The organism is Micromonospora sp. NPDC047620 (assembly GCF_043205005.1).
Classification (GTDB): Bacteria; Actinomycetota; Actinomycetes; order Mycobacteriales; family Micromonosporaceae; genus Micromonospora.
This window is the reverse complement of the sequence record NZ_JBIDDG010000009.1, coordinates 227,089-279,225: the sequence shown is the minus strand read 5'-3', so window position 1 is coordinate 279,225 and position 52,137 is coordinate 227,089. Positions and strand designations below refer to the sequence as shown.

Below are 52,137 nucleotides of genomic sequence, written 5' to 3'. Positions count from 1 at the left end.
GGGGGGTGTTGTCCCCCCCCCCCCCCCGGGGGGGGGGCCCCCCCCCCCCCCCCGGGGGGGGGGGGGGGGGGGGGGTGGGGGGGGGGGGGGGGGGGGGGGGGGGGCCCCCCCCCCCCCCCCGACGCCCCGTCGCCGGTCGTTCACTGGGGCAGCGGCAACCGGCTCCACGTCTCGCCGTCGGCGCTCACCTGGACGTGAGCCGTCGCGGGCTGGCTCGGGTCGTCGCGCCCGCCGAGCCAGACCAGACCCGGCGCCACCCCGGCCGTCCCCTCGGTGCCGACCCGCTCACCCCGGACGAAGTGCCGCCCGCCGTCCCGGCTGACCCAGACGTACGCGGTGGCACCACCCGCGAACTGTTCACCGACGAGGAGGACGCCATCCCGTCCGACCGTGAACGGCCTCAGCATGGAACTGGTGGGAAGATCGGTGCCGACGTCGGCCCAGGTTCGGCCGGCGTCCGTCGTGTGCAGCAGCCGCGACGAGCCGGTCGGCGGACCGTTCGTGCCCGTCGCGCGGGGCTCGGTGAGCAGGTACGCCTCGCGACCGCTGACCGCCCCGAGCGCGATCGGCGTCACGCCCTCCGGCACCTGCGACGTCCGCCAGGTCGCACCCCGGTCGACGGTGCTCGCGACGGTGGCTGCGCCCCCGAACTCGGGAGACGCCTCCACGAACCAGAGCGCGCCGTCGTCGCTCCGGTCCACGCTGCGCCGCGCGTGGGTCGCGGGTAGGTCCGCGAGCCGGTAGACGGTGTCCGTGCCGGGGTCGACCGCGAGCGGGCGCGTCATCGCCCCGCATCCGTTCTGGCAGGTCACCGGGCGCGCCCGCGCCGGGAACGCCTGCACGTCGGTCACCGCGGATTCGGCGTCCCGCCAGGTTCGGCCGCCGTCCGTCGAGAGGATCGCCTGGCCGTCGACGCTGACCAGGTAGGTCCGCTCGTCCAGCACCGTGTAGCGGACGTCGGACACGCCGAGACCCTCCGCGTCGGGGGTGGTGCCGCAGGCACCGTCGTACTCGGCCGTCCGCCATTCCGACCAAACCCGGCCGGCGTCCTCGGTGGCCGTGAAGCTGACCTGGCAGGGGTCCCGTACCTCGACGCCGACCGCGATCCGCTCGGTGAGCAGGAACAGTTCGCTGACCCCCCGCTCGGTCGGCGGGTCGGCCGGGTCCGTGCCCGCCCAGTTCACCCCGCCCGAATCCCCGGCGGACGGGACGAGGAACGACCCGGCCAGCGCGACCACCACGGCCAGCCCGGCCCCGGCCGCCCGGCGGCGACGACGCAGCCGCGCCGCGCGCCGGAGGTGGCCCAACGGCGGCTGCCGGACGGCCTCGGCGACGGTCTCGACGTCGAACCCGGTGAACTCACGATCGGACATCGGCCCTCCCGGTCTGCATGGTCTCGGCGGTGTCGGCGCGCTCCTGGTCGCGGTCGCGCCGAACCTCGTGGTCGCGGTCGTCGGTGAGCAGCGCCGCCAGCGCCTGCCGGCCGCGGGACAGGCGCGACTTGACCGTCCCGGCGGAGACGCCGAGCGTCGCCGCCACCTCGTCCACCGGCAGGTCGACCAGGTAGTGCAGGGCGAGCGCGTGCCGCTGCCCGTCGGGCAGCCCGCGCAGCGCGGCCAGCAACGCGAGGTGCTCCGGCGCGCGGTCGGCGACGGCGGGCGGCGGGCCGATCCGGCGCAGCAGCCCGTCGAGCACCCGCCGTCGCCGGTACCGGCTGCGGGCCACGTTCACCGCGACCCGCCGCAGCCACGACTCCGGGTTCTCCAGCCCGGCGAAGCGCCGGGGCGCGGCGAGCGCCCGGGTGAACGCCTCTTGGACCGCCTCCTGCGCCTCGCTCAGGTCGCCGGTCACCGCGTACAGCTGGACCACGAGCCGGCGGAAACAGCCGGCGTAGACCTCCGAGATCAGATCACCGTCGGACACCGTCACCTCCCTTCTTCATCTCTCCCACTCGCCGGCGGGGCAGAAGGTTCCGGTGACAGCGGTTTCCACGGAGTTATCCACAGGGGTGACGCGTTCTCCACAGGTTATGCACAACCCGGCGCGGACGGCCCCACCGACCGGCCGTGCACCGACGCGACGCCGACCCGCCCCCTTGACAATCGCGCTGATCAGGCGAGACTGCCGGGGTGGCCGCCGCCGACGATCGCGCCCGGGCGGCCCGGACCGCAGGCCGGCCCGGGCCGCCCGAACAGCCACGGCCGGAGGTGCCCGGGCAGCCCCGGCCGGGCGTACCGGGACAGGCTCCGGCCACCCGGCCCCGGGCCCGGATCGTGCTGGCCGAGGTGTCCCGCCGCGAGGACCGGGCGGAGCGCACCCGCGCCGAGCTGGCCCAGCAGACCCGGGTCGGCGAGGCGCTCGTCCGGGGGCTGGTCCGGGCCCAGTTCGCGCTGGCCCTGCGGCTCTCCCTGGTGGTGGCGATCGGGCTCGGCGGGTTGCCGTGGCTGTTCGCCATCGCGCCCGACGTCGGCCGGATCACCGTGCTCGGCGTCAACCTGCCCTGGCTGCTGCTCGGCGTGGTCTCGTTCCCGTTCCTGATCGCGGTCGGCTGGGCGTACGTGCGGCTCGCCGAGCGGAACGAGCAGGACTTCACCGACCTGGTCCAGCGGCCGGAGCGCTGACGTGGGCAACGATCTCGTCGTCCCGGCGATCGTGGCGGTCACCCTGGTCACCGTCGGCATCGGCTTCTACGGGCTGCGGCTGGCGCGCACCACCTCCGACTTCCTGGTCGCCTCGCGGGCGATCAGCCCGACCTGGAACGCGGCGGCGATCGGCGGGGAGTACCTCTCGGCGGCGAGCTTCCTCGGCGTCGCCGGGCTGATCCTCAAGTACGGCGTCGACGTGCTCTGGTACCCGGTGGGCTTCGCCGCCGGCTACCTCGCGCTGCTGCTCTTCGTGGCCGCGCCGCTGCGCCGCTCCGGCGCGTTCACCCTGCCGGACTTCTGCGAGCTGCGGCTCGGCTCGCGCCGGCTACGCACCCTCGCCACCGCCTTCGTGATCTTCATCGGCTGGCTCTACCTCGTGCCGCAGCTCCAGGGGGCGGGGCTGACGCTGGCCACGGTGACCGGCTCGCCGTACCCCCTGGGGGCCCTGCTGGTGGCCGTGGTGGTCACCGCGAACGTGGCGCTCGGCGGCATGCGCGCGATCACCTTCGTCCAGGCCTTCCAGTACTGGCTGAAGCTGACCGCGCTCGCCGTACCGGCGATCTTCCTGGCGTTGCAGTGGCAGGCCGACGCCCGGCCGGCGGTGACCCCGCCCGACGGGCCGGCGTTCCGGACCGCGACCACCGTCGTGGTCGAGCACCGCGCGACCCTCACCCTTCCCGACGGCCAGATCCGGGAGGTACGCCCCGGCGACGAGCTGTCGTTCGCCGCCGGTGACCCGGTGCCGGAGGTCTCCGGGGTGGCCATCGACGCGGCCGACTGGCTGCTGCCGAGCACCGCCGGGGACGACGACCGGGGCCTGTTCGCGACCTACTCGCTGATCCTGGCCACCTTCCTCGGCACCATGGGGCTGCCGCACGTGCTGGTGCGTTTCTACACCAACCCGGACGGCGCGGCCGCCCGGCGCACCACGCTGGTGGTGCTGGCCCTGGTCGGCGCGTTCTACCTGCTGCCCACCATCTACGGGGTGCTCGGCCGGATCTACACCCCGCAACTGCTCGTCACCGGCCAGACGGACGCGGTGGTGGTGCTGCTGCCCGGCGCCGCGCTGGGCGACGGGGCGACCGGGCGGCTGCTCGCCGCGCTGGTCGCGGCCGGCGCGTTCGCGGCCTTCCTGTCCACCTCGTCCGGGCTGCTCACCAGCGTCGCCGGGGTGATCTCGACCGACGTGCTCGGCCGGGGCTCGGTCCGCGGGTTCCGGCTGGCCACGGTGATCGCCGGCGGCGTGCCGGCGGTGCTCGCGCTCAACCTCGCCGGACTGGACGTGTCCCAGGTGGTCGGGCTGGCGTTCGCGGTCGCCGCGTCCAGCTTCTGTCCGCTGCTGGTGCTGGGCATCTGGTGGCGCGGGCTGACCGACCTCGGCGCCGCCGCCGGGATCCTGGTCGGCGGCGGGGCCGCTGTCGGGGCGGTGCTGGTCACCGTGCTCGGCCCGCCGCTGTCCGGCTGGCCGGCCACGCTCACCGCACAGCCGGCCGCGTGGACGGTGCCGCTGGCCTTCACCGTGATGGTGGCGGTGTCCGTGGCGACCCGCCGCCGGGCTCCGGCCGACGTCGGGGCCACCATGCTCCGGCTGCACGCGCCGGAGGCGCTGCGGCTGTGAGCGACCGCCGTCACGCCCCGGGTACGCCTCGGGGATGACGGGGGATCATCCTGCGGCCGGACCGTTGGCCGGCCGACGCCGGATACGGTCGGACACATGACTGCTGAGCACCCGGCTCTCTCCCTCCGTGGCCTGGCCAAACAGTTCGACGGCAAGGTCGCGGTGGCCGGTGTCGACCTGGACGTCCCGGCCGGCTCCTTCTACGGCCTGCTCGGCCCGAACGGCGCCGGCAAGACGACCACCCTGTCCATGGCGGTCGGCCTGCTCCGGCCCGACGCCGGTGGGACGTGGGTGCTGGGGCACGACGTCTGGGCCGACCCGGTGGCCGCGAAGCAGCTGCTCGGCGTGATGCCGGACGGCGTACGCCTCTTCGACCGGCTCAGCGGCGCGGAGCTGCTCGCGTACCACGGCCTGCTGCGGGGCATGGACCCGGCGGTGGTCGACCAGCGGGCGGCGGAGCTGCTGGACGTGCTCGCGCTCGGCGACGCCGGGCGGACCCTGGTGGTCGACTACTCCGCCGGCATGAAGAAGAAGATCGGCCTGGCCTGCGCGCTGCTGCACGGGCCCCGGCTGCTCGTGCTGGACGAGCCCTTCGAGGCGGTCGACCCGGTGTCTGCCGCGCTGATCCGGGACATCCTGCACCGGTACGTGACCGGGGGCGGGACCGTCGTCTTCTCCAGCCACGTCATGGAGGTCGTCGAGCGGCTCTGCTCGCACGTGGCGATCCTGGCGGCGGGCACCATCAAGCGGGTCGGCGCCATCGACGAGGTACGCGGTGGTCGGCCGCTGGAGCAGGTCTTCGTCGAGGTGGTCGGCGGCCGCACGGCGACCGGGGAGGAGCTGGCGTGGCTGTCGCGGTGACGCACCCGACCAGCCCGGCGACGGCGGTCCGACGGGTCTCCACCCGGCACTTCGTCCGGCTCAAGCTGCGGGTGATGGGCAACAACTTCCGGGGCCAGGGCTGGCGGGTCGGCCTCTTCGTGGCCGGCGTGCTGGCCGGCCTCTGGCTCGGCGGCACCGGCTTCTTCCTCTTCGCCGCGCCCGGTCTGGCCGACGGGGGCCGCTACGCGCTGATGGTCGCCTCCCTCGGCGGCGGCTTGGTCGTGCTCGGCTGGCTGCTGCTGCCGCTGGTCTTCTTCGGGGTGGACGAGACGCTGGACCCGGCCCGCTTCGCGCTGCTGCCGCTGCCCCGCCGCACGCTCGTCACCGGCCTGTTCGCCGCCGCCTTCGTCAGCGTCCCCACGGTCGCGATGCTGCTGGCCCTCTCCGGTCTGGTGGTCACCGCCGGGGCGCTGGGCGGCTGGCCCGCCGCCGCGGTGATGTCGGTCGGGGTGGTCGCCGGGCTGCTGCTCTGCGTCGCGGGGGCCCGGGCGGTCACCAGCGCGTTCGCCACGGCGCTGCGGTCCCGCCGGGTCCGTGACCTGGCCGCCGTGCTGCTCGCTGTGCTCGCCGCGCTGCTCGGCCCGTTGCAGCTCGCGGGCGTCGCCGCCCTCGGGGACGCGGACTGGGACCGGCTCGACGGCGTGGCCGAGGTGATCGGCTGGACGCCGTTCGGCGCCCCCTGGACGGCCGGCATCGACGTGGCCGAGGGCCGCGCCTGGGCCGCCCCGGTGAAGCTGCTGATCACGGCGGCGGCGATCGTCGCGCTGCTGGCCTGGTGGTCCCGCTCGCTCGAGTCGGCCATGGTGGGCGCGGCCAGCGCCGGCCCGCCCCGGGACCGACGCGGCGTGGCCGGCGGGGCGGTCGCCCAGCTCTTCCCGCGCGCGGTCGGCTGGGCCCGCCGGGACCGGTTCGGCGCGCTGGTCGCCCGGGAGGCCCGCTACTGGTGGCGGGACGCCCGGCGGCGGGCCAACCTGATCACCGTCGCGGTCGTCGGCCTCTTCGTGCCGGTCATGGTCAACCTCGGCGGCTCGGGCTTCAGCGTGGGGGCGGAGCAGGGGTTCAACGTCCCCGACACGGCGTCGCCGGTGCTGGTCAGCCTGTCGATGCTCTTCGTGGGCCTGCTCGCCGCGGTCACCCTGGCCAACCAGTTCGGCTTCGACGGCAGCGCGTACGCCGCGAACGTGGTGGCGGGCGTGCCGGGGCAGGTGGAGCTGCGCGCCCGGATGGCCGCGTTCTCGATCTACCTGCTGCCGATGCTGGCGGTGATCTCCGTGGTCGTGGCGGTGGTCCTCGGCGAGCCAGGCTGGATCGGGCTGATGGCGGGCACCCTGATCGCCACCTACGGCGCGGGGCTCGCCGTCAACACCTTCGTCTCGGTGCTCGGGGCGTACTCGCTGCCGGAGACGAGCAACCCGTTCGCGCTGAACAGCGGCGCCGGGGTGGCGAAGAGCTTCCTCACCCTGCTGTCCATGCTCGCCTCGGCGGTCGCCGCGGTGCCGATGGTGGTGGCCGCCGGGCTGCTCGGCGACGTCTGGCTCTGGCTGGCCCTGCCGCTCGGCGTGGCGTACGGCTTGGGCGCCGCGCTGCTCGGCGCGTACCTGGCCGGCGACGTGCTGGACCGCCGCATGCCCGAACTGCTCGCGACGGTCACTCCCCGCCGCTGACGCGAAGGCAACCCTCGATCGGCTGCACGTGCACCGCGCCCACCACGGTGTGCCGGGCAGAGCCGCGCCGCCGCGCCGGGGGTTGCCGGGCGGCGGCACAATGGCCGGATGCCCGTCGTCGAGGCGGTGGCGACCGTGCCGGTGCCACCCGAGTTGGCCTTCGCGGTCTCGCAGACCACCGCGCCGGTGCGCTACCGCTGGGACCCGTTCGTCCGAGAGCAGCACTTCGCCGACGGAGCGACCCGTCCCGGCAAGGGCGTCCGCACCTTCACCCGCTCCCGACACGGGCTGACCATGGTCAGCGAGTACATCTCCTGGGCGCCACCGAGCCACGTCGGCATGAAGATGGTGAGTGGTCCGTGGTTCTTCGAGATGTTCGCCGGCGGCTGGCGCTTCGCGCCCGCGTCCGAGCCGGGGTGGACGGTCGCCACGTGGCGGTACAGCTTCCGCTGTCGTCCGGCATTCCTACGTCCGGTCGCCGACCGGATCGGGGTCTGGCTGCTCCGCCGGGACATCCGCCGCCGGATCGCCGGTTACGCCGTCGGCTGCACCGACCCCGAGGTGCTGGCCGCCGCCCGCCGCGCCCTCACCGACTGAGCGCGAGCATGGTCGAGCCACAGTGGCGATGATCAGTTGATGGAAAACCAGGCGCAGACGGCGCTGGGCACCGGCTATCCATCAACTGATCATCGGGGTGGCCCGGCACAATGTTTCACGTGAATCATGAGCCGGGCGCCGAGATCCACCACACCGACCCGTTCGCCGTGCCCGCCGGGCAGCGCTCCCCCGTACGCCGGTTGCGGGGCCGGCTGGCCTCGCCGGTGACCCTCTGGACGGCGCCGGGGCCGGCGGGCCTGACGGTGTCGTCGACGCTGGTGGCGGAGGGCGAGCCGGACCGGCTGCTCGGCCTAGTCGACCCGGAGTCGGACCTGTGGGCGGCGGTCGAGTCCGCCGGCCGTTTCGCGGTGGCTCCGCTGAACCCGTCGCACCGGCAGCTCGCCGACCGGTTCGCCGGCCTCTTCCCGTCGCCGGGCGGTCTCTTCGCCACCGAGGCGTGGACCGACACGCCCTACGGTCCGGTGCCGACCGACGCCGGGGGCTGGGCGGGGTGCCGGCTCGACGCCGCCCGCGAGTACGGCTGGGGCCTGCTGGTGGAGGCCACCATCGAGGCCGTCGAGCTGACCGGGGAGACGGATCCGCTGCTGCACTACCGGGGCCGGTACCGCGAGCTGACCTGACGAGGACCGGCACGTCCCCGGACGACTGGCTGCGGAGCACCCGGCCCGGGCCGCCGGTTCGCGCCTCGTCGTGACCGGCGACCACCGTCCGGAGACGGGACCGTGCCGGGCCGGTGGCTCGACCCCGACGACCGTTCAGCGAAGTGAGCTGCGTCACTCGGCGCAGCCACCGTGCCGTTCGGCGCAGCCGCCGACCGGCGTCGATCTCAGCCTTCCCCGGCGGGGAGCGCGCTTTCTACCGTGCGCGAAAACCCCGACGCCTGTGAAGGTGGTGATCCACAAATGTCCACGGACACACCCGCGTCCGCGCCCTCCGCGTCAGCGGCGGACCGGTACCTCGCCGTACAACGGTCGGACGAGTTCGCCGGGTTGCGTCGCGCGCTGCGCGGCTTCGTCTTCCCGATGACCGTCGCGTTCTTCCTGTGGTACGCGCTCTACGTGATCCTGTCCGCGTACGCGCGGGACTTCATGGGCACGAAGCTGTTCGGCAGCAACATCAACGTCGCCCTCGTCTTCGGCCTGCTCCAGTTCGTCTCCACCTTCGTGATCGCCTGGCTCTACTCCCGGTTCGCCGACCGGAGGATCGACCCGGTCGCCGACCGGATCCGCGCCGAGATCGGGGAGGTGACGCATGAACACGGTCCTCGCGGCTGAGGCGGGCAGCACCACGGCCCGCAACCTCACCATCACTCTGTTCCTGGTCTTCGTGGCGGTGACCCTGGCCATCACCATCTGGGCCAGCCGGCAGACCAAGACCGCCACCGACTTCTACGCCGGCGGGCGGTCCTTCTCCGGCTTCCAGAACGGCATGGCGATCGGCGGCGACTACATGTCGGCCGCCTCGTTCCTCGGCATCGCCGGCATCATCGCCCTCTACGGCTACGACGGCTTCCTCTACTCGATCGGCTTCCTGGTCGCCTGGCTGGTGGCCCTGCTGCTGGTCGCGGAGCTGCTGCGGAACTCCGGCCGCTACACGATGGCCGACGTGCTGGCCTTCCGGATGCGTCAGCGCCCGGTGCGTACCGCCGCGGCGGTCTCCACCATCACCGTGTCGATCTTCTACCTGCTGGCCCAGATGGTGGGCGCGGGCGCGCTGGTCGCGTTGCTGCTCGGCATCAAGCCGGGCACCACCTTCCTCGGCATGGACGCGGACACCGCCAAGGTCGCCACCATCATCATGGTCGGCGCCCTGATGATCATCTATGTCACGGTGGGCGGCATGAAGGGCACCACCTACGTGCAGATCGTCAAGGCGTTCCTGCTCATGGGCGGCGCGCTGGTGATGACCCTGCTGGTGCTGGCGCACTACAAGTTCAACCTGTCGTCGCTGCTCGGCGACGCCGCCGCCGCCTCCGGCAAGGGGAGCGCCTTCCTGGAACCCGGGCTGCGGTACGGCGTCGACACGCCCGGCGACGCGCTGAAGACCTTCTACAGCAAGATGGACCTGCTCTCGCTCGGCATCGCGCTGGTGCTCGGCACGGCCGGCCTGCCGCACATCCTGATCCGGTTCTACACCGTCCCGACCGCCAAGGCGGCCCGCAAGAGCGTGCTCTGGGCGATCGGCATCATCGGCACCTTCTACCTGCTGACCCTGGCGCTCGGCTTCGGCGCCGCGGCGCTGGTGGGCGGCGAGGCGATCACGGCACAGGACAAGGCGGGCAACACGGCCGCGCCGCAGCTCGCCGAGGCGCTCGGCATCGACTTCCTCGGCGGCGACCTGGGCGGGGCGACCCTCCTGGCGATCATCGCGGCGGTCGCCTTCGCCACCATCCTGGCCGTGGTGGCCGGCCTGACCCTCGCCTCCTCGTCGAGCCTGGCGCACGACTTCTACGCCAACGTGATCAAGAACGGGGCGGCGTCGGAGCGGCAGGAGGTGCGGGTCGCCCGCGTCTCCGCCCTGGTGATCGGCGCGATCTCGATCGTCCTGTCGATCTACGCGCAGAACCTGAACGTGGCCTTCCTGGTGGCGCTCGCCTTCGCGGTGGCCGCCTCGGGCAACCTGCCGGCGATCCTCTACAGCCTGTTCTGGAAGCGGTTCAACACCTCGGGCGCGGTCTGGGCCATCTACGGCGGCCTGCTCTCCGCCGTCCTGCTGGTGTTCTTCTCGCCGGTGGTCTCGGGGGTGCCCACCTCGATGTTCCCGAACCATGACTGGCAGTGGTTCCCGCTGTCCAACCCGGGCATCCTCTCCATTCCGTTCGGCTTCCTGTGCGGCTGGATCGGGACCGTGATCTCGAAGGAGCACGACGAGGAGAAGTACGCCGAGCTGGAGGTGCGCGCACTCACCGGCGCCGGTGCCCACTGACCCCACCCGACGGAGGGGCCCCCGGCGCCGGGGGCCCCTCCCGCCACGCCCGGTGCGGGATCGGGGCGATGGGTAGGCTGACCGGCATGAACGTTGCCGCACGCTTCGGAACCGGCCACCGCGTCCTCGTCACCGGCGGTGCCGGTTTCGTACCGTCACACCTGGTCGACGCGCTGATCGCCCGCGGCTGCACGGTGGTCGCCCTGGACAACTTCGTCACCGGGTCCAAGGAGAACGTCGCCCACCTGGCGGACGAGCCGAGGTTCACGCTGGTCGAGGCCGACATCTCCGACGGGCTGCCGACCCACCACCCGGCCATGGCCGAGCGGTTCGACGCCATCCTGCACATGGCCTCCCCGGCGAGCCCGACGGACTTCGAGAAGCTGCCGGTGGAGATCCTCCGGGTCGGCTCGGTGGGCACCCTGCACCTGCTGGACCGCGCGGTCGCCGACGGCGCCCGGTTCCTGATGGCCTCCACCTCCGAGGCGTACGGGGATCCGAAGGAGCACCCGCAGCGCGAGACGTACTGGGGCAACGTCAACCCGATCGGCATCCGCAGCGTCTACGACGAGGCGAAGCGATTCTCCGAGGCGGCCACCATGGCCTACCACCGCAGCCGTGGGCTGGACGCCGCGATCGTCCGGATCTTCAACACGTACGGCCCCCGGATGCGGCCGGACGACGGCCGCGCCATCCCGACGTTCGTCTCCCAGGCGCTGCGCGGGGAGCCGATCACCGTGCACGGGACCGGCAACCAGACCCGCTCGATCTGCTACGTGGCGGACCTGGTCCGCGGGATCCTGCTGCTGCTCGACTCCCGCGAGACGGGGCCGATCAACTGCGGCACCGAGCACGAGATGAGCATGCGGCAACTCGCCGAGACGATCGTGTCACTCTGCGGCAGCAGCTCCGAGGTGACCTACATCACCCGCAGCGCCGACGACCCGGAGATGCGCCGCCCCGACCTGACGCTCGCCCGTGAACTGCTCGGCTACGAGCCGACCGTGGCGCCCGAAGACGGCCTCCGGCGCACGATCGAGTACTTCCGCGAGCGGCTAGGGTAATCGGCCGCCGGGGCGACGCCGGCAAACGCCGGCTTCGCCTGGAGGCGACAGTGGCCGGACGTACGTACCCTGAGTTACATGTCAGCGACCACGCCCGCCGGTGTCCCGCTCCCGTACCTGCACCGCAGCGCCGGGCGCGCGTCGGTGCCCGGCTCCGGCCGGGACGCCGCCGGCCGCGCCCGGCCGGCCGAGGCCCGCTGGTACCCGTCGCCGGACGAGGCGCGGGCCGGCGGCCCGGGTGGCCCGTCGGGTCCGGGTGGCCCCGGCGGACCGGGCGGTCCCGGCGGCCCCGGCCTCCCGGGGCGGCGCGGCGCGCGGCCCCGGTGGGGCCGGATCGGCCTGGTGGCCGGCGTGGCCGTGCTGGTGCTCGCGCTCCTGGGCGGGGCCGGCGCCTGGTTCTACGCCCGGAGCCTGAACGACGACCTGGCCCGCACCGACCCGTTCTCCGAGATCACCGGCGGCCGGCCGGCCAAGGCGGTGGACGGCGCGCTGAACATCCTGCTGGTCGGCAGTGACTCGCGGGACCCGGACGCCCCGGTGGACCAGTCCAGCAAGTGGCGGGCCGACACGATCATCGTGATGCACATCCCGTCCGACCACCAGCAGGCCTATCTGGTCTCCATCCCCCGCGACCTCTACGTGCCGATCCCCGAGGGCGCCAACGCGGAGTGCGGCTCCGGCCAGCGCGGGAAGATCAACGCGGCGTTCGCGTTCGGCGGGCTGCCGCTGGCCGTCCGGACGGTGGAGTGCTTCACCGACGTGCGGCTCGACCACGTGATGGCGATCGACTTCGCCGGCTTCAAGCAGGTCACCGACGCCCTGGGCGGCGTCGACCTGAAGGTCGAACGGACCATCACCTCGATCCACAAGCCGTACCGGACCTTCACCAAGGGCACCAACCACATGGACGGCGCCGAGGCGCTGGACTGGATCCGGCAGCGCAAGCAGTTCCCGGACGGCGACTTCGCCCGGATGCGCCACCAGCAGGAGTTCCTCCGCGCGCTGATGGACAAGGCGGCGAGCACGGGCACGCTGACCAATCCGAAGCAGCTGAACGACTTCCTCAAGTCGGTGACCGCCGCGGTCACCGTCGACGAGGGCTTCTCGCTTGTCGACATGGCGGTGCAGTTCCGCAATCTGCGGGGCGAGAACCTCACCTTCGTGACCAGCCCGCACGTCGGCAGCCAGACCATCAACGGGGAATCCGTGGTGGTCTCGGACAAGGAGAAGGCGCTGGCCATGTACAAGGCGATGTCCGCCGACACCATGACCGCGTGGGTGAAGGCCAACCAGAAGGCCGACGGCACCGGGAATTGACCGGCTCCGCATCGACGCCGGCCCCCACCGTGATCGACGGACGTCGTCGCGGGTCGGGGGCCGGCTTCGCGTTTCCTGTGAGCCAACGGCCGACCGGTCGTATCGATCTGGACGTTTGGACAGTTTTCCCGAATGACGGCGGGGACAACGCCAATTGACGTCCCGACGAACTACCCAGGACGGGAAAGCGTCCGTACAGTGATCCCGCCCCCTGATCACGCGAGCTGGAGCACGCATGCCGGTTCAGACCAGCCGTCGCCCTCCGGCGCTGGAGTCCCCCGGCGGCCCGGCGCGGGCCGCCACGACCACCCCCACCCAGCCCGGGAAGGGCGGAAAGACAGGCGGCGGGCCCGCGAAGAAGCGGTCGCGCCGCAAGGACCCGCTCTGGGCCCGACTCACCCTGATCCTCGGCGCCGTGCTGATGATGACCAGCGGCGTCGCGATCGTCGGCAGCAAGGCCCTGATCAGCAAGGCCACCGGCAACATCGCCCAGCGCAACCTGATCGGCGACGCGGGCAAGTCGGACGCCGAGGGTGGCGGCAACCTGGACGGCCCGATCGACATGCTGCTCCTCGGCGTGGACGCCCGGGAGCGGTGGGCCGCCGACGACGTCCGGGCGGACAGCATCATCGTGCTGCACATCCCGGCGACGCACGACCAGGCGTACCTGATCTCGATCCCGCGCGACACGGAGGCCCAGATCCCGGCCTTCAAGAAGAGCGGCTACGCGGGCGGGGTGGACAAGATCAACGCCGCGTTCCAGGCCGGCGCCCGCAACGGCGGCGGCTGGGAGGGCGGCGCGCAGTTGATGGCGCAGACGATCAAGAAGATGACCGGGATCAGCTTCGACGGCGCGGCGATCATCAACTTCGGCGGCTTCAAGAACATCATCGAAACCCTCGGCACGGTGCGCATCTGCGTCAGCCAGGAGGTCCAGTCGATCCACATGTCGTACGTCGACGGCAAGCCGATGTGGAACGCGGACGCCAAGAAGACCGGCAAGCGGATGACCCCGGTGGTGCACAAGAAGGGCTGCCGGGAGATGGAGGGCTGGGCGGCGCTGGACTACTCCCGCCAGCGCAAGTCCCTGAAGAACGGCGACTACGACCGCCAGCAGAACCAGCAGCAGCTGATCAAGGCGATGGCGAAGAAGGCCACGGAGAACGGCACGCTGACCAACCCGCTCAAGCTCAACGAGCTGATCAAGGCGGCCGGCAAGGCGTTCATCCTCGACGCCGGCGGGGTACCTGTCGCCGACTTCGTCTTCACGATGCGCGGCGTCACCGGCAACGACCTGGTCATGCTGAAGACCAACGGCGGCACCTTCCACGGCGACGGCAGCCGGGAGACGCTGAGCCAGGAGACGCTGGACATGTTCCAGGCGATCAAGCAGGACAAACTGGCCGAGTTCGTGTTCGCCAACCCTCAGGTGATATCCAGCCGCACATAGCGCCGGCTCTGCCCGGCCCGCCCGAGCGCGGCGGCTGGGCAAAGTCGGGTGAAACGGCCCGGGACCACGGAGCCGCCCGTAGCCTGACGTGAGAGAGATTCACGTACGGCCGCGGGGAGGAGTCACGTCCAGATCGGCGCGCGACGGTCGGGCACGGACCAGGGCCGACGCCCGGGCCGCCCGGCCGCGCCGCGCCCGCTGGCCCCGCGTGATGCTCGGCCTCGGCCTGGCCGTGGTGCTGCTGGCCGGGCTCGCCGTGGTCGGCCTCCGGGTGCTCGGCGACCGGTACGAGCGCACCGTGGTGCGGGAGCAGTTGCTCGACCCCACCGCCCGGCGGGAGCGGACCGACCCCGACGGGCCGCTGAACTACCTGCTCGTGGGGACCGACCGGTGGCAGAGTGGCAGCGCGGCGGACCGCCGGTCGGACAGCATCCTCATCGTGCACGTGCCGGCCGGCGGGCGCGAGGCGTACCTCGTCTCCGTCCCCCGGGACCTGCTGGTCGCCATCCCGCCCGGCAACGGCTTCGACGGCGGGCAGGACAAGATCAACGCGGCGTACGAGCACGGCGGGGGCGGCGAGCCGGGCACCCGGCTGCTCTCGGCCACCCTGGTCCGGCTGACCGGGATCCGCTTCGACGGCGCGGCCCTGATCGACTTCTCCGGCTTCCGCAAGGTCATCGACCTGCTCGGCGGGGTACGCATGTGCGTGGACACCGAGGTCCGCTCGATCCACACCGACCGGGTCTTCCACCCCGGCTGCCAGCAGATGGACGGCGGCGAGGCGCTGGACTACGTCCGCCAACGCTACGACCTGCCCGGCGGTGACTACGACCGACAGACGCACCAGCAGCAACTGCTCCGGGCCCTGCTGGAGCGCACGAGCGAGACTTCGCTGCGGACCAATCCCGTCAAGCTCGACCAGGTGATCCGGGCGGTGGGCAGCTCGCTGACCGTGGACACCAACGGCGTACCGCTGGAGGACCTGGTCCTCGCGCTGCGCGACCTGCCGGCCGACGCGCTGCGCGGCGTGCAGGTCCCCTCCCACCCGCAGACCATCGACCAGGTGTCGTACGTGGTTCTCGACAACGGCGGGGACGAGCTGTTCGAGGCGGTCCGCGGCACCCGGGTGCCGGAGTGGGCCGGGGCCAACCCCCGGTGGGTCACCCGACTGTGACGTGCGGGACGCCGCACCCGGCCGCACCGACCGCCCACCGACGGTCGGCCGGGCGAGGTTCTAGGCTTGGCGCGTGTTCGGACCCCAGGTTCCCACCGTGACCGTGCCCGAGATCGCCGACGACGCCTACCTGCTCGACGTCCGGGAGGACGACGAGTGGGCCGCCGGCCACGCTCCCGGCGCGCACCACCTGCCGATGATGGAACTGCCGGCCCGGATCGCGGAGGTGCCCGCCGACCGCGACGTCGCCGTCATCTGCCGCTCCGGCGGGCGCTCCGCCCAGGTCGTCGCGTACCTGATGCGCAACGGCTGGGACCAGGTGCGCAACGTCGCGGGCGGGATGGACGAGTGGGCCGCCGCCGGAAGACCCGTCGTCGGCGGGAACGGGCAGCCGGGCCACGTCCTCTAGGCGGACGGGATGGGCGCACCCCTGGTCTTCGCGCACCGCGGCTCCTCGTACGACCTGCCCGAGCACACTCTCGCCGCCTACCTGCGCGCCCTCGACGAGGGTGCGGACGGGCTGGAGTGCGACGTCCGGCTGACCCGGGACGGGCACCTGGTCTGCGTGCACGACCGCCGGCTCGACCGCACCAGCAACGGCCAGGGCCTGGTGAGCACGCGGACCCTCGCCGAGCTGGAGGCGCTGGACTTCGGCTCCTGGCACCCCCGCTGCGTGCCCGCCGACGGGGACGAGGTGCTGGACGAGTCGCACACCCGGCTGCTCACCCTGGAGCGGCTGCTGGACGCGGTGCTCGCCGCCGGGCGGCCGGTCCGGCTGCTCGTGGAGACCAAGCACCCCTCCCGCTACGGCGGCGACGTCGAGCGCCGGCTCGTCGCGCTGCTGCGCCGGCACGGCCTGGCCGAGCCGAAACCGGACGATCCGGTACGCGTCACCGTCATGTCGTTCTCCGCGCTGGCCGTACGCCGGACGCGGGAGCTGGCCCCCGCGCTGCCCACGGTGCTGCTGCTGGAGGTGCTGCCGCCCTGGCTGCGGGCGGGGCGGCTGCCCTTCGGCGCCCGGATCGCCGGGCCCGGCGTGGCGCTGGTGCGGGCCCGCCCGCAGCTCGTGCCCGCGTTGCGGGCGGCGGGCAACCAGGTCTACGTGTGGACCGTCAACGAGCCGGCCGACCTGGACCTCGTCCTGTCCGCCGGGGTGGACGGCATCATCACCGACCGGCCGGCGCGCGCGCTGGCCCACCTGGGCCGCTGACCGCGCGCCCGGACCGCGTCCCCGGCCGGACGCGGGCGGCCCGGACCGATGGGCGGGATCCGGTCGGGCAGGGGTGTCCGGAAACCGACCGCCGGGGCACACTCGGGGCATGCCGGAGCGCACCGACCTCTCCGCTCTCCTCGCCGGCCACACCGCGGTGATCGACTCGATCAACTCCGGCGGCGCCGGCGTCCCCGTCCTCACCCAACTGCTCCGGGTGGTCCGGCCCGCGCTCGACGCGGCGGGCATGGCCTTCGTCGAGTTCGCGCCGACCGGTGGCCGGGTGATCGCCGCCGCCGGCGCCGTCGAGTGGATCATCGGCCGCCCCGTCCCGCCCGACGACCCGGCCGTCGCCTGCCTGCTCTCCGGCACCCGGATACGCCAGGTCCGGACGGACCGGCTCACCGGCAGGCTCGCCGGCGAGCTGGCCGCACGCGGCCTGCTCCGGATGGTGGTCGCCCGCGCGGAGATCGGCGGGCTGACCGTCGGCAGCCTGCACGCGCTCTACCCGGGCGAGGACGGGACGCGGGACGCCGGCCGGCACGACGCGATGGGCTACATCGCCTCCTGCATCGCCCACATGTACGGCGACCAGACCGGGCTGCCGGTGCACGGCGACGGCCCGGTGGTGGCGGCGCTGGCGGACGGGCTGGCCGTGGTCGACCGGGACGGGCACGTGCGGCTCTGGAACCCGGCCGCCGCCCAGGTCACCGGCCGTTCCGCGGCCGAGGCGCTCAACCGGCCGCTGCCCTTCCCGCTGCCGCCGTCCGGGCAGGTGCTCGACCACCGGCTGCCGGACGGCCGCTGGATCAAGATCACCTCCGGGGAACTGCCCGGCCCCGGCACCCTGCACGTGGTGACCTTCCGCGACATCACCGACCAGCAGCGGCGCGACCACGACCGGGACCTCTTCGTCGCCGTGACCAGCCACGAGCTGCGTACGCCGGTGACCGTGATCAAGGGCTACGCCGACACGCTCACCGACCACTGGGAGTCGCTGACCGAGACCGACCGGCGGCAGGCCGCCCGGGTCATCGGGCAGCGCGCCAACGAGCTGGCCCGGCTGGTCGACCGGCTGCTCTCCGCCGCCGCCGAGCCGGGCCCGGGCGACGAGCCGCCCGCCCCGTACGACCTCGGCGACGCGCTGCGCGCGACGGTGACCGACCTGCCGGCGGAGCTGCGGCACCGGCTCGTCCTCCGCCTCCCGGCCAACCTGCCCAGGGCGCTCGGCCACCGGCCCAGCCTGGCCACCGTGCTGACGGAGCTGTGCACGAACGCCGGCAAGTACTCCCCGCCCGGCTCCCCCGTCGAGATCAGCGCGGACGCGGACGGGGCGACCGTCTCCTTCCGGGTCAGCGACCGCGGCATCGGCATCCGGCCGGAGCACGTGGAGCGCGCGTTCGACCGGTTCTGGCAGGGGGAGTCGGGCGACCGCCGCCGCTATCCCGGGGCCGGTCTCGGTCTCTATCTCGTCCGCCGGATCGTTGAACAGCAGAATGGATGGGTATTCCTCCGGCCGAGGGCCGGTGGCGGTACGGTCGCAGAGGTGCGGCTGCCGCGCGGGGGACCGGCGACGGGCGGCGGGGCGTAAAGGGGCGAAGGTGTCGACGGGAGCTGCCGAACGGGCATGGTGCGTGGTGGTGCCCCACCACGCCACAGGAGCGCGGCTGGCGCGGCACCGGCTCGCCGACGAGCTGACCGGCGTCGTACCCCCGCCGCTCCTGGCCGACCTGGTCGCGGTCCTGGCCGAGCTGGTCGGCAACGCGGTCCGGCACGCCGACCCGCTGCCGGGCGGGGTGGTCCGGGTGGCCTGGCGACTGCGCAGCTCCGCCGCCGGCCAGCAGGTGCAGCTCCGGGTCACCGACGGCGGCGCCGCCGCGGGCCCGCGGATGCGGGTGGCCGACACGGACGCCGTCGACGGCCGCGGCCTGCACATCGTCGCGGGGCTGGCCGACCGCTGGGGCGTCGAGCGTGACGGCTTGGGCCAGAGCGTGTGGGCCGAGTTCGACCCGGCCGAGGTCACCCGGTCGGACCTGGCCGTGGCCGGCTGACCGTCCCCGACAGGCGGGTCCTGCCCACCCCGGCCGGCTGCGGCCTCTAGGCTGTGTCGCCGTGAGCAAGCGTCGAAAGAGCCAGCGGGCCGCCGAAGCCACCCCCAAGCGGGAGAAGGTGCGCGACATCTTCGTGCCCCGACCGTTCGAGGGGCTGACCGACGAGCCGGAGTGGATCGCCCTGCGCGAGCTGGTGCCGGCCGCCTCCGCGCCGCTACGGCTCGCCCCCGCCCTGGTCGAGGAGTTCGGTGACCGCGAGGTCGTCCTCGCCACCGTGCTGCCGATGGCCGCCCCGGCCGTGACGAAACCGGACGGCCGGGTCCTCGTCGGGCTCCAGCGCCACCAGCAGTCCGGCGACGTCTCCCGGGACCTGGCCGAGGCGCTGCTCTGCGCGCTGCGGGCCGAGCCGGGCAGCCCGGTGGCCGTGCCGCCGCTGCCCGGGCAGGGCCCCCGCCTACAGGACGTCCTGGTCGACGGTCCGCTGGAGATCACGATGCACGACGGGTTCGAGTTCTGGCTCGACCCGGGGGCCGGCGACGACCCGAACGTGCAGGCGTCCCTGGAACGCGCGAACGCCGCGATCTACCCGACCGTGCGGCTCGCCGCCGCCCGGGCCGCGTACTGGTGCCAGGTGCCGGAGAAGGCGCACGTGCGCTGGGTGCTGCCCGACGACGAGGACGCCGCGCTGGACGCGCTGGCCCGGCTGAGCGTGGCCGGCACGCTGACGCTCGGCGAGAACACCCGGTTCGCCGGCATGTTCCGGGCGCACGGTCGGCTGGTGCCGGTCTGGGACCTGCCCGAGGACGTCCCGGCTGCCGACTGGGAGCAGCCGGTCGCCGAGTTCGCCAAGCGGTACGCCGAGGCGCTCGCCGACCCCGCCCCGCTGGACGCCGCTGGGCGGCGCGCCCGGCACGGCCTGCTCGGCCGCCAGCTCACCCTGCGCTGAGCCCCCGCGCCCCCGCCGACGCCGCCCGGCAGTGCCCGAGGTGTTAGGAAGGGCCCCTTCCTCTACCGGAAGCGTTAGGAAGGTGCCCTTCCTTTCCCGCCGAGCGGCTCGCGGACCAGGGGGCAGGACATGCAGCGCGGCCCGCCCCGGCCGGAGCCGAGTTCGGAGCCGGCGATCGGGATGACCTCGATGCCGGCCCGCTCCAGTTGCGCGTTGGTCTCCGTGTTGCGCTCGTAGCCCACGCAGAGCCGGGGCGCGAGGGCGAGGGTGTTGTTGCCGTCGTCCCACTGCTCGCGTTCCGCGGTAACCGGGTCCAGGCCGGTGTCGATCACCCGGAGCTGGGCCAGGTCCATCGCGTCGGCGGCGGCCCGCAGGAACGGCGCCGGACCGTCCACCCGCGGGTCCTCCCCGTCCACCCCGGCGATCACCGTGTACGCCGACAGGGTGTGGGCGACGTTCGGATACATCAGCACGGCGTCGACGTCCACCATCGTGCAGACGGTGTCCAGGTGCATGGTCGCCCGCTCCTGGGCGATCGGCACGACGAGGATGGTGTGCGCCAGCCCGGCGGCGAAGACCTGCCGGGCGAGGCGTTCCGCGCCGGCCGGGGTGGTCCGCTCGCCCACGCCGACGGCCAGCACCCCGGGCGCGAGCAGCAGCACGTCGCCGCCCTCCAGGTGCTCCAGCTCCGGGTGGTAGACGAACTCGGTGCCGGCGAAGCGCGGGTGGTGCCGGTAGATGGCATCGGTCAGCGTGGTCTCCCGCCGCCGGGCCGGCATCGCCAGGCTGGTCACCCCGACCCGGTCGCCGATCCAGAGCGAGGAGTCCCGGGTGAAGAGCAGGTTGGGCAGCGGGTCGATGACGAAGTCGTGCCGGTCCATCAGGGTGTAGACCAGGCCGCCCGGCCGTTCCCGGCTGACCCGCAGTTCCTCGTGGGCCAGCCCGGCGATGAGCACGTCGGCGAGCGCGGCCGGGTCGAGGTACGCGAGGTGGTCGGCGACCCGGGCGCGCAGCGAGTCGCCGAGCCGGGGCGAGCGCAGCACCTCCTCGGTCAGCTCGGCCCGCGCGTCGGCCACGGCGAGCGTCTCGGCCAGCAGGGTGGCGAGGTAGAGCACCTCGACCCCGCGCTCGCGCAGGGCGGCGGCGAAGGCGTCGTGTTCCTCCTGGGCGCGCCCCACCCAGGGGATGGCGTCGAAGAGCAGCGAGTCGTTGTTTCGTGGGGTGAGCCGGGCGAGTTCCGGGCCGGGCCGGTGCAGCAGCACGGTGCCGAGCCGGCCGACTTCGCTGTCCACGTAGTGGGTCACCATCGCAGCGTAGGGCAGGGTTTGGCGGCATCCGATAAAACAGTGGTGGATGAATATGGCATTCATCCGCACTCACTCCGGCGTTCCAACTTGCCGACACGGGGGTCTGGCAACGTAGGGTAGTGAGGACATAACTTCGAGGGACCTTTTGCCGGAGGTCGCGATGACTGTCTTTCCCGCTCGTCGAGCCGTACCGTCCGCCCGGGCACTGCCGCCCGCGGCGGTGCCACATCCCCGCGTGGAGTCGCCGGGGGTGCTCACGCCGGTCCGTCCGTCCCCGTTGGAGTGGGCCCGCCGCCGGCGGGCGGAGCGGGGCGCCCGCCGGCTGGAGGCGGCCGGCGCGCGGGCGCTCGGCCAGCTCGACCACCTCGGGCCCGCCTGGCACGTCATCGAGTGGCCTCGCACGGACGCCTCCGACCTGTTGCTCGACCACGAGCGCGACGAACGCGCCGGCTTCCTCGCCATCGGGCCGAGCGGGCTCTTCGCGGTCACCGTCGCCGACCACGGCCGGGCCCGGGTGCTCGTCGCCGGCGACGTGGTGCAGATCAACGGCAAGCGACCGCCCTACGTGGCGGAGGCCCGCCGCGACGCCAAGCGCGCCAGCAAGGCGCTCTCCGACGCGGTGGGGCTGCCGATCCCGGTGACGCCGGTGCTGACATTCGTCGGCTCCGGCGTCATCAGCGTCTACGGCCTGCCGAAGGACTGCCTCATGGCCACCCACCGCGAGCTGGACCGCCTGCTCGTCGCCGGGGGCAGCCGGATCAGCCCGGCCACCGCCGAGAAGCTGTCCCGGGTCGCCCAGCACCCGGGCACCTGGATGAACGGCGCCTACCGGCCGGCCGCCGACTACCGGTGGTACGAGGACGGCCGAACGGCCGCTGACAAGCCGGCCGGCCGGCGGTAACGTCACCGGCGACGCCACGCGGCCCGGATGCCGGTCGGCACCCGTCGGTCGCGCCGTCGCCGGCCGCCCGGTCGGGGCACCCCATCACCACCGGCGGCCCGGTGACCACGGCGCGGTCGGCGACATCCGCGGCGACCGGCTAGCGTGGACGGACCGTCGGTGTACATAGGAGGCGCGGTGGCCCACGTCGAACTCTCGCTCTCTGAAGTGTTCGTGCCGTCGGCGGGGACATCGACAGAGCTTGGGTCCGACAACTTCGGGCAGTGGTCGTCGACCGTCTCCCACGCCGACGAGCCGTGCCTGCTGATCGACGCCGAGACGAGGGTGATCGCCGTCTCCGCCTCGGGCTGCGAGCTGCTCTGCCTGGGCACCCCGGAGGACGTGATCGGGCTGCCGCTGCTCGACGGCGGGCTCCGGCTGCTCGACTTCACCGCCAACCGGGGCGAGCTGACCGAGCCCGAGATCGACAAGATCCCGCCGCTGCTGGCCCTGTCCTCCGGGCGCCTGGCCCGAGGGCTGCTCCGGGTCCAGGCCGCGTCGGCCGACCGGCCGGACTCGACCGTGGACGCGATCTCCACCCCGGTGCTCACCGACGGTTCGGTCGCCGGTTCCCTCACGTTCTTCTCCGAGGTCTGACCTGCGGCGGGATGTGGTGTTCGCCGCACACGGCGAATCTGGGGCGGGCGCTCTCCGAGGCCGTAAGGTGCCCTCATGCTCGATATCGCTCTGCTGCCAGGGGAGTACGCCGTGTGCCGGATGGCCGCCGGCTCCGCCCTGCCGCCCGAGCTGACGGGCGGGCTGAGCGGCGGCGACGTCGTCACGGTGAGCTGGACCGCCGACGGGATCTCGCTGATCTGCCCCGCCGACCGGGTACCGGAGCAGGCCGCCACGGAGACGGCCTGGCGCTGCCTGCGGTTCGCCGGGCCGCTCGACCTGGCGGTGAGCGGCACCCTTGCCGCGCTGGTGGACCCGCTCGCCGCCGCCCGGGTCAGCGTGGTCGCCTTCTCGACGTACGACACCGACTACCTGCTGGTTCCCTCGGTACGCCTCGGCGAGGCGACCGCCGCACTGGAGCGGGCCGGCCACCGGGTCCTCGCCTGACCTTCACCCGGGCCGCCGGTTCCTCCTAGGATGGGCTCGGCCTCCCGGCCGCAGCGACGCTCCCCGATGTCCCGAGGATCGGCCCGTGCCGCCCACCCCCTCGCGCCCCGCCGCCCCCGACCACCCGACCGGCCAGCCCGCCCGGCACGGCCGGCTCCTGGCCGCCGTGCTGCTGGCCGCGGTGCCGCTGGCCGGCTGCGGCACGCCGCCCGAGCTGCGGAACACCGCCCCCACCGCCGCCCCGACCCGCGCCACCCCGAGCCCGGCCGGCACACCCACCTTCGCGCCGACCCCGCCCCCCGCCACCGGCCTGCCCGGGGCGGCCACCCCGACCGCCGACTCCGGCCTGGTCGCGGTGCCGTGCACCGACGGCCCCTCCGGGAAGCGGGTCGTCGACCTGGTGCGCGGCCGGGGCGGGGTGCTCCCGGGCGGCGCCCGGGTGCGGGTGCGGACCGGCCCGCTCTGCGCCGGCGGGTGGCACTACACGGTGCTCGACGTGACCGGGCACGAGGACCTCCACGTGGTCACCGAGGGCCGGGCGAGCGCTCCGCGGCTGGTCACCGCCGGCACCGACGTCTGCACGGTCGAGGTCCGGGCCGCCGGGCCGCCCGGCATCCGAACCCTGGTCTGCGACGGCGGGTCGGCCGGCGTACCGGGTGCGTAGGCTGTCGCCATGCCGGGAACACCGCCGACGCGCTTCGTCTACCTCGGACCCGAGGGCACCTTCGCCGAGCAGGCGCTGAACACCATCCCCGCCGCCGAACGGGGCAGCCGCGCACCGGCCCGCAGTGTGCCGGAGGCGCTGGACGGCGTACGGGCCGGGGAGGCGGACGCCGCCCTGGTGCCGCTGGAGAACTCGATCGGCGGCGCGGTCGGGGTGACCCTGGACGAGCTGGCCGAGGGGGAACCTCTGGTGATCACCCGTGAGGTGATCCTGCCGGTCGAGTTCGTGCTCGCCGCCCGGCCCGGCACGGCGCTCGCGGCCGTCCGCAGCGTCGCCGCCCATCCGCAGGCGTCCACCCAGTGCCGGGGCTGGCTGCGCGCCCACCTGCCGGACGCGGTCGTGGTCGACGTGCTCTCCAACGGCGCGGCCGCGGCCGGCGCAGCCGCCGGCGAGTACGACGCGGCGATCTGCGCCCCGATCGGGGCCACCCGGCACCGGCTCGACGTGCTCGCCGACAAGATCGCCGACCACCCGGACGCGGTGACCCGTTTCGCGCTGGTGTCCCGCCCCGGCCCGCCCCCGCCGCCGACCGGCGACGACGTGACCTCGCTGGCGGTCTACATCGCCCACGACCGGGTGGGCGCGCTGCTGGCGGTGCTGATGGAGCTGGCCGTCCGGGGGATCAACATGACCCGGATCGAGTCCCGCCCGACCGGCGAGGCGCTCGGCCGGTACGTCTTCTTCCTCGACTGCACGGGGCACGTTGCGGACGTCCGGCTCGGGGAGGCGTTGCAGGGGCTGCGCCGGGTCTGCGCCGACGTGCGTTTCCTGGGCTCGTACCCCCGGCACCGCTGGACCGCGGCGGCGGGCGACCGGCCGGTCCCCGCGCCGCCCGGCCTCTCGGACGCCGACTACGCCGACGCCGCCGCCTGGCTGGCCCGCCTGCGCGCCGGCGACCTCACCTGACGACACCGCCCCCGATCGCTGCGGACCCGGCGGGGCCGGGCGAGACGCGGGCGGGGGCGGTGCGCGGGCGGGGCGCGGGTCAGCTGAGCAGGCCGCCGAGCAGGCCGCCCTGCTGCTCCTGGGCGCCGCTGCCCATGATCGGCGGCTCCTCGGAGGGCTGCACGACGACGAAGCCCTGGCCGGCGAAGCTCATCGTGAACGCCTCGCCGGTGCGCCGGCCGAGCAGCGTGCCGAGGCCGAGCTGCTCCGCCCGGTGGTAGCCGGTCTGGAGGTTGGCCGACCAGCAGACCGCCGCCTGCGGGTCGACGTAGGTGGGAGCGTCGACGTTGAGCACGACCGGCGTGCCCTTGGTGGTGATGGCGATCCGGCCGTGGCCGGTGAAGACGCAGTTGAACAGGCCCGACGAGGAGGCCATGCCGGCCCCGCCGACCATCCGGATGTCGTACTGGAGGGTGGAGTCGAACGCCAGCACGCTGGAGCCGTTGATGGAGAGGGCGTCGCCCGGCTCCAGGTCGATGACGTGCACGTCCTTGGCGAAGTCGGCGAGGAAGACGTCACCCCGGCCGGTGACCTTCATCAGCGGGACGCCCTCGCCGGTCAGCTTCTGCTTGAGGAACTTGCCGAGCCCCCCGGAGCCGAGCGCCTGGAACTGCACCTGCCCCTGGTAGGCGACCATCGACCCGACGCGGGCCATCGCCTCGCCGTTGAGTTCGATCTTCAACATCTTGGAGTTCTGCAGCCGCATGCCGGGCTGCGCGGACTCCTTCTCCAGGTTCTCCGCGGAGAAGAGCTCGCTGCGCATGGAAGTGCCTCCTGATTTCGCGATGCCTGGACCGACGGTAGGCGTACGGCGCAACCGTCGACCACCGGCCGACCGGCCCGGCCCACCCGCCGGTCGGCGCGGCCCCCGGGCCGCCCGCCGGTGGCGCCATCGGTCCCGCGCCCTAGCCCCAGCCCAGCTCGTGCAGGCGCTCGTCGTCGATGCCGAAGTGGTGGGCGATCTCGTGCACCACCGTCACCGCGACCTCGTCCACCACGTCCTCGTCGTCGTCGCACAGGCGCAGGATCGGGTTGCGGTAGATGAGGATGCGGTCCGGCAGCACGCCGGAGTAGTCCCAGCCCCGCTCGGTGAGGGCGTGGCCCTCGTAGAGGCCGAGCAGGTCCTCGCCGGGGGGCGGGTCGTCCTCCACCAGGATCACGACGTTGCTCATCAGGGCGAGCAGTTCCTCGGGCACCTCGTCGAGCGCGTCGCCGACCAGCTCCTCGAAGCGCTCGCGGCTCATCTCCACCGGCACCCGCCCATTCTGCCCGACGGCGTGGCCCGCGGCCCGGCCAAGATCGGCGCGCCTCCACCGGGAGGGTCGCTCCCCGCGGAGGCGTACGCCGACGGAGGAGGCGGTCAGGAGGCGAGGCGGGCGGTCAGGGTGATCTGCGCGCCCGGGGAGAGCAGCCGGGAGATCGGGCAGTTCTCCTTGGCGGTCTCGGCGAGCTTGGTGAACTGCGCCTCGTCGATGCCCGGCACGTTGCCGACCGTGTCGAGCTCGATCCGGGTGACGGTGAACCCGGCGTCGGTCTTGTCCAGGTGGACCTTGGCGGTGGTCTCCACGGAGGAGGGCGCCGAGCCGGCCTCGGCGAGGGCCTTGGAGAACGCCATGGAGAAGCAGCCGGCGTGCGCGGCACCGATCAGCTCCTCCGGGTTGGTGCCCTCACCCTCCTCGAAACGCGACTTGAAGGAGTAGTTACCCTCCAGCCCGCCCTTGCCGGTGCGGACCGTGCCGGACCCCTCGGTGAGGTTGCCCTGCCAACGTGCGGAAGCGGTACGGATAGGCATGCCCCCGACGCTATCGGAAAGGGCACCCACCGGCGACCGTTCACGCTTCGCGTCCCTGGGTGCGTACTGTGTCATGATTCGGCTCAGGCCCGCGAACGCGGAAGGGTGGCCGATGTCCCAGGATCTCCCCATTCCCCACCAGGACCACCGGTCCGACGGCACCGCCGTCGTGGAGTGGGGCGGGGCGGAGGCGGCCCCGCCGGGCCGGGTCGGGCGTACGCTCTCCGGCCTGGGCCGGGACCACCGGCTGCCGCCGCTGTTGGCGGCGCTGGGCGCGGTGGCCGCCGTCGCCTCGCTGCTCGGCGAGTGGCAGGTGATGACGATCCCCAACGCCGGCCCGCAGGGCAACACGCCGGTGCGGGTGCCGGGCGGGGTGTCCGACATCGGCGGCTTCGGGGTCGGCTACCTGGTCGGGCTGCTGGCGCTGGTCTGCGCGGTGGCGCTCGCGCTGCGCGGCACCGCTGCGGTGCGGCGCAACGTCCGGCTCGCCGGCCTGACCCTGGCCGGGGCGCTGCTGGCGCTGCTGGCCGCGACCGCCGCCTCGCTCGACGAGGCGGGCCAGCGCGTCTTCTTCTACTCGGCGGACGACGGGTTCCGGGTCGAGTACGGTCGGGGCCTGGTGGCGGCGTCCGTCGCGTGCGTGCTCCTCGCGGCGGCGCTGAAGCTGGCCCCGGTCGGGGCTGCCGTGCCGGGCGAGGAGACCGCCGACGAGGGAGCGGTCGCCGACGAGGGGGAGCCGGTCGACCGGCGCCGCCGGAGCCTCAGGGCCCGGGACCTGGAGGACGACGCGCTGCCCCCACCGGCCGACCTCACCGTCGGGCCGGCCAGCCCCTTCGCCCGCCCCGAGCCCCGGGACTGACCCGGCCGTCCGCCGCGCCCTCCCACCCGGTCCGCAGCCGCACCCGGCGCGGTCCGGCACCCGGCCCGGTCAGGGGGCGGCCCAGCGGACCTCGCCGTCGACCAGTTCGTCGGTGGCGCGCAGGCCGAGCCGCTCGGCCACCCGGGCGGAGGCCCGGTGGTCGGGGTGCACGTGCGCGACGAGCGCCGCGATGCCCTGCTCCGCCAGCCAGCCGACCATGCCGGCCGCGGCCTCGCCGGCGTAGCCGCGGCCCTGCTGCGGTGCCACGACCACCCAGGCCAGCTCGGCGACCGGCCGGTCGCCGTCGAGCCGCACGGTGGCCTGCACGGTCCCGACCGCGTCGCCGGTGTCCCGGTGCCGCACGACCCAGTTGAGCCAGCCCTCCCCGCCGTCCGGGGACCGCCCGGCCGCCTGCCGGCGGTAGCGCTCCCGCAGCTGCTCGGGGGCTGCCGGACTGCCGCCGGTGTACTCGTGCAGGGCCGGGTCGTCGAGGAGCGGGGCGAGTTCCTCGGCGTGGTCGACACGGAGGGGCTCCAGCAGCAGCCGCTCCGTGCCGATGATCTCCGCCACCGGCCAGTCCCGCTCTCCCATCCGCCCACCGTACGGCCGCCCCGCCGGACCGGGACGGGGACACCGGCGGGCCGTCGTCCGTTGGCACCGACTTCGCCCAAAGGCAATAGTCGGTACCTGCCGCGCGAGGTACGGTTGCTGCCCGCCGTCACTGAGGGTCGAGGCACCGACGACCGAAGACGGCTGGTTGCGGCGGCGGCGGGCGAAGGAGGAACGATGACCCGCCCGGGCCTGCCCAAGCTGATCGCCACCGATCTCGACGGGACGCTCGTCCGCAGCGACGAGACCGTCTCCGCGTACACCCACGGGGTGCTGGACCGGGTGCGCGCCGCCGGGATCCCGGTGGTCGGCGCGACCGGCCGCGGTCCCCGACTGGCCGAGCTCACCCGCAACGACATCCGCGCCGCCGACTTCCTGGTGATGGCGGGCGGCGGTCGCGTGGTCGACCAGAGCGACCCGGCCGGGCCGGTGGTGCTGCGCGACGAGCGCCTCCCCGCCGAGGTGCTGGCCACGCTGCTCGCCGACCTGGAGGTGGCGGTCGGGCCGCTGACGGTGATGGTCGAGGCGTCGGACGAGCACGACGCACCGCTCTGGGGCGACTACCACCCGAGCTGGCCCTACCAGGACGCGTTCGAGGCGCGCAGCCGCGCCGAGTGCCTCTCCTGTGACGTGATCAAGGCGTTCGTCCGGACCGCCGACCACCACGTCGACGAGTTGCTCGCCGTCGCCCGGGAGGTCGTCCCGCCGGAGGTCGCCACGCTCACCCAGGCGGGGCTGGGCTTCGTGGAGATCTGCCCACCGGGGGTGGACAAGTCCACCGGGCTGGCCGTCGTGGCGCAGCGGCTCGGCGTCGACCCGGCCGAGGTGCTGGTCTTCGGCGACATGCCCAACGACCTGCCGATGTTCGCGTGGGCCGGCTGGGCCCGGGTGGCGGTCTCCAACGCCCACCCGACGGTCCGCGCCGTCGCCGACGAGGTGACGCTGCGCAACGACGACGACGGGGTGGCGGTGTACCTCGATCGGCTACTGTCCCGCTGATGGGAGAAGCACCTCGGCTGATCGCCACCGACATCGACGGCACCCTGTTACGGGACGACCGCACGCTCAGCCCGCACACCGCCGACGTGCTGGCGCGGATCTCCGCGCGGGGCACGCCGGTCGTGCTGGTCACCGGCCGTCCGATCCGCTGGCTGAAGCTCGTGTACGACCAGCTCGCCGAGCCGCTGCCGGCGATCTGCGCCAACGGCGCGGTGGTCTACGACCCGGCCGCCGACGAGGTGCTCCGGGCCGACCCGCTCGCGCCGGAACTGCTCGCCGAGGTGGCCCGGCGGCTGCGCGCCGAGGTGCCCGACATCAGCTTCGCGGTGGAGATCGTCGACAGCCGGCAGATGCGGCACGAGGCGCACTACCCGCTGCGCTGGGACGCCGACCACGAGGCGATCCGGGCGGTCGAGACCCCGGAGGAGCTGCTGTCGGCGCCGGCGGTGAAGCTGCTGGCCCGGGCCGCCGACCAGGACCCGGACGCCTTCGTCGCGCTGGTCGCCGGGGCGCTGGAGGGGCTGGCCGAGGCGACCCACTCGTCGTACTCGGGGCTGGTGGAGATCTCCGCCGCGGGCGTGACGAAGGCGGCCGGGCTGGCGTGGTACTGCGCCCGGCTCGGGATCGACGCCCGGGACGTGCTCGCCTTCGGCGACATGCCCAACGACGTGCCGATGCTGACCTGGGCCGGGCGGGGGGTGGCGGTGGCGAACGCGCACCGCGCCGTCCTGGCGGTCGCCGACGAGGTGACCTCGGCGAACTCGACGGACGGCGTGGCGGCGTACCTGGAGAAGGTCTTCGGGGTGGGCTGACGGCCGGCCGGGGCCCGGCCGGCCGGCACGCTCAGAGGTACTGGCCGGTGCTGTGCCCCTCGCCGCCCTGCGGCTGGCCCATGCCCGGCATGCCCGGCATCACGCCGCCGGGGCCGCTGGGCAGCGCCTGCCGGCCCGAACGCATCTGTTCGAGCTGGACCCGGGCGGCCATCTGCTGGGCGACCAGGGCCGCCTGGATGCCGTGGAAGAGGCCCTCCAGCCAGCCGACGAGCTGGGCGTGCGCGATGCGCAGCTCGCTCTCGCTGGGCGCCTTCTCCTCGGTGAAGGGCAGGGAGATCCGCTCCAGCTCGTCCCGCAGCTCGGGGGCGAGCCCCTCCTTGAGCTCGACGATCGACCGCTCGTGGATCTCCCGCATCCGGTGCCGGCTGGCGTCGTCGAGCGGGGCGGCCTTGACCTCCTCCAGCAGCTGCTTGATCATGCTGCCGATCCGCATCACCTTGGCCGGTTGCTCGACCAGTCGGGTGGGGTCCTCGCCGGCGGCCTCGTCGGTCTGCACGGTGCCGACCGGCCGCCCGTCCGGGCCGACCACCACCACCGTTCCGGAGTGCCCGGTGCCGTCCTGGCCCGGCTCGTCGTTCTGTCCAGCGGAGTGCGCTTCGGTCATGGGACCCATCTTTACCCAGCCGCACGGCCCACCGCGCCCGGGACCGATCCCCGACGCCGGATCGGCGGGTGATCCGCGCTACGGTCGCGCCATGCCCGCCGACCCGCGCGCCGTGCTCAGCCGCCCCGCCCCGGCCCCGGACGCCACCGTCTCCTACGGCGACCACCCGGACCAGGTCGCCGACCTGCGCCGACCCGCCGGGTCCGGCCCGGCCCGGCCACTGGTCGTGGTGGTGCACGGCGGCTTCTGGCGGGCCGAGTACGACCGGCGGCACACCGACCCGCTGGCCGCCGAGCTGGCCGCGCTCGGCCACCCGGTGGCCCAGGTGGAGTACCGCAGGACGGGGCAGCCGGGCGGCGGCTGGCCCGGGACGCTGACCGACGTGCTGACCGGCGTGACGGAGCTGCCCCGGCTGGCGGCCGAGGCGCTGCCCGGGCGGGTCGCCGCCGGGCCGCCGGTCCTGGTGGGTCACTCCGCCGGCGGGCACCTGGCGTTGTACGCGGCGGCGGCCGCCCCGGCCGCCGTCGGGGGTGTGCTGGCCCTGGCCCCGGTGTCGGACCTCGCCGAGGCGTACCGGCTGGATCTGGACTCCGGGGCGGTGGCCGCGCTGCTGGGCGGCGGCCCGGCCGACCTCCCCGACCGGTACGCCGCCGCCGATCCACGGTCGCTGGTGCCCATCCCGATACGGACAGTAGTCATGCACGGCGCGCTGGACGAGCAGGTGCCGGTGGCGATGAGCCGCGAGTTCGTCGCGGCCGACCGGGCGGCAGGCGGCGACATCCGCCTCGTTGAGCTGCCAGAATGCGAACATTTCGGGCTCATCGATCCGGAGTCGACGGCATGGCCAGAGGTCACGGCTGCTCTTCGATCTCTGCTGGAAGATCGCTAGGCATTGACGCAGCGTCGCTGACCCGGTAGAACGCCGAGGGGGCGCGATCCGCCCTGCAACGCTCCCTGGAAGGAACCCGGTGTCGCAGATGAACCGCAGGCGGGCACTCCAACTGCTGGCCGCGCTCGGAACGGCGGGCCTCGCCGCCGGCTGTGGCACCGATGCCGCCGAGAGCGAAGCGGCCGGCGACGGAAGCCCGATCAAGATCGGCCTCATCGCGCCCACCAGTGGAGGTCTCAAGGCGATCGGCGACGAGATCACCAACGGCTTCCAACTCTTCCTCGACCTCAACGGAAACGGCCTGGGCGGGCACCCCGTCACCCTGCTCACCGCCGACGAGGGCGAGAGCGTGAAGACCGGCAAGGCCGCCGTCGAGGGGCTGCTGAAGCAGGGCGTGCTCGCCCTCACCGGCGTGGTCGACTCGAACGTCATGTTCGGCATCCGGGACACCGTCGAGCAGGCCCGGGTGCCGCTGATCGGCTCCAACGCCTCGCCGACCAGCCTCCAGAGCGTCGTCTACATCTGGCGGACGTCGTACGTGCTGGACGAGGCGGGCCGGGCGCTGGGTCGCTACCTGCGGGAGCAGTTGGGATCCTCGGCGCGGCTGGCGATCGTCGCGCCGGAGAACGCCGGCAGCCAGGACGTGGTGCGGGGCTTCAAGCAGGAGTTCGGCGAGTCCGACCCGCGCATCAAGGACCCGGTGACCTGGACGGGCGTCTTCACCAACCCGTCGAAGTCCGCGTACCGGGCCGACATCCGCACGGCGCTGAGCCGCAAGCCCGACGCCGTGTTCTGCTTCTACGCCGGGCCGGCGGCGGTCGAGTTCATCAAGCAGCTACGCATCGAGGGATTCACCGGCAAGGTCTACGCCCCGGGCTTCCTCACCGAGGGCACGGTCCTGGAGAGCGTCAAGGCCGAGGAGGCGACGGGCATCCAGACCGCCCTCAACTACTCGGCCGACCTGAACAACACGGCCAACCGGCGGTTCGCCTCCGCGTACCGCAAGAAGCACGGCACCTCGCCCACCACCTACGCCATGGCCTCGTACGACGCGGCACAGGTGCTCGACCAGGCCATCCGGATCGCCGGCGCGACGCCCAACCCGCAGCAGGTCAACCTGGCGCTCGGCAAGATCGGCCAGATCGACAGCCCGCGCGGGGTGTGGCAGTTCAACCAGCCACGCACGCCGCAGCAGAAGTGGTACCTGCGCGAGGTGCAGCTCGACGGCCAGGTGCTGTCGAACGTGCTGGTCACGGAGCTGGCCACGCTCGGCTGAGCGCCCCGCACCACGCGCGGAGGGGCCGGCCTCCCCGCCCGGGAGGCCGGCCCCTCGTCGTACGCCTCGCGCGGCTCGGCTCAGTGGCGCAGCTCGGCGATGCAGCACTTCACGCTGCCGCCGCCCTTCTTCAGCTCGGCCAGTTCGACGGGGACCGGGTGGTAGCCGGCCGCCTTCAGCTTCCCGGCCAGCCGGGTCGCCTCGCTGTTGAGCACCACGTTGAGCCCGTCGCTGACCAGGTTCAGGCCGAAGGCCAGCGCGTCCTCGTCGTCCGCGACCACCGCGTCGGGGAAGAGTTGGGCGAGCACCTTCTGGCTGGCCGCCGAGAAGGCGCCCGGGTAGTAGACGATGTTCTCGTCGTCGATCGACGCCAGTGCCACGTCCAGGTGGTAGAAGCGCGGGTCGACCAGGCGCAGCGACACCACCGGGCGGCCGAGCGCCTCCTGCGCCTCGGCGTGGGCCGGCAGCTCGGTGCGGAAGCCGTGCCCGGCGAGGACCAGCCCGCCGTGCGCCTCGGGCAGGTACGCGAAGTCGCCCTCACCCTCGTTCGTCTCGCTCGGCGCGATGAACCGCCAGCCCTGCGACTCGTAGAACGCCCGGTGCGCGGCGGCCTCGGCGGCCCGCTGCTCGTGCTTGAACTGCGCGCCGTAGACGATGCCGTCGACCACGAACGCGCCGTTGGCCGCGAAGACCATGTCGGGCAGGCCCCGCTCGGGCGTGAGCAGGTGCACCTCGTGGCCGAGGCCGACCAGGGTCTCCCGCAGCCGGTCCCACTGCTTGACCGCCAGCTCCGGGTCGACCGGGGTGCTGACGTCCATCCACGGGTTGATCGCGTACTCCACCGCGAAGTGCTCGGGCGAGCACATGAGATATGTCCGCTTTCGCGGGACTCGCTGCTGGTTCACGGTGACCAAGGGTAGGTACCGTTGAACTTTGGTAACAGCCACAACCATTGCTTCCCAGAGGCGGAACGTTGCAGATAGATGCCGTAGACCAGCGAATCATTGCGTTGCTCGTCGCGGACGCCCGCGCCTCGTACGCGGACATCGGACAACGGGTGTCACTCTCCGCCCCGGCGGTCAAGAGACGGGTGGACCGGCTGCGGTCCGCCGGGGTGATCCGGGGCTTCACGGCGGTCGTCGACCCGGCCGCCGTCGGCTGGACCACCGAGGCATTCGTCGAGCTGTTCTGCGCGGGCCGGACCACCCCGGCCCAGATCGGGGTCGCCACCCGCCGGCACCCGGAGGTGGTCGGCGCGTACACGGTCTCCGGCGAGGCCGACGCGCTCGTCCACCTGCGGGCCGCCGACATCGCGCACCTGGAGGCGGCGCTGGAGCGGCTGCGGGCCGAGCCCTTCGTGACTTCCACCCGCAGCACCATCGTGCTCTCCCGACTGGTCGAGTCCCCCGGCGTCGGGCCCTCCGGCGGCTGACCGCGCCGACCGGCCCGGGGGTGCGGCGGGAAACGGCGCGAAAGGGCTGGGCGGGTCGGAACCACGCGCCACGCGGGCGCGTCGAACCGGCCATGAGACGGGGAGCGCACGTCCTCGCGGCCGGCACGCTGGCCGCCCTCACGCTGCTCGGCGGGAGCGCCATCCCGCCGCCGCTGCCCGGCGATCCGCCGCCGCGGCACCTGCCGACCGCCCCGGTGCTGGTCTCCTTCGACTCCTGCGCCGACGCGCTGGCCGGCCTGCGGGCGGCCGCCCGCGCGTCCGTCGGCCCGTGGGGCTTCGGCGGCGGCTGGCGCACGGGGGCCGCCCTCAGCGCCGTCCCGGACGCCGCGCGGGCGGAGGCCGCAGCCGCCCCCGAGCACTCCACCACCAACAACCACGAGGCCGGCGCGGACGAGCCCGACCTGGTCAAGACCGACGGCCGGCGGATCGTGACGGTCAGCCGGGGGCTGCTGCGGGTGGTGGACCCGGCCGCCCGGCGGGAGACCGGGCGGGTCGACCTCACCGGGGCGCTGCCGGAGCTGGGGTGGGGGCAGCAGAGCCTGCTGCTGCACGGCGACCGGGCACTGGTGCTGGCCCAGGTGGGCGCCGGCGGGGCCAGGGAGTTCGCCGGGTCGCGGATCGCCGGCGTACCGCGGCTGATCCTGGTCGACCTCGCGGGCCCGCCGCGGGTGCTCGGCACCTACCGCATGGACGGGAACCTCGTCGACGCCCGGCAGACCGGGTCCACCGCGCGGGTCGTCGTCCGCACCCGGCCCCGGCTGGAGTTCCCGTACGCGAAGCGCGGCACCGACGCGACGCGGACGGCGGCGAACCGGGCGGTCATCGACCAGGCCGGGGTGAAGGCGTGGCTGCCGGCGTACGAGTGGACGGCCGGCGCCCAGCGGCACACCGGGCGGGTCGGCTGCGACCGGCTGAGCCGCCCGCCCACCTGGTCCGGCACGTCGATGTTGACGGTGCTGAGCTTCGACCTGGCCGCCGACCGGCTCGGCGACGGCGACCCGGTCACCGTCGCCGCCGACGCGACCACGGTCTACGGCACCGGCCCGAACCTCTACCTCGCGGGCGAACGCCCGGTCCCGGGTCGGCCCGCCGGGCCGCGCCGGGACCGGCCGGCGGGCGCACAGGTCACCGAGATCTACCAGTTCGACACCGGCGCGCCGGGGCGTCCCCGCTACCTCGCCGCCGGCACCGTGCCGGGGTCGCTCGTCAACCAGTACGCCCTCTCCGAGTGGCAGGGGCACCTGCGGGTCGCCACCACCACCGGCGATCCCTGGGGCGCCCGCCCGACCTCCGAGTCCGGGGTGCACGTGCTGCGCCGGGACGGCGACGCGCTGACCCGGGTCGGCGCGGTCACCGGCCTCGGCCCGGGCGAGCGGATCTTCTCGGTGCGCTACCTCGGCCGCTCCGCGTACGTGGTCACGTTCCGGCGGACCGACCCGCTCTACGCGGTCGACCTGACCGACCCGACCGCGCCCCGGGTCACCGGCGAGTTGAAGATCACCGGGTACTCGGCGTACCTGCACCCGCTGCCGGACGGGCGGCTGCTCGGCGTGGGCCAGGAGGCCGACCGACGGGGGCGGACGCAGGGGCTCCAGGTCTCCCTGTTCGACGTCCGCGACCCGGCCCGGCCGGCCCGGCTCGACCAGTGGCACGTGCCCGGGCAGTACTCCGCGCTGGAGTACGACTCGCACGCCTTCCTGCACCGCCCGGAGACCGGCCTGGTCGCCCTCCCGGTCGGCGACGACGTACGCCTGCTGCGGGTCTCCGGGAGCGACATCGGCGAGGTCGGCACGGTGTCCCACCCCGGCGGGGCGGGCGCGGTGACCCGGTCGTTGCTGGTGGGTGACGTGCTCTGGACCGTCTCCGACGCGGGCCTGCGCGCCACCGATCCGACCACCGCCCGGAGCCTCGACTGGCTCCCTGTGACCTGATTCTCCCTCCCCGGCGGGTGGGGCCCGATCTCTCGGGGTTTCCGGGCCCCACCCGTCTCAGCCGGGAAGGCCCCGGTCAGAGGTACATGCCGGTGCGGTGCTCACCCTGGTCACGCCTGACCGCCTTGTCGCCCTCGCCGAAGAAGCGCTTGCCGCCGAACTCGCCGTGCAGCCGGTCGTCCAGCTCGTCCGCGAGCCCCGTCATCACCTGCACGGCGAGCATCAGATGGGTGGCCTGGAAGTTGCGGCCGAAGACCGGGATGGACGCCCACACGGTGTCGTCGGCGCAGTAGAGCCGGCCGATGGGCATCCGGTTGGTCAGCTCGGAGAGCTTCACGTAGAGCCGCTCGGTGGGCTCGACCTCGGTGAGCACCGGGGAGAAGACGTCCACCAGCGGCGGGTTGTCGCGGACCCGGACGAAGACCATCGCCGAGCCGGCGCGGATGTTGATGTCGCCGTCGGAGTCGACCTGCAACCGGTCCGAGTCCGACTTGAGCATGGTCGAGACGACCGTGCGGACCCGCTCGGCGAGCGCGGCCACGTCGCCCTCCGGGGCCTGGGCGGCGGTCGCCGCGGCGAGCGCCTCGTCCAGGTCGGCCTCCACGTCGCGGTCCGGGCCGAACTCGCTGCGCGCGGTGCCCAGCGGCTCCACCGGCAGCGGCTCCCCCTCGGCGTCGTGGATCAGGTAGACGAGGAAGGCGGGGTGCGGGGCGCCGTAGACGTCGCGCAGCGTCCGGGTGATCAGGGCCGCCAGCCGGGTGGCGTCGGTGGTGTTGCCGTCCAGCCCGAAGTGCTCGCCGGAGCCCGCCACCACGCCGGGCGGCGACCAGCCGAGGGCGATCATGTCCGCCACCGCGGCCCGGTCCAGCCGGTAGCCCTGCGGCAGGGTGGCGTTGCCGACCGCGCGGGCCGCCAGCCGGCCCTCCTCGCCGACGTCGACGCTGACGGAGTAGACCGCGTCGCCGGTGCCGGAGGCGGTGGGGTCGAGCGTCAGCTCGACGTGCGTGCCCGTCGGCAGCGCCGCCAGCCGCTCGGCCAACGCCCGCGCGAACTCCCGCCACGCCTGGGTCACCTTCGCCCGCAGGTCGGCCGTGGTGGGCTCGTCGAGCAGGATCGGCTCGTGGTGTGCCGGCAGGGTGCCGGGCGTGTCACCGTTCGGCGCCGAGGGGTGGTCTGCCGTCATGATCGCCTCCGTCCGTCCTGGTCACCCTACCCACGGATCCTGGGGGACGAATCAGCCCGACAGCGATCGGACAACGACCTCAGGCGGGGCCCTCGCCGGCGCGTTCGGCGCCCAGTTCGACCGGCCACGAGGCGGCCAGCGCGCTGAGCCGGGCCGCGGCACCCGCCGGGTCCGCGCCCCGGCCGACCGCCAGCCCGAGGAGGTACGCGGTGACGGGCGCGCCCGGCCGCAGCACCTGGTGCGCCACGTCCTTGGCCAGGTCGAGCACGGCCGGCACCGGCACCTGGGCGGGGTCGAGACCCAGCTCGGCACAGGCCGCCGTCAGCCAGTCGTCCATCACCGTCATCGCGCCCACTCCTCCGCCCGGCGTACGTCCTCGTCAGTGTCGCAGTCGAACCAGGGCGGCGGGCCGGCACCGGTCCACGGCACCTCGCGGACCCGCAGCCCGGCCAGCAGGGCCCGGATCGGCGCCCCGGCGAGCGGCGCGGCACCGCCCCGCCCGGCACGGGTGGCCGGCTCGGTGGCGGTGGCCGGCTCGGTGGCGGTGGCCGGCTCGGTGGCGGCGCGCTCGGTGGCGAGGCGGTCCAGGGCGGCGCGCAGCGGGGCCACCCGCCACACCCCGCAGAGCGTCTGCCGCTTTCCGTCGTGGTCGACGTAGCAAACGCCGTCGTGATCGGCGTCGAGCCCGTCGAGCAGCCCGCCGACGGCGGCACGGGTGAGCAGGGGCAGGTCGGCGGCGAGCAGGGCGACCACCGGCGTACCGGGGTCGAGCAGGGCCAGCCCGGCCGCGGCGGCGGCGACGGGGCCCCCGCCCGGCGGCTCCTCCCGGGTCACCCGCACCCCGGCGGGCACCGGCCCGGGCGGGCCGACCACGATGCGCGGGGCGGCGTCGGCGACGGCGGCCAGCACCCGGTCCCGCATGGGCCGGCCGCCGACCGTCCGGCCGGGCTTGTCCACGCCGCCCATCCGGCGGGCAGCCCCGCCGGCCAGCACCACCGCCGCGTACGCGTCCACCCCGCCACGGTAGCCGCGCGGCGACGCGGGCGCGGGGTGCAGGATGGCGGGATGGGACGGGCGACTGACCGACGCGGCGTGCTCCGCGTCGACCTCGACGCGGCGGACACCGGCCGCACCTCGCTACGCCGGCAGGACGCCCTCGCCGTGGAGGAGCCGCTGGAGATCCGGGTCGGTGCGGCGGGCCCCGGCCAGCGACGGCCGCTCGCGGTGACCATGCGTACGCCCGGCGAGGATCTGGACCTGGCGATCGGCTTCCTGCTCACGGAGGGGCTGATCCGTGCCGCCGACGACGTGCACACCGCGCAGCTCTGCGCCGGCGCGGAGACGCCCAACACGTACAACGTGGTGGACGTGGTGCTCGCGCCCGGCGTGCCCGAGCCCGCCACCGACCCGGCCCGGAACTTCTACACCACCAGCTCCTGCGGGGTGTGCGGCAAGGCGAGCATCGACGCCGTGCGTACCCGATCCGTCTTCGCGGTGGGTGACGACCCGCTGACCGTGCCGGCAGCGGTCCTGGCCGAGCTGCCGGGCCGGCTGCGGGCGGCGCAGCGCGGTTTCGACCGCACCGGCGGGCTGCACGCGGCGGCCCTGTTCACGGCGGGCGGCGAGCTGGTCGTGCTGCGTGAGGACGTCGGCCGGCACAACGCGGTCGACAAAGTGATCGGTTGGGCGGTCCGCGAGCGGCGGCTGCCGCTGGCCGGGCACGTGCTGCTGGTCTCCGGGCGGGCGAGCTTCGAGCTGACCCAGAAGGCGTGGATGGCCGGCGTGCCGCTGCTCGCGGCGGTCTCCGCACCGAGCAGCCTGGCGGCGGACCTAGCCGAGGAGGCCGGGCTGACCCTGGTGGGCTTCCTGCGCGACCGGACCATGAACGTCTACGCCCACCCCCGCCGGGTCACCGCCTGATCCGGGTGCCGAACAGCTCCAGCCGGACGGCGGCGCAGCGCCTTCGACGGATGCCGTGTCGGGGGTGGGTGGTGGAACGCTGTCGAGCTGCCCCGTCCATGAGACCACCCGCGTACCGGCTACCCGCGGGCCCGTGCCCACCCGGTGAAGCGCTCGGTCAGGTCGCCCGGTGCCGGGGCGCGGTCCGACGCCGCGAGCTGTTCGCCCGCCTCCGCCTGGAGGGTCGCCAGGTGAACCAGCAGGGCCGGCCGGTCCGTCCGGTACTCGGCGAGCAGCCGCAACTTCGCGGCGGAACACGGCCAGGCGATCCCACAGGCCGCGCAGCGCCAGGTGGGCCGGGTGGGCAGGTGCTCGGGGCGCCGCCGACTCACGCCGTCACCTGCACACGGGAGATCGGGCGGCGGGCCGGGGCAGCGGCCGGGGGCGTCGTACGCCAACGCACCCCCTCGCACCGCACGTACAGCGAGCGCCGGTCCACGGCGTCGCCGCGCGCGTTCAGCTCGTAGGCGTCGATCCAGCACCATCCGTGGTACGTGTGCCAGTCGGCCAGGACGCGGATCACACGCACGGTGATCGGGCGGACGAACTGAGGGCTCGCGGATCGGGCCAGGTACAGCACGTCGCCGGAGGTGATCTCTCGCGGGCTCACCGTCTTTCCCTTCGTCCGTCGGCTGGAGGAGGGGGCCGCCACGGATGCTCGCCCTGCGGCGGCCCCCTCGCCGGCACGACCGGCGGGCTCCGGGTGCCTCCACCGGCTCGCGCCGTCTACAAAGCACCTTGCGGAGGGTTGCCAGACAGTGACACCGCGTAGCAGTCTGTACCGAGATCATTCGGGACGTTCGCGTGAGGGATGGGGATGAACCGGGCGGTACAGGTAGCGATGGCGAAGGCCGGTGAGACTGCCGAGAGCCTTGCAGCTCAAGTCGGCGTTGATCCGAAGACGGCGGCGCGGTGGGTGAGCCAGGGACGAATTCCGCAGACCCGGCACCGTGCCCGGGTCGCCGAAATCCTGAACAAGGACATAGAGGAGCTTTGGCCGGACGCACTGAAGCGCCGCGAGCCGGCATGGTTCCAGCCATGGACGGACATCGAGCGCGAAGCGGCTGGGCTGCGGTGCTATGAGTCGACCGTCATTCCCGGGCTACTTCAGACCGAGGAGTATGCCCGCGCGGTCCTCGCTAGTGGTCCCCTCATAGCCGACGCAGACGGCTACGTCGAGACGCGGCTACGGCGGCAGGCTGCCGTGTTTGAGCGGCCCCGCCCGCCCCTGGCAGTCTTCGTGATCGATGAGGCAGCGTTGCGCCGAGGTGCGCCGGCAGTCATGGTGCCGCAGCTCGACCACCTGGCAGCGATGGCCGAGCGGCCTAACGTCATGGTGCATGTCCTTCCGCTGAACGCGGGCCTCCACCCAGGCCAGGCCGGGCCGTTCGTGATCGCCACAACGAGGGACGGTGAGGATGTCGGCTACCTGGATGATCAGGCAACTGGACGCATCACTAATGACGTTGCTCCGCTGTGGGCCGTGTGGGATACCGTGAGATCGGTCGCTCTCCCGCGAAACCAATCCATCGACTTCCTAGAGGCAAGATCATGGCTGACCTGACCGGCGCGCGGTGGCGCAAGGCCACCCGCAGCAGCTCGAACGGCGGCAACTGCGTCGAGGTCGCCGACAACCTTCCTGGCGTCGTCGCCGTACGCGACTCGAAGGACCCGGCCGGCCCGGCCCTCACCTTCGGGCCGGCGGCGTGGCGCGCGTTCGTCGCTCGGGTCGCCGAACGGACCTGACCGCCCCCGCACGCAAAACTCTCCACGGCGCGAACCGAGATCGTCGCCGCCGGGACGAAACGGTGCGGCGGCCGAACGCACGACGCCCTGCCGGCATGCTACCGCTCCGGGCGGGCACGGACGGGCGAGACGGACGCGGCCAGTCTGTGGTTGACTGCCCGGCATGGAGCTGGGCGTCGGCGAGCAGCAACTTCCGGCCATCCTGGACCTTCCGGCCGGGCCGGCCCGGGGAGCCCTCGCCGTGCTGCACGGCTCCCACGCCGGCACGCGGTCCCATTTCCTCTACGAGCACCTGGCCCGGCTGCTGCCGCCGGCCGGCATCGCGGTGCTGCGCTACGACCGGCGACCCCGGTTCGACGGTCACGACGTGCCGCTGACCGCCCAGGCCGACGACGCGGCGGCGGCCCTCGACGTGCTGCGCCGGCAGGTCGGCGACGTCCCCGTCGGGCTGTGGGGGTTCAGCCAGGGGGCTTGGGCAGCCGCGTTGACCGCCAGCCGGCACCGGGTCGACTTCCTCGTGCTCGTCGGGTGCTCCGGCGTCAGCCCCGCCCGGCAGATGCGGTACGCCACCGCCGAGCAGCTTCGCCGCCACGGGTACGGCGACGCCGACCTCGCCCACCTGAGCCGGCTGCGTCGGGTCGCAGAAACGTACCTGCGCGGCGGGCTGCCCCGCTCGGTCGCCCAGGCGGAGCTGGACGCGGCCGTCGAGCGGCCCTGGTTTCCGCTGGTGTTCCTGCCGCGTGAGGTGCCGGAGCCGGGTGCCTGGGCCGACATGGACTTCGACCCGGAGCCGGTCTTCGCGGAGCTGTCCTGCCCGGTGCTGCTCTGTTACGGCGAGACCGACGCCTGGATACCGATCGAGGAGAGTCTGGCGGTGTGGCGCCGGGCCGCCCGCGCCGCCGAGCTGACTGTCGCCCGGCTGACCGGCTGCGACCACGCGCCCACCCTGGACGAGGCCGACGACCTGGCCGGAGTCAGCCCGCAGTACGAGCAGGCCCTGCTCTCCTGGCTGGACCGGCGGCTTCCCGCCGGGGGATGACCCGGGCCGCCATGCGTCGCCCGACGCCGGCGGATCAGCGGGGGCCCCGACGGGTGCGCCTGCGGCGTAGCACGCCGGGCAGTGCGACCGCCGGCCAGCCGTCCAACGCGGACGGTGGCACGCCCCGGCGGAGCAGGTCGTCGAGGAGCAGCGCCAGCGCGTGGTCGGGGTGCTCGGCCAGACCCCGTTCCAGGGCCACCGCCGCCAGTGCCCCCTGCCCCGCCCGCCAGGCCGCGAACGCCAGCAGCGCCGCCGGCGCGGCGATCAGCTCCGGCTCGGCCCGGCGCAGCACGTCGGTCCAGAGCGCGATGTCCTCGTCCCGCCCGTCCGTGCGCGCCCACGCGTGGTCCCGGACGGTGACGTGGGTCAGCAGCAGGCTCAACCAGGCCACCTCGTCGTCGCCGAGCCGCTGCCCCCGCCGGTGCCGGCGCAACGCGCCGCGTACCGCCGCCACCCCGGCGGCCCGGACCGCCCGCCCGTCGCGCAGCTCCGCCGGGGGCGTCTTGTCGAGCAGGGCCGCCAGGCGCCGCTCGGCGCGGGCGGCGGCCCGGCGCATCGCCACCCGGCCCGGGCCGCCGACCGGGGCGACCTGCGCGACGAGGGCGGCCCGGTCGGGCAGGGCGACCTGGCCGGCGAAGACGGCCGCCGCGCTGACCTCGCTGGCCCCGGCGTCGAAGCGGGTGCCCTCCGGCGGGCAGCACTCCGGCTCCGTGCAGACGTACGACCAGTAGCGGCCCTCGGTGACGCGGAGGGCGTCGAGCACGGGCAGCCCGGCAACGGCCAGCGCGGCGCGCACGGCGTCGACGGCCGGGGTGACCCGGGCGGCCGGGCCGTAACCCAGGACCGTGGCGGTCTCGGCGCCCTGCCGGGCGATGACGCCGGCGAGGTGCCGGGCCGGATCGTGCGGGTCTGCCAGGTCGGGCAGGTCGGCGCGGGCGGCGAAGGTGATCCGGCGGCCCCGCATGGCGACCACGACCACGCTGTCGGCCGGGTGGAAGCCGAGCAGGTACGGCACGGCGGCGATGAGGTCGGCGGGGGAACGGACGGCGAGCCGGGGGCGGTCGGTCGAGGTCATGCCCGCAGCCTGCGGCGCGGGCGCACCGGCCGGCTGACCCTGTGGACGACACACGGGTTATCCACAGACACGGAGAGTATCGCCGCAGCTCACCGGGGAACCTGCGGCGCGAACGACGCGCGGTGAGGGTGAAGAGGCTACGTTGCCGTCATGGATCTGGCGTACCTGCGGGCGCACCCGGAGCACCTGCCGACCTTCCTGACCCACCAGCGGATCCGGGAGACGCCCGTCTCCGGCGGCGGCATCTGCGCCGCCTCCCGGCTGACCCTGGACGACGGCCACTCCGTCTTCGCCAAGACCTGGCCGGAGGGGTCCGACCGGTCGCTGCCGGAGGGCCTCTTCGCCGCCGAGGCGGCGGGCCTGCACTGGCTGCGCGAGGTGGGCGCGGTCGCGGTGCCGGAGGTGGTCGTGGCGCTGCCGGAGCTGCTGGCACTCGACTGGGTCGAGCCCGGCGAGCCGACGCCCGAGGCGGCCGAACGGTTCGGCCGGGAGCTGGCGGGGCTGCACCGGGCCGGCGCGCCGGCCTTCGGGGCCGAGTGGGCCGGTTTCATCGGGGCCCTCCCGCAGGACAACACGCCGGACGACGGCCCGTGGTCGCGCTGGTTCGCCGAGCGCCGGCTGGTTCCCTACCTGCGCCGCTCGGTGGACGGCGGCGCGCTGACCGGCGCGGAGGCTGGGCTGGTCGAGGAGGTCGTCGACCGGATCGGCGAGTTCGGCGGGGACGAGCCGCCGGCCCGTATCCACGGCGACCTCTGGCCGGGCAACGTGCTCTGGGGGGCCGACGACCGGGCCTGGCTGGTGGACCCGGCGGCGCACGGCGGGCACCGGGAGACGGACCTGGCGCAGTTGGCGCTCTTCGGCGGCGCGCCCCACCTGGACCGGATCCTCGCCGCGTACGCGGAGGCGTGGCCGCCGGCCGACGGGTGGCGGGAGCGGGTGCCGCTGCACCAACTCCACCTGATGCTGGTGCACACCGCCCTGTTCGGCGGGTCGTACCGTGATGCGGTCGCCCGCACCGCCCGGTCGGCGCTGGTGCGCGCTACCGTCGACGGGTGAACGCCGCCCCACCGACCGATGGCGTCCTCGTCGACCGGTACGGCCGCGTCGCCCGGGACCTGCGCGTGTCGCTGACCGACAAGTGCAACCTGCGTTGCACCTACTGCATGCCGGCCGACGGGCTGCCCTGGCTGGCGGGCCCGCAACTGCTCGACGACGACGAGATCGTCCGGTTGGTCGGGGTCGCGGTGCGGCGGCTCGGGGTGACCGAGGTGCGGTTCACCGGCGGGGAGCCGCTGATCCGGCCCGGGCTGGTCGGCATCGTGGCCGCCGTGGCGGCGCTGGAACCGCGTCCCCGGATCTCCCTGACCACCAACGGCATCGGGCTGGACCGGCTCGCCCCCGCGCTGCGCACCGCCGGGCTGGACCGGGTGAACGTCTCGCTGGACACCCTGGACCCGGAGCGGTTCGCCCGGCTCACCCGGCGCCGGCGCCTCCCCGACGTGCTGGCCGGGCTCGCCGGAGCGAATGCCGCCGGGCTGACCCCGGTCAAGGTCAACGCGGTGCTGATGCGCGGGGTCAACGACGACGAGGTGCCGGCACTGCTCCGCTTCGCCCTGACGCACGGCTACGAGCTGCGGTTCATCGAGCAGATGCCGCTGGACGCCCAGCACGGCTGGGACCGCACCACCATGGTCACCGCCGACGAGATCCTCGCCTCGCTGCGCCGGGAGTTCGCCCTGGCCCCCGACCCGACGGAACGCGGCGCGGCGCCGGCCGAGACCTGGCTGGTTGACGGCGGCCCCGCGCGGGTCGGTGTGATCGCCAGCGTCACCCGGCCGTTCTGCGGCGACTGCGACCGCACCCGGCTCACCGCCGACGGGCAGGTCCGCGCCTGCCTCTTCGCCACTGAGGAGGCCGACCTGCGCGGCGCGCTGCGGGCCGGGGCGGACGACGACGAGTTGGCCCGGCGCTGGCGCACGGCGATGTGGGGCAAGCGGGCCGGGCACGGCATCGACGACCCGGCCTTCCTTCAGCCGGCCCGGCCGATGTCTGCCATCGGAGGATGACCGTGACCGAACCGACGCGGCCGGCCCGCACCGGGACACCGGCCCAGACAGACACGGCGCGCGCCACGCCGCCGACCCAGGCAGGCACCGCCCACACCGGCTCACCGGCCGAGGGTGCCGACGTCGAGGCGTCGCTGACCGTACGCTACTTCGCCGGGGCGCGGGCCGCCGCCTGCCGGCCCGAGGAGACGGCACCCGGCGGCGGCTGCCTCGACGAACTCGTCGTGGGACTCGCCGAGCGGCACGGCGAGCGGCTCGCCGCCGTGCTGCGGGTGGCGAGTTTCCTGGTCGACGGCGTGAACTGCCATGATCGTCGGGCACCGCTACCGGCCGGGGCCACGATCGACGTCCTGCCCCCCTTCGCGGGCGGCTGAGGGAGGCGCGCACATGCTGGCGGCACTGGCCTTCGTGGCCACCATGGCGCTGATCACCGGCCTGATCCACCTCTACCTCTGGAAGCGGCTGGTGCGCGACACCACCATCCCGGGGCGTTGGCGGCGGATCGGCGGGATCACCGCCCTGGTGCTGGCGCTGCTCGTACCGGCGACCATGGCCGGCACCCAGGCGGGCCTCTACTGGCTCGCCTGGCCGGGCTACCTCTGGCTCGCCGTCATGTTCTACCTGCTGGTGCTGCTCGTGGCGCTGGAGGTGCCGATGCTGGTGGCCCGGCTGGTGCTGCGCCGCCGGGTCGTCGCCGCGGAGCCCACCGCCGCCGCGCCCGAGCCCGCCCTGGTCGGCGCGACGGGGCCGGCCGATCCGCCGGCCGCCGACGCGGTCGCGCAGCCGGACCACGACCCGGCCCGCCGGTTGCTGCTCGCCCGCGGGGCGGCGATCTTCGCCGGGCTCACCGCCACGGGCCTCACCGGGTCCGGCATCCGCACCGCGCTCGGCCCGCCGCAGCTCGACCGGGTGCAGATTCCGCTCGCCAAGCTCCCCCGGAGCATGGACGGCCTGCGGATCGCCACGGTCTCCGACATCCACCTCGGCCCGCTGCGCGGCCGGGCCCACACCGAGCGGATCGTCGCCGCGATCAACCGCCTGGACGCCGACATCGTCGCGGTCGTCGGCGACCTGGTCGACGGCTCGGTGGCGGAACTGGGCGAGGCGGCCGAGCCGCTGCGCGGCCTGCGCTCCCGGCACGGCAGCTACTTCGTCACCGGCAACCACGAGTACTACTCCGGCGTCGAGGAATGGGTCCAGGAGCTGGACCGGCTCGGGCTGCGGGTGATGCAGAACGAGCGGACGGAGATCCAGGCCCGGGGCGGCGTGCTCGACCTGGCCGGGGTCAACGACGTCACCGCCGCCGGCACCGGGCTGGCCGCCCCGGCGGACTACGCGGCGGCGCTCGGCGACCGCGACCCGAGCCGCCCCGTGGTGCTGCTCGCCCACCAGCCGGTGGCCGCGGTGGAGGCGGCGAAGTTCGGCGTCGACCTCCAGCTCTCGGGGCACACCCACGGCGGCCAGATCGTCCCGTTCAACCTCCTCGTGAAGCTCCAGCAGCCGGTGGTCTCCGGCCTCGGCGAGGTCGACGGCACCCAGGTTTACGTCACCAACGGCGCCGGCTTCTGGGGCCCGCCGGTGCGCGTCGGCGCGGAGCCGCAGGTCACCCTGGTCGAGCTCCGCGCCCGCTGACCCATAGCGCGGGGCAGGCGGCTTGTCCAGCACCGGACGCTCAGGTCACGGGTCTGCGTGGCGACCGGCGGGTAATCGGGCGGGCGTGACAGGATGCGGCGTGCCTCCGTTCAGCGCCGCACCCTCCGGTGGCCCTTCGCCGTTCGTCGCGGATCTGCACATCCACTCGAAGTACTCGCGCGCGTGCAGCCGCGACCTCACCCTGCCCAACCTCGCCTGGTGGGCTCGGCGCAAGGGCATCGGCGTGCTCGGCACCGGCGACTTCACCCACCCCGCCTGGTACGACCACCTGCGCGAGACCCTGCACCCCGCCGAGCCGGGCCTGCACCGGCTCAGCCCCGAGGCGGAGCGGGACGTCGCCCGCCGGCTGCCGCCCCGGCTGGCCAGCGAGGCGGAGACGGACCCGGTCCGCTTCATGCTCAGCGTGGAGATCTCCACGATCTACAAGCGGGACGACCGCACCCGCAAGGTGCACCACCTGATCTACCTGCCCGACCTGGACGCGGTGGCCCGGTTCAACACGGCGCTCGGGCGGATCGGCAACCTCGGCTCGGACGGCCGGCCGATCCTCGGCCTGGACTCGCGGGACCTGCTGGAGATCACGCTGGAGGCCAGCGCCGACGGCTACCTGGTGCCCGCCCACATCTGGACGCCGTGGTTCTCCGCGCTGGGCTCGAAGTCCGGCTTCGACGCGATCGCCGACTGCTACGCCGACCTCGCCGACCAGGTCTTCGCGGTGGAGACCGGCCTCTCCTCCGACCCCGAGATGAACTGGCGGGTCGGCAGCCTGCACCGCTACCAGCTCGTGTCGAACTCGGACGCCCACTCGCCGCCGGCCCTGGCGCGGGAGGCCACCGTCTTCGCCACCGCCCGGGACTACTTCGCCGTCCGGGACGCGTTGCGCACCGGCGACGGGCTGGCCGGGACCATCGAGTTCTTCCCGGAGGAGGGCAAGTACCACGCGGACGGGCACCGGCTCTGCGGGGTCAACTGGTCCCCGGAGCGGACCCGGGCCGCCGGCGGGCGCTGCCCGGAGTGCGACAAGCCGCTGACCGTCGGCGTGCTGAGCCGGGTGGAGGAGCTGGCCGACCGTCCGGCGGGGCACCGGCCTGCGCACGCCAGGGACGTCACCCACCTCGTGCCGCTGGCCGAGGTCCTCGGCGAGATCAACAAGGTGGGCGCCCGCTCGAAGAAGGTCGAGGGGAAGCTCAACGACCTGCTCGCCGCGCTCGGCCCGGAGCTGGAGATCCTCACCACCACCCCGCTCGCCGAGATCGCCCGGGTCGGCGGGGAACTACTCGCCGAGGGCATCGGCCGGCTGCGCCGGGGCGACGTGCACCGGGTCCCCGGCTACGACGGCGAGTACGGCGTCATCACCCTGTTCGACCCGGCCGAGCTGGGCGGCGGCGCGGCGACGGCGCAGGAGACCCTCTTCGACGTACCCGTGCCGGCGCAGCGCACCCCCGCGGAGCCGGCGCCGAAGCCGCGGGCCAAGCGCCCGACGGTGGCCAAGGCCGAGCCGAAGCGCAAGGTCGCGCCGGCCACGCCGCCGCCCCCGATCGCGCCGGCGCCCTCGCCGCACGAGCCGTTCGAGCCGATGCTGGCGGGCATGGAGGAGGTCGGCACCGGCCTGCTGGACCGGCTGGACGCGATGCAGCGGGTGGCCGCCTCCGCGCCCGGCGGGCCGCTGCTCATCGTCGCCGGGCCGGGCACCGGCAAGACCCGGACGCTGACCCACCGGATCGCCTACCTCTGCGCCGAGCTGAACGTCTTCCCGGAGCAGTGCCTGGCGATCACGTTCACCCGGCGCGCCGCCGAGGAACTGCGGCACCGCCTCGACGGCCTGCTCGGGCCGGTCGCCGAGGACGTCACCGTCGGCACCTTCCACTCGCTGGGGCTGACCATCCTGCGGGAGAACGCCGACGCCGTCGGCCTGCCGGCGGACTTCCGGATCGCCGACGACGCCCAGCGGGCGGAGGCCCGTGCCGAGGCCGGCGCCGACGACGCCGGCTACGCGGCGCTGCGCAAGCAGGACCTGGTCGACCTGGACGAGCTGCTGACCCTGCCGGTCGCGCTGCTGAAGGCCGACAAGAAGCTGGTGCAGCAGTACCGGGAGCGCTGGCGGTGGATCTTCGTCGACGAGTACCAGGACGTCGACGAGGTGCAGTACGAGCTGCTGCGCCTGCTCAGCCCCGCCGACGGCAACCTCTGCGCGATCGGCGACCCGGACCAGGCCATCTACTCCTTCCGGGGCGCCGACGTCGGCTACTTCCTGCGCTTCTCGCAGGACTTCACCGACGCCCGGCTGGTGCGGCTGAACCGCAACTACCGCTCCTCCGCCCCCATCCTGGCCGCCGCGGTGCAGGCGATCGCGCCGTCGTCGCTGGTCCGGGGCCGCCGGCTCGACCCGGCCCGGCTCGACCCGGAGGCCCCGCTGGTGGGCCGCTACCCCGCGGCCTCCGTCGCCGACGAGGCCGACTTCGTCGTACGCACCATCGACGAGCTGGTCGGCGGGCTCTCCCACCGGTCGCTCGACTCGGGGCGGATCGACGGCCGGTCGACCTCGCTCTCCTTCTCCGACATCGCCGTGCTCTACCGCACCGACGCGCAGGCCGCACCGATCGTGGACGCGCTGGCGCGGGCCAACATCCCGGTGCAGAAGCGCTCGCACGACCGGCTGCGGGACCGGCCGGGGGTGGCGGCCATCGCCCGCGAGCTGCGGCACGCCGGCGGGCTCGACGGCTCGCTGGCCGCCCGCGTCCGGCTGGCCGGTCAGGTGCTGGCGGAGCGCTTCGCCGTGCCGACGCTGGACGGCGCCGGCGCGGTACGCCCGGAGGACGTCCGGGCGGCGGTCGACCTGCTCACCCCGCTGGCCCGCCGCTGCGGCGACGACCTGCCGCTGTTCCTGTCCCAGCTCGCCACCGGCGCGGAGGTGGACGCCCTCGACCCGCGCGCCGAGGCGGTCACCCTGCTCACCCTGCACGCGGCGAAGGGGCTGGAGTTCCCGGTCGTCTTCCTGGTCGGCGCCGAGGACGGGCTGCTCCCGCTGCGCTGGCCCGGCAGCACGCCCGACGACGACGCGATCGCCGAGGAACGGCGGCTCTTCTTCGTGGGGTTGACCCGGGCCCAGGACCGCCTGTACGTCACCCACGCCGCCCGCCGCAGCCGGCACGGCAACGAGCGCGAGTGCTCCCCGTCGCCGTTCCTCGACGCCATCGACCCGGGCCTCTTCGAGCGCTTCGGCGAAGCCCAACCCCGCCGCCCCCAAGACCGCCAACTCCGCCTCATCTAACCCCTTCCCCTCTCCGCGGGGGCAGGGTCGGTCAGGGGGTGAGGGTGGCGAGCCAGGCGCCGGTGAGGAGGGCCGGGCCGAGTGGGAGAGGGGTGTCCCGGCGCACCCTGCCGGCGGCCAGCAGGGCCAGCACCACCACGCCGTTGAGCAGGTGCGGCAGGAGCAGCCCGAGCGCCAGCGGTGACCAGCCCAGCCAGCCGAGCGGCAGGCCCAGCACCGCGGCGAGCTTCACGTCGCCGAAGCCCAGCCGCGAGCCGGGCAACAGGGCCAGCAGCGCGTGCCCGGCGAAGCAGAGCGCGGCCCCCGCCACCGCGCCGAGCAGCCGCTCCGGGGCCCCGGTCAGCAGCGCCGCGCCGGTCAGGCCGACGGCGACGACCAGCGCGGCCGCGCCCACCAGCGGGTCGGGCAGCCGCAGGCAGGCCAGGTCGACCACGGCCAGCACCAGCCCCACCGCCGCCAGCCCGAGGAAGGCCGGCAGGACGGGGTCGCCGCCGAGGGCCGCCGCGAGCCCGGCGAACACGACCGCACCCACCACCGCCCCGGCGACCGCGCCGAACCCGGCGGACGGGCCGATGCCGGCAGCCCGGGCGGCGGCCGGCGGCCCACCGTGGTCGGCCGGCCGACCCGGCTGGCCCGTCGCGGCGGACGATACCGCCCCGACGGCGGGCCCGGGCCGGGTCGACGCCGGTCGGCCCGTCCAGCGGCGGGCGACCCGGAGCGCGGCGAGGCCGGCGACGCCGCCGAGCAGCGCCGCGCACGCCACCAGCCCGCCCGACACGGGCCGGACGCTACCGGCGGGACGGCTCCGGCGCGGTCCCCTGGGCAGGACGTCGGGGTCTCTCGGTGCTCACGACGAGGGCGACCCCGGCGACGATGACCGCGCCGCCGAGCAGCACCTGCGCGGTGACCGGCTCCGCGACGAACAGCGCGCCGAGCGCCACCGCGACCGCCGGGTTGACATAGGCGTACGTCGCGACCAGCGAGATCGGGGCGTGGTGCAGCAGCCAGACGTACGCGGTGAAGGCGACCAGGGAGCCGGCCAGCATCAGGTACGCGAGCGCGAGCCACGACCGGCCGGTCACCTGGCCCGGGTCGAAGCCGCGCAGCTCGCCGCGCCCCACGGCGAGGACGGCGAGTGCCGCCGCCCCGGCGAACATCTCGTAGACGGTGGCGACGAACGGGTCGGCGGGCATCCGGATCCGTCCGGAGAGAAACGAGCCGATCGACCAGCTGGCGGCGCCTGCGACGATGGTCAGCGCCCCGGCGAGCGGTACGGCGTCCGCCCCGCCGGTCGGCAGCACGAGCAGCACCAGGCCGACGAAGCCCAGCGTCACCCCGGCCAGCGTCCAGAACCGGGGCCGGTCGCCCGTGACCGTACGCAGCAGCACCACCAGCAGCGGGACGGTGGCGACGAGCAGCGCGGCGATCCCGGAGGGCACCGCGACGCCCGGCGGGCCGGACTCGGCGAGCGCCACCAGCCCGTTGCCGCCGGCCAACAGCAGCACCCCGACCAGCGCGGCCGAGCCGAGCTGCCGCCGGTCGACCCGCAGCGCGCCCGGGCCCCGGCGCAGCCGCAGCACGATCGCCAGCACCAGACCGGCGGCGGCGAACCGGGCGGCCGCCGAGCCGAGCGGCGGCATCGACTCCACGGCGATCCTGATGCCGAGGTAGGTGGAGCCCCACACGACGTAGACCAGCAGCAGGGCGGTCCAGACCAGGGCCGGCGCGGCGGCGGCCGCCCGACGCGCCCCGGTGCCCGGGTCGGTCCCGGTGGGCGGCTCGGCGGCCGGTGACGGAATCGGTGGGCGTGGTCTCATCGGTGGACACGCTACGGTGGCCTGGGCGTCGGCGTCCCTCGTTGGTGGCCGGCCTCTCACCACTCACGCGGGAGACGTGCATGGCGGACTACGGACCACCACCGGGTCGGGGGGACCCGGCACCGTGGCGTGGGCGGCAGCCGGACGAGGCGTACGGCCCGCCGGCCGCCTCGCCCGGGCGCGGCGGGTGGGACGATACGCACGCCACGTACCCACCGCCGGAGCCCGGGTACGGCGGCCAGCCGTACCGGCGGGGCGATCCGGGCCACGGACCGGGGACGTACCAGCAGGGGGCGCCGCCTCCCGCCTACGACCACGGTCCCCCCGCGCCGCCGTACGCCTCCTGGCCCGGCTCCGCGCCCCCCTCCCCGTACGCGCCGGGCCCCACGTCGCCGCCGGAACGCCGGCGTGCCCGGGGGCCGGTGGCCGCGGTGCTGGCGGCGGTGGCGGTGCTGGTCCTCGTCGGCGGCGCGGCGGTGTTCTACCTGCTCGGCCAGGACGACGAGGCGCCGGTGGCCACGCCGAGCGGGCCGGCGCCCGC

55 protein-coding genes and 1 pseudogene (1 of these 56 only partly in view) are annotated in these 52,137 nt (G+C 74.4%); 39 read left to right on the top strand and 17 right to left on the bottom strand.

Features of this window, described 5'->3' with window-relative positions:
- Window positions 1-140: 140 nt before the first annotated feature.
- Complete coding sequence (locus ACGF5C_RS13930; protein WP_393301065.1) at window positions 141-1,373, bottom strand: WD40/YVTN/BNR-like repeat-containing protein; 1,233 nt, start codon at window positions 1,371-1,373, stop codon at window positions 141-143.
- Entirely contained in the window at window positions 1,360-1,923 is a 564-nt protein-coding gene (locus ACGF5C_RS13925) for an RNA polymerase sigma factor (protein ID WP_393301062.1), read from the bottom strand. The genes ACGF5C_RS13930 and ACGF5C_RS13925 overlap by 14 nt, the downstream gene beginning before the upstream one ends.
- A 284-nt stretch (window positions 1,924-2,207) precedes the next feature.
- Between ACGF5C_RS13925 and ACGF5C_RS13920 the strand changes: the two genes are divergently transcribed.
- The 17 genes and pseudogenes from ACGF5C_RS13920 to ACGF5C_RS13840 all read left to right on the top strand — a co-directional run bounded on the left by ACGF5C_RS13920 (window position 2,208) and on the right by ACGF5C_RS13840 (window position 19,564).
- Window positions 2,208-2,621, top strand: a complete 414-nt coding sequence (locus ACGF5C_RS13920; protein ID WP_393301099.1) for a hypothetical protein — start codon at window positions 2,208-2,210, stop codon at window positions 2,619-2,621.
- Window position 2,622: 1 nt separating this feature from the next.
- Complete coding sequence (locus tag ACGF5C_RS13915) at window positions 2,623-4,263, top strand: cation acetate symporter (protein WP_393301059.1); 1,641 nt, start codon at window positions 2,623-2,625, stop codon at window positions 4,261-4,263.
- Window positions 4,264-4,359: 96 nt separating this feature from the next.
- Window positions 4,360-5,124: an ABC transporter ATP-binding protein gene (locus ACGF5C_RS13910; protein ID WP_393301056.1), complete on the top strand. Its 765-nt coding sequence runs from the start codon at window positions 4,360-4,362 to the stop codon at window positions 5,122-5,124.
- Complete coding sequence (locus ACGF5C_RS13905; RefSeq protein ID WP_393301053.1) at window positions 5,109-6,809, top strand: ABC transporter permease; 1,701 nt, start codon at window positions 5,109-5,111, stop codon at window positions 6,807-6,809. The genes ACGF5C_RS13910 and ACGF5C_RS13905 overlap by 16 nt, the downstream gene beginning before the upstream one ends.
- Before the next feature lie 108 nt (window positions 6,810-6,917).
- Window positions 6,918-7,406, top strand: coding sequence for an SRPBCC family protein (locus tag ACGF5C_RS13900; protein ID WP_393301050.1), 489 nt, complete (start codon window positions 6,918-6,920; stop codon window positions 7,404-7,406).
- Between the two features lie 104 nt (window positions 7,407-7,510).
- A pseudogene (locus tag ACGF5C_RS13895) lies at window positions 7,511-8,047 on the top strand (flavin reductase family protein); the annotation flags it as partial.
- 282 nt (window positions 8,048-8,329) lie between these two features.
- The gene (locus ACGF5C_RS13890; RefSeq protein ID WP_350702596.1) at window positions 8,330-8,701 is read left to right on the top strand and encodes a DUF485 domain-containing protein; all 372 of its coding nucleotides are present in this window, start codon (window positions 8,330-8,332) and stop codon (window positions 8,699-8,701) included.
- Complete coding sequence (locus tag ACGF5C_RS13885) at window positions 8,679-10,352, top strand: cation acetate symporter (protein ID WP_393301048.1); 1,674 nt, start codon at window positions 8,679-8,681, stop codon at window positions 10,350-10,352. The genes ACGF5C_RS13890 and ACGF5C_RS13885 overlap by 23 nt, the downstream gene beginning before the upstream one ends.
- Window positions 10,353-10,438: 86 nt before the next feature.
- Window positions 10,439-11,416, top strand: a complete 978-nt coding sequence (locus ACGF5C_RS13880; RefSeq protein ID WP_393301045.1) for an NAD-dependent epimerase/dehydratase family protein — start codon at window positions 10,439-10,441, stop codon at window positions 11,414-11,416.
- 78 nt (window positions 11,417-11,494) lie between these two features.
- Entirely contained in the window at window positions 11,495-12,733 is a 1,239-nt protein-coding gene (locus ACGF5C_RS13875; protein ID WP_393301042.1) for an LCP family protein, read from the top strand.
- 235 nt (window positions 12,734-12,968) lie between these two features.
- Window positions 12,969-14,183 (top strand): LCP family protein, encoded by a 1,215-nt coding sequence (locus tag ACGF5C_RS13870; protein ID WP_393301039.1) that lies wholly within the window; start codon window positions 12,969-12,971, stop codon window positions 14,181-14,183.
- Window positions 14,184-14,418: 235 nt separating this feature from the next.
- On the top strand, window positions 14,419-15,357 hold the full coding sequence (locus ACGF5C_RS13865) for an LCP family protein (protein WP_393301096.1): 939 nt from the start codon (window positions 14,419-14,421) through the stop codon (window positions 15,355-15,357).
- 73 nt (window positions 15,358-15,430) lie between these two features.
- Window positions 15,431-15,766: a rhodanese-like domain-containing protein gene (locus ACGF5C_RS13860; RefSeq protein ID WP_357698375.1), complete on the top strand. Its 336-nt coding sequence runs from the start codon at window positions 15,431-15,433 to the stop codon at window positions 15,764-15,766.
- Between the two features lie 9 nt (window positions 15,767-15,775).
- Entirely contained in the window at window positions 15,776-16,567 is a 792-nt protein-coding gene (locus ACGF5C_RS13855) for a glycerophosphodiester phosphodiesterase (RefSeq protein WP_393301037.1), read from the top strand.
- A 109-nt stretch (window positions 16,568-16,676) separates the two neighbouring features.
- The gene (locus ACGF5C_RS13850) at window positions 16,677-18,158 is read left to right on the top strand and encodes an ATP-binding protein (protein WP_393301034.1); all 1,482 of its coding nucleotides are present in this window, start codon (window positions 16,677-16,679) and stop codon (window positions 18,156-18,158) included.
- 43 nt (window positions 18,159-18,201) lie between these two features.
- A complete protein-coding gene (locus ACGF5C_RS13845) occupies window positions 18,202-18,618 on the top strand; it encodes an ATP-binding protein (RefSeq protein ID WP_393301093.1) in 417 nt (138 codons plus the stop codon).
- A gap of 61 nt (window positions 18,619-18,679) precedes the next feature.
- Window positions 18,680-19,564: a DUF5926 family protein gene (locus ACGF5C_RS13840; protein ID WP_393301031.1), complete on the top strand. Its 885-nt coding sequence runs from the start codon at window positions 18,680-18,682 to the stop codon at window positions 19,562-19,564.
- Window positions 19,565-19,638: 74 nt separating this feature from the next.
- Here the strand turns inward: ACGF5C_RS13840 and ACGF5C_RS13835 are convergent, their stop codons facing one another.
- Entirely contained in the window at window positions 19,639-20,871 is a 1,233-nt protein-coding gene (locus ACGF5C_RS13835) for an arginine deiminase (protein WP_393301028.1), read from the bottom strand.
- 160 nt (window positions 20,872-21,031) lie between these two features.
- On the opposite strand from ACGF5C_RS13835, the gene ACGF5C_RS13830 reads away from it, so the two are divergent.
- From ACGF5C_RS13830 to pheA, 5 genes are all read left to right on the top strand, one after another.
- Complete coding sequence (locus ACGF5C_RS13830; protein WP_393301025.1) at window positions 21,032-21,772, top strand: hypothetical protein; 741 nt, start codon at window positions 21,032-21,034, stop codon at window positions 21,770-21,772.
- A 177-nt stretch (window positions 21,773-21,949) separates the two neighbouring features.
- Window positions 21,950-22,408 carry a hypothetical protein gene (locus ACGF5C_RS13825; protein WP_393301022.1) on the top strand — a complete coding sequence of 153 codons (459 nt, stop codon included), beginning with the start codon at window positions 21,950-21,952 and terminating at the stop codon, window positions 22,406-22,408.
- Window positions 22,409-22,483: 75 nt separating this feature from the next.
- On the top strand, window positions 22,484-22,873 hold the full coding sequence (locus ACGF5C_RS13820) for an ACT domain-containing protein (protein WP_393301019.1): 390 nt from the start codon (window positions 22,484-22,486) through the stop codon (window positions 22,871-22,873).
- 157 nt (window positions 22,874-23,030) lie between these two features.
- Complete coding sequence (locus ACGF5C_RS13815) at window positions 23,031-23,537, top strand: hypothetical protein (protein WP_393301090.1); 507 nt, start codon at window positions 23,031-23,033, stop codon at window positions 23,535-23,537.
- 9 nt (window positions 23,538-23,546) lie between these two features.
- A complete protein-coding gene (gene pheA / locus ACGF5C_RS13810) occupies window positions 23,547-24,503 on the top strand; it encodes a prephenate dehydratase (protein WP_393301016.1) in 957 nt (318 codons plus the stop codon).
- A gap of 79 nt (window positions 24,504-24,582) precedes the next feature.
- Here pheA and ACGF5C_RS13805 read toward each other — a convergent pair whose 3' ends face one another.
- The 3 genes from ACGF5C_RS13805 to ACGF5C_RS13795 form a co-directional block, all read right to left on the bottom strand.
- Window positions 24,583-25,305, bottom strand: coding sequence for an AIM24 family protein (locus ACGF5C_RS13805; protein ID WP_350678421.1), 723 nt, complete (start codon window positions 25,303-25,305; stop codon window positions 24,583-24,585).
- A gap of 142 nt (window positions 25,306-25,447) precedes the next feature.
- Window positions 25,448-25,792 carry a metallopeptidase family protein gene (locus ACGF5C_RS13800; protein ID WP_350702725.1) on the bottom strand — a complete coding sequence of 115 codons (345 nt, stop codon included), beginning with the start codon at window positions 25,790-25,792 and terminating at the stop codon, window positions 25,448-25,450.
- Between the two features lie 110 nt (window positions 25,793-25,902).
- Window positions 25,903-26,334: an OsmC family protein gene (locus tag ACGF5C_RS13795; protein WP_393301013.1), complete on the bottom strand. Its 432-nt coding sequence runs from the start codon at window positions 26,332-26,334 to the stop codon at window positions 25,903-25,905.
- A gap of 112 nt (window positions 26,335-26,446) precedes the next feature.
- Here ACGF5C_RS13795 and ACGF5C_RS13790 point away from each other — a divergent pair, with 112 nt between their 5' ends.
- Window positions 26,447-27,193 (top strand): hypothetical protein, encoded by a 747-nt coding sequence (locus ACGF5C_RS13790; protein WP_393301010.1) that lies wholly within the window; start codon window positions 26,447-26,449, stop codon window positions 27,191-27,193.
- 69 nt (window positions 27,194-27,262) lie between these two features.
- Here ACGF5C_RS13790 and ACGF5C_RS13785 read toward each other — a convergent pair whose 3' ends face one another.
- Window positions 27,263-27,784 carry a GNAT family N-acetyltransferase gene (locus ACGF5C_RS13785; RefSeq protein WP_393301007.1) on the bottom strand — a complete coding sequence of 174 codons (522 nt, stop codon included), beginning with the start codon at window positions 27,782-27,784 and terminating at the stop codon, window positions 27,263-27,265.
- Window positions 27,785-27,979: 195 nt separating this feature from the next.
- On the opposite strand from ACGF5C_RS13785, the gene ACGF5C_RS13780 reads away from it, so the two are divergent.
- Together ACGF5C_RS13780 and ACGF5C_RS13775 are read left to right on the top strand one after the other, a co-directional pair.
- Window positions 27,980-28,801, top strand: a complete 822-nt coding sequence (locus ACGF5C_RS13780; protein WP_357697921.1) for an HAD family hydrolase — start codon at window positions 27,980-27,982, stop codon at window positions 28,799-28,801.
- The gene (locus tag ACGF5C_RS13775) at window positions 28,801-29,613 is read left to right on the top strand and encodes an HAD family hydrolase (protein WP_393301003.1); all 813 of its coding nucleotides are present in this window, start codon (window positions 28,801-28,803) and stop codon (window positions 29,611-29,613) included. The genes ACGF5C_RS13780 and ACGF5C_RS13775 overlap by 1 nt, the downstream gene beginning before the upstream one ends.
- A gap of 31 nt (window positions 29,614-29,644) precedes the next feature.
- On the opposite strand, the gene ACGF5C_RS13770 is transcribed toward ACGF5C_RS13775, so the two are convergent.
- The gene (locus ACGF5C_RS13770) at window positions 29,645-30,247 is read right to left on the bottom strand and encodes a bacterial proteasome activator family protein (protein WP_393301000.1); all 603 of its coding nucleotides are present in this window, start codon (window positions 30,245-30,247) and stop codon (window positions 29,645-29,647) included.
- An 82-nt stretch (window positions 30,248-30,329) separates the two neighbouring features.
- Between ACGF5C_RS13770 and ACGF5C_RS13765 the strand changes: the two genes are divergently transcribed.
- Both ACGF5C_RS13765 and ACGF5C_RS13760 read left to right on the top strand, forming a co-directional pair.
- A complete protein-coding gene (locus ACGF5C_RS13765) occupies window positions 30,330-31,127 on the top strand; it encodes an alpha/beta hydrolase family protein (protein ID WP_393300997.1) in 798 nt (265 codons plus the stop codon).
- Window positions 31,128-31,206: 79 nt separating this feature from the next.
- A complete protein-coding gene (locus tag ACGF5C_RS13760) occupies window positions 31,207-32,403 on the top strand; it encodes an ABC transporter substrate-binding protein (protein WP_393300994.1) in 1,197 nt (398 codons plus the stop codon).
- A gap of 80 nt (window positions 32,404-32,483) precedes the next feature.
- On the opposite strand, the gene ddaH is transcribed toward ACGF5C_RS13760, so the two are convergent.
- The gene (gene ddaH, locus ACGF5C_RS13755) at window positions 32,484-33,317 is read right to left on the bottom strand and encodes a dimethylargininase (protein WP_393300991.1); all 834 of its coding nucleotides are present in this window, start codon (window positions 33,315-33,317) and stop codon (window positions 32,484-32,486) included.
- A 59-nt stretch (window positions 33,318-33,376) separates the two neighbouring features.
- On the opposite strand from ddaH, the gene ACGF5C_RS13750 reads away from it, so the two are divergent.
- Together ACGF5C_RS13750 and ACGF5C_RS13745 are read left to right on the top strand one after the other, a co-directional pair.
- Window positions 33,377-33,835: an Lrp/AsnC family transcriptional regulator gene (locus ACGF5C_RS13750; protein WP_393300987.1), complete on the top strand. Its 459-nt coding sequence runs from the start codon at window positions 33,377-33,379 to the stop codon at window positions 33,833-33,835.
- Window positions 33,836-33,927: 92 nt separating this feature from the next.
- Window positions 33,928-35,787, top strand: coding sequence for a beta-propeller domain-containing protein (locus ACGF5C_RS13745; protein ID WP_393300984.1), 1,860 nt, complete (start codon window positions 33,928-33,930; stop codon window positions 35,785-35,787).
- Window positions 35,788-35,863: 76 nt separating this feature from the next.
- Here ACGF5C_RS13745 and ACGF5C_RS13740 read toward each other — a convergent pair whose 3' ends face one another.
- The 3 genes from ACGF5C_RS13740 to ACGF5C_RS13730 form a co-directional block, all read right to left on the bottom strand.
- Entirely contained in the window at window positions 35,864-36,970 is a 1,107-nt protein-coding gene (locus ACGF5C_RS13740; protein WP_357450417.1) for a hypothetical protein, read from the bottom strand.
- A gap of 79 nt (window positions 36,971-37,049) precedes the next feature.
- Complete coding sequence (locus ACGF5C_RS13735) at window positions 37,050-37,316, bottom strand: DUF6457 domain-containing protein (RefSeq protein WP_393300981.1); 267 nt, start codon at window positions 37,314-37,316, stop codon at window positions 37,050-37,052.
- Window positions 37,313-37,984 (bottom strand): molybdenum cofactor guanylyltransferase, encoded by a 672-nt coding sequence (locus tag ACGF5C_RS13730; protein WP_393300978.1) that lies wholly within the window; start codon window positions 37,982-37,984, stop codon window positions 37,313-37,315. The genes ACGF5C_RS13735 and ACGF5C_RS13730 overlap by 4 nt, the downstream gene beginning before the upstream one ends.
- A gap of 51 nt (window positions 37,985-38,035) precedes the next feature.
- Between ACGF5C_RS13730 and fdhD the strand changes: the two genes are divergently transcribed.
- A complete protein-coding gene (fdhD, locus tag ACGF5C_RS13725) occupies window positions 38,036-38,890 on the top strand; it encodes a formate dehydrogenase accessory sulfurtransferase FdhD (RefSeq protein WP_393300975.1) in 855 nt (284 codons plus the stop codon).
- Window positions 38,891-39,009: 119 nt separating this feature from the next.
- Here the strand turns inward: fdhD and ACGF5C_RS13720 are convergent, their stop codons facing one another.
- Both ACGF5C_RS13720 and ACGF5C_RS13715 read right to left on the bottom strand, forming a co-directional pair.
- Window positions 39,010-39,261, bottom strand: a complete 252-nt coding sequence (locus ACGF5C_RS13720; RefSeq protein WP_357697944.1) for a flavin reductase — start codon at window positions 39,259-39,261, stop codon at window positions 39,010-39,012.
- The gene (locus ACGF5C_RS13715; RefSeq protein WP_393300972.1) at window positions 39,258-39,539 is read right to left on the bottom strand and encodes a hypothetical protein; all 282 of its coding nucleotides are present in this window, start codon (window positions 39,537-39,539) and stop codon (window positions 39,258-39,260) included. Before ACGF5C_RS13715 ends, ACGF5C_RS13720 begins: the two co-directional genes overlap by 4 nt.
- A 207-nt stretch (window positions 39,540-39,746) precedes the next feature.
- On the opposite strand from ACGF5C_RS13715, the gene ACGF5C_RS13710 reads away from it, so the two are divergent.
- The 3 genes from ACGF5C_RS13710 to ACGF5C_RS13700 all read left to right on the top strand — a co-directional run bounded on the left by ACGF5C_RS13710 (window position 39,747) and on the right by ACGF5C_RS13700 (window position 41,714).
- Window positions 39,747-40,493 (top strand): Scr1 family TA system antitoxin-like transcriptional regulator, encoded by a 747-nt coding sequence (locus tag ACGF5C_RS13710; RefSeq protein ID WP_393300969.1) that lies wholly within the window; start codon window positions 39,747-39,749, stop codon window positions 40,491-40,493.
- Complete coding sequence (locus tag ACGF5C_RS13705) at window positions 40,481-40,675, top strand: DUF397 domain-containing protein (RefSeq protein ID WP_393300966.1); 195 nt, start codon at window positions 40,481-40,483, stop codon at window positions 40,673-40,675. The genes ACGF5C_RS13710 and ACGF5C_RS13705 overlap by 13 nt, the downstream gene beginning before the upstream one ends.
- 163 nt (window positions 40,676-40,838) lie before the next feature.
- Complete coding sequence (locus ACGF5C_RS13700) at window positions 40,839-41,714, top strand: alpha/beta hydrolase family protein (protein WP_393300963.1); 876 nt, start codon at window positions 40,839-40,841, stop codon at window positions 41,712-41,714.
- A gap of 34 nt (window positions 41,715-41,748) precedes the next feature.
- On the opposite strand, the gene ACGF5C_RS13695 is transcribed toward ACGF5C_RS13700, so the two are convergent.
- Window positions 41,749-42,789 carry a DUF4192 domain-containing protein gene (locus tag ACGF5C_RS13695; protein ID WP_393300960.1) on the bottom strand — a complete coding sequence of 347 codons (1,041 nt, stop codon included), beginning with the start codon at window positions 42,787-42,789 and terminating at the stop codon, window positions 41,749-41,751.
- 150 nt (window positions 42,790-42,939) lie between these two features.
- On the opposite strand from ACGF5C_RS13695, the gene ACGF5C_RS13690 reads away from it, so the two are divergent.
- From ACGF5C_RS13690 to ACGF5C_RS13670, 5 genes are all read left to right on the top strand, one after another.
- Window positions 42,940-43,845, top strand: a complete 906-nt coding sequence (locus tag ACGF5C_RS13690) for a fructosamine kinase family protein (RefSeq protein WP_393300957.1) — start codon at window positions 42,940-42,942, stop codon at window positions 43,843-43,845.
- Window positions 43,842-44,855 carry a GTP 3',8-cyclase MoaA gene (moaA, locus tag ACGF5C_RS13685; protein WP_393300954.1) on the top strand — a complete coding sequence of 338 codons (1,014 nt, stop codon included), beginning with the start codon at window positions 43,842-43,844 and terminating at the stop codon, window positions 44,853-44,855. The genes ACGF5C_RS13690 and moaA overlap by 4 nt, the downstream gene beginning before the upstream one ends.
- 134 nt (window positions 44,856-44,989) lie before the next feature.
- The gene (locus tag ACGF5C_RS13680) at window positions 44,990-45,229 is read left to right on the top strand and encodes a MoaD/ThiS family protein (protein WP_393301087.1); all 240 of its coding nucleotides are present in this window, start codon (window positions 44,990-44,992) and stop codon (window positions 45,227-45,229) included.
- Between the two features lie 13 nt (window positions 45,230-45,242).
- Window positions 45,243-46,487 carry a metallophosphoesterase gene (locus ACGF5C_RS13675; protein ID WP_393300951.1) on the top strand — a complete coding sequence of 415 codons (1,245 nt, stop codon included), beginning with the start codon at window positions 45,243-45,245 and terminating at the stop codon, window positions 46,485-46,487.
- A 100-nt stretch (window positions 46,488-46,587) separates the two neighbouring features.
- On the top strand, window positions 46,588-49,779 hold the full coding sequence (locus ACGF5C_RS13670; protein ID WP_393300949.1) for a UvrD-helicase domain-containing protein: 3,192 nt from the start codon (window positions 46,588-46,590) through the stop codon (window positions 49,777-49,779).
- Window positions 49,780-49,810: 31 nt separating this feature from the next.
- On the opposite strand, the gene ACGF5C_RS13665 is transcribed toward ACGF5C_RS13670, so the two are convergent.
- Both ACGF5C_RS13665 and ACGF5C_RS13660 read right to left on the bottom strand, forming a co-directional pair.
- Window positions 49,811-50,557, bottom strand: coding sequence for a prepilin peptidase (locus ACGF5C_RS13665; RefSeq protein ID WP_393300946.1), 747 nt, complete (start codon window positions 50,555-50,557; stop codon window positions 49,811-49,813).
- Window positions 50,558-50,567: 10 nt separating this feature from the next.
- Window positions 50,568-51,596 carry an EamA family transporter gene (locus ACGF5C_RS13660; RefSeq protein ID WP_393300943.1) on the bottom strand — a complete coding sequence of 343 codons (1,029 nt, stop codon included), beginning with the start codon at window positions 51,594-51,596 and terminating at the stop codon, window positions 50,568-50,570.
- An 80-nt stretch (window positions 51,597-51,676) separates the two neighbouring features.
- On the opposite strand from ACGF5C_RS13660, the gene ACGF5C_RS13655 reads away from it, so the two are divergent.
- A protein-coding gene (locus ACGF5C_RS13655; protein WP_393300940.1) for a hypothetical protein crosses the window boundary here: on the top strand, window positions 51,677-52,137 show its 5' portion. 319 nt of this gene lie beyond the right edge of the window; the window shows 461 of its 780 coding nt (coding positions 1-461); it begins with the start codon at window positions 51,677-51,679; the stop codon falls past the right edge of the window.

Excerpts from the sequence above, each read along its gene's own strand:
- ACGF5C_RS13875 (WP_393301042.1), top strand. The coding sequence starts at position 11,495 with ATGTCAGCGACCACGCCCGCCGGTGTCCCGCTCCCGTACCTGCACCGC.
- ACGF5C_RS13780 (WP_357697921.1), top strand. The coding sequence starts at position 27,980 with ATGACCCGCCCGGGCCTGCCCAAGCTGATCGCCACCGATCTCGACGGG.
- ACGF5C_RS13765 (WP_393300997.1), top strand. The coding sequence starts at position 30,330 with ATGCCCGCCGACCCGCGCGCCGTGCTCAGCCGCCCCGCCCCGGCCCCG.
- ACGF5C_RS13675 (WP_393300951.1), top strand. The coding sequence starts at position 45,243 with ATGCTGGCGGCACTGGCCTTCGTGGCCACCATGGCGCTGATCACCGGC.
- ACGF5C_RS13740 (WP_357450417.1), bottom strand. The coding sequence starts at position 36,970 with ATGACGGCAGACCACCCCTCGGCGCCGAACGGTGACACGCCCGGCACC.
- ACGF5C_RS13775 (WP_393301003.1), top strand. The coding sequence starts at position 28,801 with ATGGGAGAAGCACCTCGGCTGATCGCCACCGACATCGACGGCACCCTG.
- ACGF5C_RS13890 (WP_350702596.1), top strand. The coding sequence starts at position 8,330 with ATGTCCACGGACACACCCGCGTCCGCGCCCTCCGCGTCAGCGGCGGAC.
- ACGF5C_RS13695 (WP_393300960.1), bottom strand. The coding sequence starts at position 42,789 with ATGACCTCGACCGACCGCCCCCGGCTCGCCGTCCGTTCCCCCGCCGAC.
- ACGF5C_RS13900 (WP_393301050.1), top strand. The coding sequence starts at position 6,918 with ATGCCCGTCGTCGAGGCGGTGGCGACCGTGCCGGTGCCACCCGAGTTG.
- ACGF5C_RS13835 (WP_393301028.1), bottom strand. The coding sequence starts at position 20,871 with ATGGTGACCCACTACGTGGACAGCGAAGTCGGCCGGCTCGGCACCGTG.
- ACGF5C_RS13770 (WP_393301000.1), bottom strand. The coding sequence starts at position 30,247 with ATGGGTCCCATGACCGAAGCGCACTCCGCTGGACAGAACGACGAGCCG.
- ACGF5C_RS13785 (WP_393301007.1), bottom strand. The coding sequence starts at position 27,784 with ATGGGAGAGCGGGACTGGCCGGTGGCGGAGATCATCGGCACGGAGCGG.
- ACGF5C_RS13690 (WP_393300957.1), top strand. The coding sequence starts at position 42,940 with ATGGATCTGGCGTACCTGCGGGCGCACCCGGAGCACCTGCCGACCTTC.
- fdhD (WP_393300975.1), top strand. The coding sequence starts at position 38,036 with ATGGGACGGGCGACTGACCGACGCGGCGTGCTCCGCGTCGACCTCGAC.
- ACGF5C_RS13735 (WP_393300981.1), bottom strand. The coding sequence starts at position 37,316 with ATGACGGTGATGGACGACTGGCTGACGGCGGCCTGTGCCGAGCTGGGT.
- ACGF5C_RS13880 (WP_393301045.1), top strand. The coding sequence starts at position 10,439 with ATGAACGTTGCCGCACGCTTCGGAACCGGCCACCGCGTCCTCGTCACC.
- ACGF5C_RS13795 (WP_393301013.1), bottom strand. The coding sequence starts at position 26,334 with ATGCCTATCCGTACCGCTTCCGCACGTTGGCAGGGCAACCTCACCGAG.
- ACGF5C_RS13930 (WP_393301065.1), bottom strand. The coding sequence starts at position 1,373 with ATGTCCGATCGTGAGTTCACCGGGTTCGACGTCGAGACCGTCGCCGAG.
- ACGF5C_RS13820 (WP_393301019.1), top strand. The coding sequence starts at position 22,484 with ATGCTCGATATCGCTCTGCTGCCAGGGGAGTACGCCGTGTGCCGGATG.
- ACGF5C_RS13870 (WP_393301039.1), top strand. The coding sequence starts at position 12,969 with ATGCCGGTTCAGACCAGCCGTCGCCCTCCGGCGCTGGAGTCCCCCGGC.
- ACGF5C_RS13710 (WP_393300969.1), top strand. The coding sequence starts at position 39,747 with ATGAACCGGGCGGTACAGGTAGCGATGGCGAAGGCCGGTGAGACTGCC.
- ACGF5C_RS13805 (WP_350678421.1), bottom strand. The coding sequence starts at position 25,305 with ATGCGCAGCGAGCTCTTCTCCGCGGAGAACCTGGAGAAGGAGTCCGCG.
- ACGF5C_RS13660 (WP_393300943.1), bottom strand. The coding sequence starts at position 51,596 with ATGAGACCACGCCCACCGATTCCGTCACCGGCCGCCGAGCCGCCCACC.
- ACGF5C_RS13850 (WP_393301034.1), top strand. The coding sequence starts at position 16,677 with ATGCCGGAGCGCACCGACCTCTCCGCTCTCCTCGCCGGCCACACCGCG.
- ACGF5C_RS13745 (WP_393300984.1), top strand. The coding sequence starts at position 33,928 with ATGAGACGGGGAGCGCACGTCCTCGCGGCCGGCACGCTGGCCGCCCTC.
- ACGF5C_RS13700 (WP_393300963.1), top strand. The coding sequence starts at position 40,839 with ATGGAGCTGGGCGTCGGCGAGCAGCAACTTCCGGCCATCCTGGACCTT.
- ACGF5C_RS13910 (WP_393301056.1), top strand. The coding sequence starts at position 4,360 with ATGACTGCTGAGCACCCGGCTCTCTCCCTCCGTGGCCTGGCCAAACAG.
- pheA (WP_393301016.1), top strand. The coding sequence starts at position 23,547 with ATGCCGGGAACACCGCCGACGCGCTTCGTCTACCTCGGACCCGAGGGC.
- ACGF5C_RS13705 (WP_393300966.1), top strand. The coding sequence starts at position 40,481 with ATGGCTGACCTGACCGGCGCGCGGTGGCGCAAGGCCACCCGCAGCAGC.
- ACGF5C_RS13830 (WP_393301025.1), top strand. The coding sequence starts at position 21,032 with ATGACTGTCTTTCCCGCTCGTCGAGCCGTACCGTCCGCCCGGGCACTG.
- ACGF5C_RS13790 (WP_393301010.1), top strand. The coding sequence starts at position 26,447 with ATGTCCCAGGATCTCCCCATTCCCCACCAGGACCACCGGTCCGACGGC.
- ACGF5C_RS13855 (WP_393301037.1), top strand. The coding sequence starts at position 15,776 with ATGGGCGCACCCCTGGTCTTCGCGCACCGCGGCTCCTCGTACGACCTG.
- ACGF5C_RS13885 (WP_393301048.1), top strand. The coding sequence starts at position 8,679 with ATGAACACGGTCCTCGCGGCTGAGGCGGGCAGCACCACGGCCCGCAAC.